The 57,671-nt window shown below is 61.5% G+C and carries 47 protein-coding genes and 2 pseudogenes (1 of these 49 running past the window's edge); 23 read left to right on the forward strand and 26 right to left on the reverse strand.

The features are described 5' to 3' along the window. On the forward strand, positions 1-216 hold a 216-nt coding region (locus BC360_RS09335), incomplete at its 5' end, for an isocitrate/isopropylmalate family dehydrogenase (protein WP_244512704.1). A gap of 408 nt (positions 217-624) precedes the next feature. Continuing rightward, positions 625-1,299: a phosphatase PAP2 family protein gene (locus BC360_RS09340; RefSeq protein ID WP_065795036.1), complete on the forward strand. Its 675-nt coding sequence runs from the start codon at positions 625-627 to the stop codon at positions 1,297-1,299. A gap of 282 nt (positions 1,300-1,581) precedes the next feature. On the opposite strand, the gene BC360_RS09345 is transcribed toward BC360_RS09340, so the two are convergent. The 5 genes from BC360_RS09345 to BC360_RS09365 form a co-directional block, all read right to left on the reverse strand. Continuing rightward, entirely contained in the window at positions 1,582-3,471 is a 1,890-nt protein-coding gene (locus BC360_RS09345; RefSeq protein ID WP_065795037.1) for an MFS transporter, read from the reverse strand. Between the two features lie 171 nt (positions 3,472-3,642). Next, positions 3,643-4,905: an ABC transporter permease gene (locus BC360_RS09350; RefSeq protein ID WP_065795038.1), complete on the reverse strand. Its 1,263-nt coding sequence runs from the start codon at positions 4,903-4,905 to the stop codon at positions 3,643-3,645. After that, positions 4,902-5,591 (reverse strand): ABC transporter ATP-binding protein, encoded by a 690-nt coding sequence (locus BC360_RS09355; protein ID WP_065781553.1) that lies wholly within the window; start codon positions 5,589-5,591, stop codon positions 4,902-4,904. The genes BC360_RS09350 and BC360_RS09355 overlap by 4 nt, the downstream gene beginning before the upstream one ends. Before the next feature lie 3 nt (positions 5,592-5,594). Next, positions 5,595-6,059, reverse strand: coding sequence for a hypothetical protein (locus BC360_RS09360; protein WP_065781554.1), 465 nt, complete (start codon positions 6,057-6,059; stop codon positions 5,595-5,597). A 212-nt stretch (positions 6,060-6,271) separates the two neighbouring features. After that, positions 6,272-8,023, reverse strand: coding sequence for an alkaline phosphatase (locus tag BC360_RS09365; RefSeq protein WP_065795039.1), 1,752 nt, complete (start codon positions 8,021-8,023; stop codon positions 6,272-6,274). 388 nt (positions 8,024-8,411) lie between these two features. Here BC360_RS09365 and BC360_RS09370 point away from each other — a divergent pair, with 388 nt between their 5' ends. Both BC360_RS09370 and BC360_RS09375 read left to right on the forward strand, forming a co-directional pair. Beyond that, complete coding sequence (locus BC360_RS09370; RefSeq protein ID WP_053251133.1) at positions 8,412-9,446, forward strand: aspartate-semialdehyde dehydrogenase; 1,035 nt, start codon at positions 8,412-8,414, stop codon at positions 9,444-9,446. 207 nt (positions 9,447-9,653) lie between these two features. After that, entirely contained in the window at positions 9,654-10,475 is an 822-nt protein-coding gene (locus BC360_RS09375; protein WP_065795098.1) for a lytic transglycosylase domain-containing protein, read from the forward strand. A gap of 69 nt (positions 10,476-10,544) precedes the next feature. Here the strand turns inward: BC360_RS09375 and BC360_RS09380 are convergent, their stop codons facing one another. Continuing rightward, positions 10,545-11,192, reverse strand: coding sequence for a carbonic anhydrase (locus BC360_RS09380; protein WP_139109976.1), 648 nt, complete (start codon positions 11,190-11,192; stop codon positions 10,545-10,547). A 69-nt stretch (positions 11,193-11,261) separates the two neighbouring features. After that, a complete protein-coding gene (gene pdxY / locus BC360_RS09385; RefSeq protein ID WP_053251134.1) occupies positions 11,262-12,143 on the reverse strand; it encodes a pyridoxal kinase PdxY in 882 nt (293 codons plus the stop codon). Positions 12,144-12,425: 282 nt separating this feature from the next. Between pdxY and BC360_RS09390 the strand changes: the two genes are divergently transcribed. Both BC360_RS09390 and BC360_RS09395 read left to right on the forward strand, forming a co-directional pair. Beyond that, entirely contained in the window at positions 12,426-17,219 is a 4,794-nt protein-coding gene (locus tag BC360_RS09390; RefSeq protein WP_065795040.1) for an NAD-glutamate dehydrogenase, read from the forward strand. 202 nt (positions 17,220-17,421) lie between these two features. Next, positions 17,422-18,789, forward strand: a complete 1,368-nt coding sequence (locus tag BC360_RS09395) for an MFS transporter (RefSeq protein WP_083222505.1) — start codon at positions 17,422-17,424, stop codon at positions 18,787-18,789. A gap of 145 nt (positions 18,790-18,934) precedes the next feature. Here BC360_RS09395 and purH read toward each other — a convergent pair whose 3' ends face one another. The 4 genes from purH to htpX all read right to left on the reverse strand — a co-directional run bounded on the left by purH (position 18,935) and on the right by htpX (position 25,079). Continuing rightward, complete coding sequence (purH, locus tag BC360_RS09400) at positions 18,935-20,545, reverse strand: bifunctional phosphoribosylaminoimidazolecarboxamide formyltransferase/IMP cyclohydrolase (protein ID WP_065795041.1); 1,611 nt, start codon at positions 20,543-20,545, stop codon at positions 18,935-18,937. A gap of 140 nt (positions 20,546-20,685) precedes the next feature. Next, the gene (locus BC360_RS09405; protein WP_065795042.1) at positions 20,686-22,371 is read right to left on the reverse strand and encodes a heparinase II/III family protein; all 1,686 of its coding nucleotides are present in this window, start codon (positions 22,369-22,371) and stop codon (positions 20,686-20,688) included. A gap of 333 nt (positions 22,372-22,704) precedes the next feature. After that, positions 22,705-24,117: an RsmB/NOP family class I SAM-dependent RNA methyltransferase gene (locus BC360_RS09410; RefSeq protein WP_065795043.1), complete on the reverse strand. Its 1,413-nt coding sequence runs from the start codon at positions 24,115-24,117 to the stop codon at positions 22,705-22,707. Continuing rightward, positions 24,117-25,079, reverse strand: coding sequence for a zinc metalloprotease HtpX (htpX, locus tag BC360_RS09415; protein ID WP_065795044.1), 963 nt, complete (start codon positions 25,077-25,079; stop codon positions 24,117-24,119). Before htpX ends, BC360_RS09410 begins: the two co-directional genes overlap by 1 nt. 125 nt (positions 25,080-25,204) lie before the next feature. Here htpX and BC360_RS09420 point away from each other — a divergent pair, with 125 nt between their 5' ends. Further along, positions 25,205-25,405, forward strand: coding sequence for a DUF1674 domain-containing protein (locus BC360_RS09420; RefSeq protein ID WP_065795045.1), 201 nt, complete (start codon positions 25,205-25,207; stop codon positions 25,403-25,405). Positions 25,406-25,732: 327 nt separating this feature from the next. Here BC360_RS09420 and acs read toward each other — a convergent pair whose 3' ends face one another. Then, positions 25,733-27,682, reverse strand: coding sequence for an acetate--CoA ligase (gene acs / locus BC360_RS09425; RefSeq protein ID WP_065795046.1), 1,950 nt, complete (start codon positions 27,680-27,682; stop codon positions 25,733-25,735). A 226-nt stretch (positions 27,683-27,908) separates the two neighbouring features. Here acs and BC360_RS09430 point away from each other — a divergent pair, with 226 nt between their 5' ends. Continuing rightward, positions 27,909-28,610, forward strand: coding sequence for a DUF1013 domain-containing protein (locus BC360_RS09430; protein WP_065781564.1), 702 nt, complete (start codon positions 27,909-27,911; stop codon positions 28,608-28,610). A gap of 65 nt (positions 28,611-28,675) precedes the next feature. On the opposite strand, the gene BC360_RS09435 is transcribed toward BC360_RS09430, so the two are convergent. Further along, positions 28,676-29,062 carry an ectoine synthase gene (locus BC360_RS09435; protein ID WP_065795047.1) on the reverse strand — a complete coding sequence of 129 codons (387 nt, stop codon included), beginning with the start codon at positions 29,060-29,062 and terminating at the stop codon, positions 28,676-28,678. A 135-nt stretch (positions 29,063-29,197) separates the two neighbouring features. Here BC360_RS09435 and BC360_RS09440 point away from each other — a divergent pair, with 135 nt between their 5' ends. Beyond that, positions 29,198-30,067: a LysR substrate-binding domain-containing protein gene (locus BC360_RS09440; protein ID WP_065795048.1), complete on the forward strand. Its 870-nt coding sequence runs from the start codon at positions 29,198-29,200 to the stop codon at positions 30,065-30,067. Positions 30,068-30,190: 123 nt separating this feature from the next. Here the strand turns inward: BC360_RS09440 and BC360_RS09445 are convergent, their stop codons facing one another. Then, entirely contained in the window at positions 30,191-32,098 is a 1,908-nt protein-coding gene (locus BC360_RS09445; RefSeq protein WP_065795049.1) for an AMP-binding protein, read from the reverse strand. Positions 32,099-32,211: 113 nt separating this feature from the next. Further along, a complete protein-coding gene (locus BC360_RS09450; protein WP_065781568.1) occupies positions 32,212-32,871 on the reverse strand; it encodes a YggS family pyridoxal phosphate-dependent enzyme in 660 nt (219 codons plus the stop codon). A gap of 224 nt (positions 32,872-33,095) precedes the next feature. Between BC360_RS09450 and leuS the strand changes: the two genes are divergently transcribed. From leuS to holA, 3 genes are read left to right on the forward strand one after another with little or no spacing between them, the layout of a single operon-like run. After that, positions 33,096-35,726, forward strand: coding sequence for a leucine--tRNA ligase (gene leuS, locus BC360_RS09455; RefSeq protein WP_065795050.1), 2,631 nt, complete (start codon positions 33,096-33,098; stop codon positions 35,724-35,726). Beyond that, positions 35,713-36,237, forward strand: coding sequence for an LPS assembly lipoprotein LptE (locus BC360_RS09460; RefSeq protein ID WP_065795051.1), 525 nt, complete (start codon positions 35,713-35,715; stop codon positions 36,235-36,237). Before leuS ends, BC360_RS09460 begins: the two co-directional genes overlap by 14 nt. Positions 36,238-36,248: 11 nt before the next feature. After that, complete coding sequence (gene holA, locus BC360_RS09465) at positions 36,249-37,283, forward strand: DNA polymerase III subunit delta (protein WP_065795052.1); 1,035 nt, start codon at positions 36,249-36,251, stop codon at positions 37,281-37,283. Positions 37,284-37,450: 167 nt separating this feature from the next. On the opposite strand, the gene BC360_RS09470 is transcribed toward holA, so the two are convergent. From BC360_RS09470 to hemE, 8 genes are all read right to left on the reverse strand, one after another. Continuing rightward, the gene (locus BC360_RS09470; protein ID WP_065795053.1) at positions 37,451-38,338 is read right to left on the reverse strand and encodes a ParB/RepB/Spo0J family partition protein; all 888 of its coding nucleotides are present in this window, start codon (positions 38,336-38,338) and stop codon (positions 37,451-37,453) included. Between the two features lie 35 nt (positions 38,339-38,373). Beyond that, positions 38,374-39,168, reverse strand: coding sequence for a ParA family protein (locus tag BC360_RS09475; protein ID WP_065781573.1), 795 nt, complete (start codon positions 39,166-39,168; stop codon positions 38,374-38,376). A gap of 15 nt (positions 39,169-39,183) precedes the next feature. After that, complete coding sequence (gene rsmG / locus BC360_RS09480; protein ID WP_065795054.1) at positions 39,184-39,825, reverse strand: 16S rRNA (guanine(527)-N(7))-methyltransferase RsmG; 642 nt, start codon at positions 39,823-39,825, stop codon at positions 39,184-39,186. Further along, on the reverse strand, positions 39,822-41,705 hold the full coding sequence (gene mnmG / locus BC360_RS09485) for a tRNA uridine-5-carboxymethylaminomethyl(34) synthesis enzyme MnmG (RefSeq protein WP_065795055.1): 1,884 nt from the start codon (positions 41,703-41,705) through the stop codon (positions 39,822-39,824). The genes rsmG and mnmG overlap by 4 nt, the downstream gene beginning before the upstream one ends. A gap of 95 nt (positions 41,706-41,800) precedes the next feature. After that, positions 41,801-43,126 (reverse strand): tRNA uridine-5-carboxymethylaminomethyl(34) synthesis GTPase MnmE, encoded by a 1,326-nt coding sequence (gene mnmE, locus BC360_RS09490; RefSeq protein ID WP_065795056.1) that lies wholly within the window; start codon positions 43,124-43,126, stop codon positions 41,801-41,803. Between the two features lie 418 nt (positions 43,127-43,544). Further along, positions 43,545-44,810, reverse strand: a complete 1,266-nt coding sequence (rho, locus tag BC360_RS09495; RefSeq protein ID WP_093233478.1) for a transcription termination factor Rho — start codon at positions 44,808-44,810, stop codon at positions 43,545-43,547. 192 nt (positions 44,811-45,002) lie between these two features. Further along, positions 45,003-45,545: a protoporphyrinogen oxidase HemJ gene (hemJ, locus tag BC360_RS09500; protein ID WP_139109977.1), complete on the reverse strand. Its 543-nt coding sequence runs from the start codon at positions 45,543-45,545 to the stop codon at positions 45,003-45,005. Beyond that, positions 45,542-46,573 (reverse strand): uroporphyrinogen decarboxylase, encoded by a 1,032-nt coding sequence (gene hemE / locus BC360_RS09505; protein ID WP_065795058.1) that lies wholly within the window; start codon positions 46,571-46,573, stop codon positions 45,542-45,544. Before hemE ends, hemJ begins: the two co-directional genes overlap by 4 nt. Positions 46,574-46,979: 406 nt before the next feature. Here hemE and BC360_RS09510 point away from each other — a divergent pair, with 406 nt between their 5' ends. The 5 genes from BC360_RS09510 to dnaQ are packed head-to-tail and all read left to right on the forward strand — an operon-like array spanning position 46,980 to position 50,581. After that, a complete protein-coding gene (locus BC360_RS09510; protein ID WP_065781579.1) occupies positions 46,980-47,801 on the forward strand; it encodes a pyruvate, water dikinase regulatory protein in 822 nt (273 codons plus the stop codon). A 31-nt stretch (positions 47,802-47,832) separates the two neighbouring features. Beyond that, positions 47,833-48,432 carry a Maf-like protein gene (locus BC360_RS09515; protein WP_065781644.1) on the forward strand — a complete coding sequence of 200 codons (600 nt, stop codon included), beginning with the start codon at positions 47,833-47,835 and terminating at the stop codon, positions 48,430-48,432. Next, positions 48,425-49,285: a shikimate dehydrogenase gene (locus tag BC360_RS09520; protein ID WP_065795059.1), complete on the forward strand. Its 861-nt coding sequence runs from the start codon at positions 48,425-48,427 to the stop codon at positions 49,283-49,285. Before BC360_RS09515 ends, BC360_RS09520 begins: the two co-directional genes overlap by 8 nt. Next, the gene (gene coaE / locus BC360_RS09525; protein ID WP_065781581.1) at positions 49,282-49,881 is read left to right on the forward strand and encodes a dephospho-CoA kinase; all 600 of its coding nucleotides are present in this window, start codon (positions 49,282-49,284) and stop codon (positions 49,879-49,881) included. Before BC360_RS09520 ends, coaE begins: the two co-directional genes overlap by 4 nt. After that, positions 49,874-50,581: a DNA polymerase III subunit epsilon gene (gene dnaQ, locus BC360_RS09530; RefSeq protein ID WP_065795100.1), complete on the forward strand. Its 708-nt coding sequence runs from the start codon at positions 49,874-49,876 to the stop codon at positions 50,579-50,581. The genes coaE and dnaQ overlap by 8 nt, the downstream gene beginning before the upstream one ends. 55 nt (positions 50,582-50,636) lie before the next feature. Here the strand turns inward: dnaQ and secB are convergent, their stop codons facing one another. Further along, positions 50,637-51,140: a protein-export chaperone SecB gene (gene secB, locus BC360_RS09535; RefSeq protein WP_065781582.1), complete on the reverse strand. Its 504-nt coding sequence runs from the start codon at positions 51,138-51,140 to the stop codon at positions 50,637-50,639. A gap of 80 nt (positions 51,141-51,220) precedes the next feature. Continuing rightward, the gene (locus BC360_RS09540) at positions 51,221-51,727 is read right to left on the reverse strand and encodes an FxsA family protein (RefSeq protein ID WP_065781583.1); all 507 of its coding nucleotides are present in this window, start codon (positions 51,725-51,727) and stop codon (positions 51,221-51,223) included. Between the two features lie 130 nt (positions 51,728-51,857). Between BC360_RS09540 and BC360_RS09545 the strand changes: the two genes are divergently transcribed. The 6 genes and pseudogenes from BC360_RS09545 to gyrB all read left to right on the forward strand — a co-directional run bounded on the left by BC360_RS09545 (position 51,858) and on the right by gyrB (position 57,191). After that, complete coding sequence (locus tag BC360_RS09545; RefSeq protein WP_065795060.1) at positions 51,858-52,562, forward strand: Tim44/TimA family putative adaptor protein; 705 nt, start codon at positions 51,858-51,860, stop codon at positions 52,560-52,562. Between the two features lie 15 nt (positions 52,563-52,577). Continuing rightward, complete coding sequence (locus BC360_RS09550; RefSeq protein WP_065795061.1) at positions 52,578-53,684, forward strand: murein transglycosylase A; 1,107 nt, start codon at positions 52,578-52,580, stop codon at positions 53,682-53,684. Continuing rightward, positions 53,677-53,788: pseudogene (locus tag BC360_RS33120) on the forward strand (DNA mismatch repair protein MutS); the annotation flags it as partial. The gene BC360_RS09550 and the pseudogene BC360_RS33120, both read left to right, overlap by 8 nt. 110 nt (positions 53,789-53,898) lie before the next feature. Continuing rightward, positions 53,899-54,246 (forward strand): annotated as a pseudogene (locus tag BC360_RS33125) (Smr/MutS family protein); the annotation flags it as partial. Beyond that, positions 54,243-54,620, forward strand: a complete 378-nt coding sequence (locus BC360_RS09560) for a helix-turn-helix domain-containing protein (protein ID WP_065795063.1) — start codon at positions 54,243-54,245, stop codon at positions 54,618-54,620. The pseudogene BC360_RS33125 and the gene BC360_RS09560, both read left to right, overlap by 4 nt. Positions 54,621-54,755: 135 nt before the next feature. After that, on the forward strand, positions 54,756-57,191 hold the full coding sequence (gene gyrB / locus BC360_RS09565) for a DNA topoisomerase (ATP-hydrolyzing) subunit B (protein ID WP_065795064.1): 2,436 nt from the start codon (positions 54,756-54,758) through the stop codon (positions 57,189-57,191). Positions 57,192-57,251: 60 nt separating this feature from the next. Here gyrB and BC360_RS09570 read toward each other — a convergent pair whose 3' ends face one another. Beyond that, a protein-coding gene (locus BC360_RS09570; RefSeq protein WP_065795101.1) for a nitroreductase family protein crosses the window boundary here: on the reverse strand, positions 57,252-57,671 show its 3' portion. 177 nt of this gene lie beyond the right edge of the window; the window shows 420 of its 597 coding nt (coding positions 178-597); the start codon falls outside the window, past its right edge — the gene reads right to left on this strand; its stop codon occupies positions 57,252-57,254.

Consider the following 57,671-nt stretch of genomic DNA (forward strand, 5'->3'; position numbering starts at 1 on the left):
ATCGCCAACCCGATCGCCATGATCGCCTCCTTCGCCATGTGCCTGCGCTACTCCTTCAACCTGGTCAAGGACGCCGACAACCTGGAGAAGGCGATCGCCACCGTGCTCGACAAGGGCATTCGCACCGGCGACATCATGGCCGCAGGCGCACGCCAGGTCGGAACGGTCGAGATGGGCGAAGCCATCCTCTCCGAGTTCAAGAGCCTGTCGGCCTGATTAGAGCATTTCCAGGAAAAGTGCGAAACGGTTTTCCGTCAGGGAATGTGTAAAAACAAAGAGATAGAGCGTTTCTGCGACTCCGTCTAAGCGGAAACGCTCCAATCAAAGGCGCACCCGTTCGGGTGACGCTATCCAAACTTTCAAACACCTTCGGAGCGATCCGGAGGTGTTTTGCGTTCGGTGGTCTTGAATTTGGCGGCGAAACCGACACATGCAGGCAAAACTGCGAGCCATAGGTGCGGAGAGGGACCGTAGGGCATCTACAGCGCCGCGCGTCTTATCAGACGCGCAAAGGTCGCTGTAGCACTTTGAATTGCTGCATGTTTTTGTCCTTAAACCGGATACGATTTAAGGAAACATGCAGTAGGCGCATTTCTTGCTTGCAGACCGTTTGGAAAGACAACCATGAACCGACCGCTCGCTTCAACCGGATGGATCCTCATCACGACGCTGATCCTCGTGCTTGCCTTCATCCCGCTCGATCCTTTCCTCTCGGAGCGGGCGCAGGCCCTGCCCGAGAGCATCGTCGCCTTCAACCGCCTGATCACCGACTTCGGCACCTTCGGCTGGATGATCTATCTCTCGGGTCTGGTCCTTGCCGTCGCCTTCATCCTGCGGCGTGCGCTCCTTCAGGAGCCGCTTCAGCGCCAGGCCCGCACCGTGCGCAACCTTGCCGCCTATTTTTTCCTGACCATCGGCACCGCCAGCGTGCTTGCGCATGCGCTGAAGTTGCTGATCGGCCGCGCAAGGCCGGAACTTCTGGTCGACCTTGGCGCCTACAGCCTGACGCCGTTTACCGGCGACACCCTGTTCGAGAGCTTTCCATCGGGCCATTCGACCGCGGCCGGCGCTTTCTTCGGCGTCTTTGCCATGCTGCTGCCGAAGCTCCGGCCGGTCTTTTTCGCGCTGGCACTGGTGATCGGGATCTCGCGCGTCATCGTCGGCGCCCATTATCCGAGCGACGTTGCCGCCGGGCTGCTGCTCGGCCTCTGGACATCCCTGATGGTGGCGTTTCTCTTTGCCAAGCGCGGCTGGCTTTTCCGCCCCGACGAGGCGGGCTGGCCGATCCCCAAGGGCTGAGACACCCGCCCATAAAAAAGCCGGCGCGGAAGACCGCGCCGGAGTCAGGAGAGCCGTGATACCTCTCGGGGAAGTCTTTACAGAGCCGCGCGTCAAACATGACGCGCTAAGGACGCTGTAACACTTTAAGCTTGCTGCATAATTTATCCTTAAATCGATTCCGATCTAAGGAATTATGCAGTAGAGCGTTTCCGGTTCAGACGGAGTTCCAGAAACGCTCTGTCTCTGTGCTCTTGCGCATTTCCTGACGGAAAACCGCTTCGCACTTCTCCTGGAAATGCTTCAGTCCATCGCGTGGATGTCGCGATCCTTGGTTTCCGGCAGGAACAGCATGCCGATCACCAGGGTGATGCCCGCGAAAACGATCGGGTACCAGAGACCGTAATAGATATCGCCCTGAGCCGCGCTCATCGCGAAGGCCGTTGCCGGCAGCAGGCCGCCGAACCAACCGTTGCCGATATGGTAAGGGAGAGACATGCCGGTGTAGCGGATGCGGGTCGGGAACAATTCGACCAGCAGGGCGGCGATCGGGCCGTAGACCATCGTCACGTAGATGACGAGAACGGTCAGAACGGCGATGATCATCGTCCAGTTGACGTTGGCGGGATCTGCCACCATCGCGAAGCTGCCGCCCTTGGCAATCGTGTAGACAGCCATTTCGGTAGCAGTGCCGACTTCATCCTTCGTCAAGAGCTTGTCGGCGATGAGCTTGTCGGCCGGGACCACGGTGTTTTCGCCACCGCGAACGGCAGCCGCATCAAGCGCAAGTTCCGGGTTGGCGGCGACAAAACCGTCGAGCTTGGATTCCGGAACCTTTGCCGCACCACGAACCAGCGGATAGCCGGCATCGTGCAGGGCCATGTTGACCTGCTTTTCAAAGGCACCGTTTGCAGCCTTGGCGCCATCGCCTGCGGCGACCGCGTCGTAGCTGTTGATCGTGGTTTCGCCGACCTTGACCGTGGCTGCAGTCCCGGCGGCCGCCGTCGTTACGACGTCGTAGGGGACCGAGTTCTTGGTCAGGAACGCCGTTGCGATGTCACACGAGGTCGTGAACTTCGCCGTACCGGTCGGATTGAACTGGAATTTGCAGTCGCCCGGTGCGGCGGTCACGGTTGCCCGAACCGTTGCCTGGGCCTGGGCGAGCGCCGGGTTACCGGCCCACGTCAATGCCTTGAACAGCGGGAAGTAGGTGAGCATGGCAAGCAGCAGGCCGGCCATGATGATCGGCTTGCGGCCGATCTTGTCGGAGAGCCAACCGAAGAGCACGAAGAAGCCCGTACCGATCAGCAGCGAGGCGGCGACCATGATGTTGGCCGACTGACCATCCACCTTGAGCACGCCCGTCAGGAAGAACAGCGCGTAGAACTGACCGGAGTACCAGACGACGGCCTGGCCAACGACGGCGCCGAACAGCGCCAGAAGCGCGATCTTCGCGTTCTTCCACTGGCCGAAGGCTTCCGACAGTGGTGCCTTGGAACCCTTGCCCTCTTCCTTCATCTTCTTGAAGGCCGGCGACTCGTTCATCTTCAGGCGGATCCAGACGGAAACGCCGAGAAGCGCGACCGAGACGAGGAACGGAATGCGCCAGCCCCAGGCAGCAAAGGCTTCCTTGCCGACCAGGAACTGGACGAGCAGGATCACCACCAGCGACAGGAACAGACCGAGCGTCGCGGTCGTCTGGATCCAGGACGTGAAGTAACCGCGGCGTCCGTGCGGAGCATGCTCGGCCACATAGGTGGCAGCACCGCCATATTCGCCACCGAGCGCCAGGCCCTGAAGCATGCGCAGGGCGATGAGCAGGATCGGCGCGGCGATGCCAATGGAGGCAGCGCCAGGCAGGACGCCGACCAGGAAGGTCGACAGACCCATGATCAGGATCGTGACCAGGAATGTGTACTTGCGGCCGACGAGATCGCCGAGACGGCCGAAGACCAGAGCACCGAACGGGCGAACCAGGAAGCCCGCGGCGAACGCCAGAAGCGCGAAGATGTTTCGCGTCGTTTCCGGATAGGAGCTGAAGAAGGTCGCACCGATGTAAACGGCAAGCGAACCGTAGAGATAGAAATCGTACCATTCGAACACGGTACCAAGCGACGAGGCGAAGATGACCTTCTTCTCCTCGCCGGTCATCGGACGCGCTTTTACGCCGTCCGCTGTCAAGACATTTGCCATTTTGTTTATCCTCCACTCCAAAACAGCCCATTGGAGCGCCCATTGGCTGGCTCGGACATTCCTCCCTTGAACGTTCGAACGTGGTGCGCCTGACCAAAGGATGTCAGAAAAGAGGGACCGTAGGCAGGGATGCTTTCGGCTTATGACTTTCGTCTAAGAAGCCCCAGGACCTCAGGCCCTGAGGGCTGCCGCCGGCGATTGCCGGTAGGCGAGCACGGCCGGCAGCATGGCGAGGCAGCCGGCGAAGGCGAGAATGGCAAAGACAAGAAATCCGTCGCCGGCGGCGAACATGACAGGCATGGCAACGCCGCTCTCGCCGGAAAGATATCCGGCTATGAACTTGGCGGCGCCGAAGCCGAGCGCGAAACCGGAGAGCACGCCGGCAGCGATCAACGCAAACAGTTCGCTCCAGACAATGACAAATACCGCCGTGCGCGGCGCGCCGAATGCCCTAAGCGCCCCGATCTGCCGTCGGCGCTGGCCGACATGCAGGATCGTGACGAGCAGGATCGCGGCTGCAACCAGAACCTGGGCGCCCGTCGTCACCCCTACGAGCACCCGCTTGGCGTCGCCGAGCGTGGCATAGAGGTTCGTCAGCACCTCGCCGGGAAAAACCGCCAGCGTCGTGTTGCTGCGGTAGTCCTGCCGGAGCTTGTAGGCATCGGCGATCGACTTGGGTTTGACGAGGATTGCCGGCAGGCCGGGCGTGGCCTTGCTCCAATCTTCGTCGAGCGCCGCGTCCGCATCGATATGCGGGTGGTCCCCCCCTGCACCGGACGCGGTCTCGTCATGTGGGTGGTCGTCGTGGCCATCGGCATCGTCGTGTTCGGCCGCTGCCATTCCATGCAGCGCCCAGACGGCCTGCATCGGCACAAGAATGGCTCGGTCCCAAGCGGTACCCGTGGGCTTGAGCCGTCCGACGATGCGATAGGCGAGTTCCGTGTGGGCGTGACCGCCGAGTTCGGCAAGGCCGTGGGTGGGCTTGACCGCATAGCCGAGCGCCAGGTCGACGGCAGCGCCGGCGACGGCTTCGCCAAGGGTGGCAAAGACACGGCCTTCAGCAAGCTGTTCGAGCTCGCCGACCAGCCCGGTGGAAGTACCGACGACGGCATAGCCACCAAAACTGTCGCCGAAGCCGACCGGCGCCGCGGAGGCGACGCGCGGATCGGCCAGAAGGCGCGCCAGCACCGTGCCCTCCATCAAAGGCAGCGGCGAGGGTTGCAGGAAGATCGAGGAAAGCACGAGCTGCGTTTCGCTGCCGGGCGCGCCGATCACCAGATCGAACTTGTCGGCGGCGCGGGCGCTGCCAAGCCGAAGGGCGCGCTCCTGCAAGGTTACGGCAACGCCGAGCGCCGTTGCCAGCGCAACCAGCAGAACGAAGACGAGAGAACCCGCCCAGAGACGGCGCAGATCCGCAAGGATGAAGCCGATCATGCTGCGCGCTCCTCGATCACCCCGTCTTCGACGATACGCCCGGCGGCAAGCCGGATGCGGCGATCCATGCGTCGCGACAGCGCCAACTCGTGCGTCGCGACGATCAGGGTGCAGCCGCTTTCGGTGGAAAGCTCGAGCAGCAGGTCGCCGACGGCATCGCCGGCGTCGCTGTCGAGGCTGGCGGTCGGCTCGTCGGCAATGACCACCCCCGGCTTGCGCAGCAAGGCACGGGCAATCGCCACACGTTGCATTTCGCCGCGCGACATGGTCTCGATCATCTGCGTCGACCGGGCGAGGCCGACGCGTTGCAGTAAATGTTCCGCGCGCGCGCCGACATCACGGGTCATGGCGCCGGAGAGCCTTGCCGGCAGCAGAACGTTTTCCAGCGCGCTGAGGCCGGGAAAAAGGTGAAAATCCTGCAGGACGAGGCCGATATTGGCGCCGCGCCAGCGATCGCGGGCGCCTTCGGAGAGCGCGCAAATATCGACGCCATCCCAGAGAATACGGCCTTGCCCGGCGCGCTCGAGCCCGGTCAGGATGCTGATCAGGGTACTTTTGCCGGATCCGGACGCACCGGTAAGCGCCACCCGGCTGCCGGCGGTGACACTGAGGCTGTCGATCGCCAGGGCCGGCGCCGCAAGGCCGGGAAAGCTGACATCGATCCCCGCGAGCTGAAGACCAAGCATGCGCTAGACCGTGTAGAACTGGGATGAACGCAGGCGGAGCAGGCTGACGAAACCCGTCTCCGGGTCCGTCCAGGAGCCGACCTCCAGCGTCCCGCGAACCTCGATCGTCTGGCCGGGCGGCACGAAGGTCTGCTTCTCCCCCAAATAGACGACGACGATGTTGTCCGGCCAGTCGGAATCCGACGAACAGAACGGACAAAGGGCCATCGGGATCTCCGTCAGCACGAAGAACGCCGCCTCCGCCTTGAGCGGCGGCGCCATGAAGCCGCGCATGCGGACTTCCTGGCCGGCAAGGCTCTTTACCTTTTGCGAGAATTCCAGACCGAGCACGCTCACCTTGCCGTAAAGCTCATCGAACGTGAGGCTGTCTTCGGCCAGGGCAGGGCGCCCATCAATCAAAATAGCCGCGCCGGCGATCAGGCCGAGCACGACTCGACGGCTCAAGGACATGGAGGTCGGTAGGGTCATCGTCTCATCGCCAATCGTACCCCGGCGGCACCTGCGCACCCCGCCGGCCGGAATGAACGTTACAGCGCCGCGCGTCTATTTAGACGCGCAAAGGTCGCTGTAACAGTTTGAGTTGCTGCATCATTTTGTCCTTAAATCGATTCCGATTTAAGGAATTATGCAGTAAGTGAAGCCTCCTCCCCGGTCTGAGGGAGGAGGCAGGTTTCAAACGATCAGTTGGTCTGCTTCACGCCGAGAGCAAGCGCGTCGACGAGAACGCGATAGACGTCGCTCTGCTCCATGTAACCCCTGAAGCCTTCGCTGCCCGGGCCTTCCGACTGCAGCACGACGTCATCGACCGTGTGCTGGCCGGTGCTTTCATCCTTCGGCAGGATGCCGACGCGCAGGACCGCGCCGGGCATGTCCTTGTAGGCTTCGTTGGCGACATACTCGTCCTTCTCGTTCTTCACCGCCGGCTCGAACGGGCCATCCAGCTTGGGGCTGAAGGTTTCGTAGTGGTCGGGGAAGTTGGAGACGAACATCGCCAGGCGGCGGCTCGCATCGATCTTGTCGGGGTAGCCGTCCTTGTTCTCGTCGGTGTAGTTCGGGAAGCCAGCCGAAGCGCCCGTCTTGACCTTGTCGCGGCCTTCCTTGCCCTCGACGGTGTCATCGATGATGCCGAGCAGCGAGACGCCATGGGTATGGTCGCCGGTAACGACGACCAGGGTATCCGGGTTGTTCTTCGCGAACTCGCGGGCAACACCGACCGCCTGGTCGAACTCGATGGTCTCGACGACGGCGCGTTCCATGTCGAGCGGATGGCTCATCTTGTCGATCGAAGCGCCCTCGACCATCAGGAAGAAGCCGTTTTCGTTCTTCGACAGCCGGTCGAGCGCGGTCTTGGTCATGTCGACGAGGCCGGGCTGGCCCGGGAATTTTTCGACCGTGCCCTTCTTCAGGAATTCGCGATCAAGCGTCACGTCCATGTTGCCGGTGTGGAACAGACCGAGAAGCTTGCCGTCTTCAGGCGCATTGGCGAGCTCGGTCTTGTCGGTGGCCAGCGCATAGCCGGCTTCCTGGAACAGCTTGATGTAGTCCTGGTTGTCCTTGCGCTTGGAGCCGGGTGTCTCCTTGCCGAGGAAATAGGCCGAGCCGCCGCCAAGGAGGACCTCCGGCTTGACGTCGTAGATCATGCCGACGATCTCGGCCTTGTCGTTGCGGTTGCGGGTGTGAGCGACGACGGCGGCCGGCGTGGCATCCTCGATTTCCGAGGTGGTGACGAGGCCGATCGACTTCTGCGTCTGGCGGCGCAGCGCTTCCGCGATGGTTTCGACGCGCGGATCGTCGAGGCTGTCGGGCGTGCGGTCGCCATAGACGCCGACGGCGTTGATCACGGTCTTGTGGCCGGTCATGTAGGCCGACATGGTGTTGGCGCTGTCGGTGTCGATCGAATTGGTTGCCGACGTGCCGATGAAGGCCATGCGCTCGAGATCATCCATGTTGAGGCGGCCATTGGCCTTACCCTCGGTCATGCCTTTCGACATGATGCGGGCGGCGGTGCGGTGCGCGACCGAAAGGCCGTCACCCAAAAGGAAGATCACGTTCTTGACCTTCGGCTGTTCGGTCGTGGCAAAGACGTCCCAGGTCACGGTCTTCGTCTGCTCGCCGGCCGTCACTTCGACCTTGTAGCTGCCCGGCGCGCCGATGATTGCATTGCGCAGCAGCAGCGCCGAACCGAGTTCCTTGTCTTCCTTGCCCTTTTCCATCGCGACATAGGCGGCTTCGGCACCGAGCGTTGCCTTGTAGTCCTGGCCGTTGACGGTCACCTTGATGTCTTCCGCCTTGACCGCACCCTTGAGCTCGACCTTGAAATCGAATGGAGAACCGGCAAGTATCGTCGCACGATCAAGGGGATAGACGTCCGCGGCCTGGGCTGCGTGGGTCAGAACCGTCGTAGCAAAGAGGGTGGCTAGAAGCGTGCGCATGGCAATCGTCCCTTTGAGGTGTCGGATTGCGCGGTCGTAACGCCCGGCCATGACAGCGCCATGACATTGCGATCACGTTTGCGGGCGCCAAGCATCGCACGCTTGACTCGCCGATAGAAACAATTATTAGGAGCCTCGGAAAGGAAGGCATTCCATGCTTCGCCGCGAACATAACTTCGCTGACAGCAGCGTCCTGGCAGAAATCGCCGGGCAGGATATGCATTTTCCAGCTTCCTTCAAAACAACGGCCAAAACGACGACGAAAACCGTCTGACGTCTCTGGCCCTCCGCTCTCTCCCCGGTTTGGCCGGGGACAGGAACCCTCGCGGCGGATCGCGCGGTTTCCCCCTCCACCCGACGAGGAGAGACAGAAAAGAGAGCTTAGATCATGGGTTTCAAGATTGCAGTCGCAGGCGCCACCGGCAATGTCGGCCGGGAGATGCTGAACATCCTTTCGGAACGCGGCTTTCCCGCCGATGAAGTGGTCGCCCTGGCTTCCGCCCGTTCCCAAGGCACGGAAGTTTCCTTCGGCGACAAGACGCTCAAGGTCAAGAACCTCGAAAACTACGATTTCTCCGATACCGATATCTGCCTGATGTCGGCCGGTGGCGCGGTATCGCTGAAGTATTCGCCGAAGATCGGCCAGCAGGGTTGCGTCGTCATCGACAACTCCTCGGCCTGGCGCTACGACGCCGAGGTGCCGCTGATCGTGCCGGAAGTGAACCCGGACGCGATCTCGCTCTTCACCAAGAAGAACATCATCGCCAACCCGAATTGCTCGACCGCTCAGCTCGTCGTCGCGCTGAAGCCGCTGCACGACCACGCCAAGATCAAGCGCGTCGTGGTTTCGACCTACCAGTCGGTTTCCGGCGCGGGCAAGGACGGCATGGACGAACTCTTCAACCAGACCCGTGCGGTCTTTGTTGCCGACCCGATCGAATCGAAGAAGTTCACCAAGCGCATCGCCTTCAACGTCATTCCGCACATCGACGTCTTCATGGAAGACGGCTACACCAAGGAAGAGTGGAAGGTTCTGGCCGAAACCAAGAAGATGCTGGATCCGAAGATCAAGGTGACCTGCACGGCCGTGCGCGTTCCGGTCTTCATCGGCCATTCGGAATCGGTCAACATCGAGTTCGAAAACGAGATCACCGCTGACGAGGCGCGCGACATCCTGCGCGAAGCGCCGGGCTGCCTGGTCGTCGACAAGCACGAGAACGGCGGCTACGTCACGCCTTACGAGTGCGCCGGCGAAGACGCGACCTACATCTCGCGCATCCGCGAAGACGCAACCGTCGAAAATGGCCTCAACATCTGGGTCGTTTCCGACAACCTGCGCAAGGGTGCGGCACTGAACGCGATCCAGATCGCCGAGTTGCTGATCAACCGCGGTCTGATCCGCGCCAAGAAGCAGGCCGCCTGAACAAACAGACGGTAAACCGCAAATAAGAACCCCGCTTGGCCCGTTATCGGCCTGCGGGGTTTCCCGTTTCACGGATCCGTGTGAGAAATTGATCGGATTCACGTGAAACCATTAGAGAATTTCCGCCAATTAGGGGCGGGTGACAGTGCCGGCGAAGGCTGGCATCTTTGTAACGGCAACCAGATTCGGGCCATGACGGGGTATTTCATGCACACGGCAAAGTGCGTAGCGATTGGGCTTGCGGCCCTGATTTCAACGGCGATCCTTCCGGCGAGCGCTTCAGCGGCACAGTGCGGCAATGACAGCAGCGGTTTTGCAACCTGGATGACGCAGTTCAAGCAGGAAGCCGCCGGCAACGGCATCAGCCCTGCGGTGCTCGACAAGGCGCTCTCCAGCGTCGCCTACAACAAGGCGACGATCCGCGCCGACCGTGGCCAGAAGAGCTTCAAGCTCTCGCTCAGCCAGTTCATGCAGAAGCGTGGCGGCCAGACGATCATTTCGCGCGGCAAGAAGATGAAGGCCCAGAATGCTGCGCTCTTTAACAGCATCGAGCAGCGCTACGGCGTGCCGGCCGGCCCGCTGATCGCCATCTGGGGCATGGAAACCGGCTTCGGCGGCTTCATGGGCAAGGAGCATACGCTCTCTGCCGTTTCGACGCTCGCCTATGACTGCCGCCGCTCCGACTACTTCACCAACCAGCTCTACGCGGCACTGCAACTCGTCCAACGCGGCGATCTCAGCCCGGCTGCACGGGGCGCTGCCCATGGTGAAATCGGACAGACCCAGTTCCTTCCGGCAAACGTGCTGAAATTCGGCGTCGACGGCGACGGCAACGGCCATATCGACATGGTTCGTTCGAAGGCGGACGCGCTTGCGTCGACCGCCAACTTCCTGCGTGGACACGGCTGGCAGTCGGGCGCTGGATATCAGCAGGGACAGGCGAATTTCGGCGCGATCCAGGGTTGGAACGCCGCCAGCGTCTACCAGCAGGCCATCGCCATCATCGGCGCCGAAATCGACGGCGACTGATCGCTAATCAAAGTTTCTCGAATGAAGAAAGCCCGGTTCGAAAGGACCGGGCTTTTTCTGTGGTTTCAATCACATGCCGGGACGGGCAAAATCGCCGGTCTTCGGATCCATCACCCAGAGCTCGCCGGTCGAGATGTCGAACCAGGCACCGTGAAGCTGGAGCTTGCCCTTCGCTTCGAGAATCTGGACGCAGGGGAAGGTGCGCAGATTGGTGATCGAGTTGCGGATCGAGACCCGTTCCAGCGCCCGCTGCCGCTCGGCCTGGGTCATCACGTCGTTGCTCTGGATCTGCTCGGCGGACGGCTTCAAGAGGTTCATCCAGCGGCCGATGAAATCACCCGGCGACAAGGGCTCGGCATCCAGGTCGAGCGCAGCCTTGATGCCGCCGCAGCGGCCATGGCCCATGACGACGATGTCGCTGACGCGCAGCGACTGGACCGCAAATTCCAGAGCTGCCGACGTCGAATGGTAGTGACCGTCGGGCTCGTAGGGCGGCATGAGATTGGCGACGTTGCGCACGACGAAGAGCTCGCCCGGACCGCTGTCGAAAATCGTCTCGGGCGCTGCCCGGGAGTCACAACAGGCGATGACCATGGTCTTGGGCTTCTGCCCGCTGTCCGCCAATGTCTTGTAACGCTGCTGCTGTTCGCTGAAACGACCGCTCATGAAGTTACGATAGCCGTTCAGAAGGTGGTCCGGAAAACGCTGCATATCCATCGGTTACCCCGCTGCTGTCGAGAGTTCAATCCACCAAGCCATCCGACGGCGTGCCGTGAACAGCTTCTTCTATTTCCGGCGCATCTGGCTCGGATGCAGCAGGCGCCGCATCTGCACCATCGCCATCGGCGTCGAGAGACTGGACGCATCCTGTTCGAGCGTCAGTTCATCGGCGCCGCGCTTGACCGTGCGCGCGATAATTTCGAAAACGCTGGCCGTGGCCATCTGAAGCGCGCGTTCCTCGGACAGTCCTTCCAGCAAACGCGCCAGGAACACCGCCGTCAGCAGATCGCCCGTGCCGTTCGGTGGGTTCTCGATCAGCCGATGCTCGGCAAGGAGCGCGTGGTTGCCGGAGAGATAGAGGTTCCCCGTGCCGCCGTTCATCATCGGGATCGCCGACGTGACGAGCATCCGCGAGGGACCGAGCGCCAGCGCCGCATCAAGAATTGCCGCGTTGGTCTCAAGCGTCGCGCCGGCCAGCCAGGCCAGTTCGAAGCGGTTGGGCGTGGCGAGGCTTGCAAGCGGCAACAGCCGGTCGCGGATGGCCGTTGCCGTCGCTTCGGGCACGTAGAGCCCTTCGGCGTCACCGATCACCGGGTCGCAGGCGTAGACGAGATCCGGATTGCGGGCGCGCAGGGCGGTGACCAGCCGGGCAACGCCATCTGCCTGCCCTGCCGAGCCGAGATAGCCGGAGAGCACCGCCCGAACCTCGCCAGCCCAGGGCGCCTGCGCCAGATCATCGATCACCGACTGGAACTCCGCGTCCGGTATCGTGATGCGCGTCGAACGGCCATGGCCGGGATGCCAGGGTAGAATGACCGTCGGCAGGGCCCAGACGGGGTGGCCAAGTGTCTCCAAGGCAAAGACAACCGCCCGATTGCCGACGGTACCGCGAACCACATGACTAGAAATGACGATGACGGCGCCAGGCAAGGAGGGCATTTCGGGCATCGGCCAGTCCAATCCTTCGATTTGAACTCTGATCACCGACTGTCACCGCCATGTCAACAGGCTATGGCAGACAGGTTCCGCACAAGCCTCTGGCGTTTTCGTGCTTTTTCATCGAAATTCGAGCAATTTTCGCCAATTTGCCTTCGATTTAAATGGATTTAAGCTGTTTTCACGTGAGATTCTCCGACTTTTGGCTCGTTTTTGCCGAAATCGTCATAAAAAGCGGTCGCCATTAGCCATGGTTCTGATAGGGTCTAGCCTATCATGAATGGGAGAAACTTCATGGGCGTGAAATACAATCCGAAGCGGGACAGACACATCGACGCAGCGAAGGCGGCCGCCACCAAACTGGGCTCCGACGCGCTGGCGCCGGAGATCCTCTTCGGCGGGGCCAGCAACGACGACCTCGATCTCTATTCGGCGGACATGCTGGCACTGACGGCGGCCCATGCGAGAAGCGAAGTCGCACGCTGGGACGGCGGCAAACCTCAGGTTTCGGTCGAAACGGTGGCCGGCGTCGCGCCCGGCGGCACCGAGGTTTCGATCATTGCGGTCACGGAACACAACATGCCGTTCCTCTATGATTCGGTCATGGGCGAAGTGACGAGCACCCACCGCGACATTCATCTCGCGATCCATCCCATTCTGGTCCAGGAGCCGGGCAAGCCCATCAAGCTGTTCGATCCGGATGAACCGAGCGATCCAGCGCACCGGATCAGCCATATCCAGATCCACCTCGGCAAATTGACGCCGGCGGAGGCGCAATCACTCAGCAACCGCATCCGCGACGTGCTCGAACAGGTTCATCAGGCCGTGCACGACTGGCCGGCGATGACGACGCTGCTCGACCACGCCATGAAGGAGCTCGAGGACTACAGTGCCTCGCGCAAGAAGAGCGACCGCGACGAAGCGCTGGCGTTCCTTCGCTGGCTCAGGGACAACAACTTCACCTTCCTCGGCATGCGCGAATACACCTATTCCGGCAAGGGCGGGAAGGCGACGGTCGAGCGCGGCAAGGGCAGGGGCCTCGGCATCCTTTCCAATCCCGATGTGCGCGTGCTGCGCCAGGGCAAGGACGCGGTTCTGACGACGCCGGAAATTCTGGCCTTCCTCGAAAGCCCGGATTTCCTGATCGTCACCAAGGCCAATGTGAAGTCGGTCGTGCACCGGCGCGCCTATATGGATTATATCGGTGTCAAGCGTTTCGATGCCGACGGCAATGTCGCCGGCGAACTGCGCATCGTCGGCCTGTTCACCTCCTCGGCCTATACCCGCCAGGCGGCGGAAATCCCGCTCTTGCGCCACAAGATCGAGAAGATCGTCGACCATTTCGGCTACGATCCGCAGAGCCACTCCGGCAAGATGCTGGACAACACGCTCGAATCCTACCCGCGTGACGATCTCTTCCAGATCGACGTCGGTCTGCTGGCCGCCTTCTGCGAACAGATCAACGAGCTGGGCGACCGTCCGCGCATCCGCGTTCTGCCGCGCATCGACCATTTCGACCGCTTCGTTTCGGTCATCGTCTTCGTGCCGCGCGAACAATATGATTCCGATGTTCGCGAGAAGATCGGGGACTATCTGAAGACCGCCTATGACGGCCGCGTTTCGGCCTACTACCCGGCCTTCCCCGAAGGCGGTCTGGCGCGCGTGCACTTCATCATCGGCCGCTCCGCTGGCAAGACCCCGCGCATCCCGCAGGCCAAGCTCGAGGAGGCTGTACGCGGCATCGTCACCCGCTGGATCGATCGCTTCGACCTGCTTGCCCGCAAGGACGGCATCGAGCTTAGCGTTGGCGGAGCCTACCAGGCGGCCTTTGCACCGGCCGAAGCCTATGCCGACCTCGCCGATATCGCCGCCTGCAAGGCGGAAGATCCGATCCGGATCTCGTTCTACCACTATAACCGCCCGGTCAACCGTCCGGACACCGCGGAGCTGAAGATCTTCCACGCCGGCGAGCCCGTATCGCTCTCGCGCCGCGTGCCGCTGCTCGAAAACCTCGGCTTTCGGGTCATCAGCGAGCAGACCTACGACCTCAACGTCGGCAAGCATGGTGAGGACCAGCATCGCGTCGTCCTGCACGACATGGAACTGATCCATCGCGACGGTCACACTCTCAATCTCGAAAAAACCGGCGCAGCGCTCGAGGAAGCCTTCCTCGCCGCCTGGAACGGCACGATCGAGGACGACAACTTCAACAGGCTGATCCTGCTCGCCGGCTTGAACGCCCGCGAAGTGACGGTGCTGCGCGCCTATGCTCGCTACCTGCGCCAGGCCGGCATCACCTATTCGCAGGGCTATATCGCCGACACGCTGAACAAATATCCGGCGATTGCCGCCGATATCTTCAAGCTGTTCGTGACCCGCATGAACCTGGCGATCGAGGAGAAGCCGCGTGCCAAGAAATGCAACGCCCTGATCGCGTCGATCGAGACCGCATTGTCGGCGGTGCCGAGCCTCGACGAGGACCGGATCCTGCGCCGCTACGTCAATGTGATCGAGGCGACGCTCCGGACCAACTACTTCCAGAAGGACGCTGACGGAAAGCCGCGCGCGGTGCTCGCATTCAAGCTCGACCCCAAGCAACTCGAAGGCTTGCCTGAGCCGCGCCCGTTCCGCGAGATCTTCGTCTACGGCACCGAAGTCGAAGGTGTGCACCTGCGCTTCGGCAAGGTCGCCCGCGGCGGTCTTCGCTGGTCCGACCGCGCACAGGACTACCGCACCGAAGTGCTGGGCCTGGTCAAGGCACAGCAGGTCAAGAACGCCGTCATCGTGCCCGTCGGCGCCAAGGGTGGTTTCTATCCGAAGCAGCTGCCGGTCGGCGGCAGCCGCGACGAGGTGTTCAGGGCCGGCACCGAGGCCTACAAGACCTTTATCCGCACGATGCTGTCGGTCACCGACAACATCGTCGGCCAGGATGTCGTGCCGCCGGCCGACACGCTGCGCCGCGACGGTGACGATCCCTATTTCGTCGTCGCCGCCGACAAGGGCACCGCTACCTTCTCGGACACGGCCAACGGCCTCGCCCAGGAAGCGGGATTCTGGCTGGACGACGCGTTCGCCTCGGGCGGATCAGCCGGCTACGACCACAAGAAGATGGGCATCACCGCGCGCGGCGCCTGGGAAACCGTCAAGCGGCACTTCCGCGAGATGGACATCGACATCCAGACGACGCCCTTCACCGTCGCCGGCGTCGGCGATATGTCGGGCGACGTGTTCGGCAACGGCATGCTGCTTTCCGAAAAGATCCGTCTGCTTGCGGCCTTCGACCACCGCGACATCTTCATCGATCCGGCACCGGATACCGATGTTTCCTTCGCCGAGCGCAAGCGCATGTTCGCGCTGCCGCGCTCGAGCTGGCAGGACTACGATCGCAAGACGCTTTCCGAAGGCGGCATGATCATTTCCCGCGCCGAAAAATCGGTGACGCTGACGCCGGAAGCCATGGCTGCGATCGGCATCGACAAGCAGAAGGCCACCCCGTTCGAGATCATGAACGCGATCCTGAAGAGCCAGGTCGATCTCCTCTGGTTCGGCGGCATCGGCACCTATGTACGCGGCAGCAACGAGACGGATGCCGAAGTCGGCGACCGCGCCAATGACTCAATCCGCGTGGCGGCCGAAGAGGTCCGCGCCCGTGTCATCGGCGAGGGCGCAAACCTCGGCGTCACCCAGAAGGGCCGTATCGGCTTCGGCCTCAACGGTGGTCGCTGCAACTCCGACGCCATCGACAACTCGGCGGGCGTCAATTCCTCCGACGTCGAGGTCAACATCAAGATCGCGCTGGCCTCCGCCATGCGCGATGGTCGCCTGACCCGGCCGAAGCGCAACACCCTGCTGGCGTCGATGACCGAGGAAGTCGGCCATCTCGTACTGCGCAACAACTACGGGCAGTCTCTGGCGATCTCGCTGACCGAACTGCAGGGTGCAGGCAACCGGACGACGCTCGGCCGCCTGATGACCCGGCTCGAGGCCGACGGCCATCTCAACCGCAAGGTCGAGACACTGCCGACCGACCAGGCCATGACCGAGCGCTATCAGGCGGGCAAGCCGCTGACGCGCGCGGAAATCGGCGTGCTGCTGTCCTACTCGAAGCTGGTTCTGTTCGACGAGCTGATCGCCAGCGAGCTTCCCGATGACCCGTATTTCACGGCGACACTGGAACGCTACTTCCCGGGCAAGATGCGCAAGGCCTATGCCGGCGACATCCATGGCCACCGGCTGCGCCGCGAGATCATCGCGACGGTGCTGGCCAACGAAACCATCAATCGCGGCGGCCCCGCCTTCGTTTCGACCTTGACGGACGCGACCGGCTTCCTCTCGGCGGACGTGGTCAAGGCGGCGGTTCTCGCGCTCGACGGCTTCGATCTGCCGCGGATCTATGACGAGATCGACGCCCTGGACAACCGCATCAGTGGCGGCCTCCAGAACGCGCTCTATCAGGAAGTCGGGCGCATCTTCGCGCTTGTAACGGAGAGGGCACTGCGCACCCACGCGGCAACGGGCTCGGTCTCGGACGCCGTGACGCGCCTGCGCGATGGTCTGCAGAAGCTCCGCGGCACCATGCGCACCGCAATTTCAGGCGAAACCGCCGACGAGGCTCGGATAAAGACCGCAGCCTTCATCGAGGGTGGCGTGCCGGAGAAACTGGCGGACGAGATCTCGGAACTCGCGCTGATGACCCTCGTGCCCGAAATCATGCAGATCGCCACTGAAACTGGCGAAACGCTGAGCCGCACGGCACAGGGCTATTTTGCCGTCACCGAAACGCTGCGGATCAACCGCCTGCTGGCGGCAGCCGATCGTGTCCCGGCGACAGAGCAGTTCGAGGCAATGGCGCTGTCGCGCGCAGTCTCGGATATTGCCGGTGCCAGACGCGACATCACGGCAGCGGCCTTGCGCGAACAGAAGAGCGAGCGCAATCCGGTGCAGGCCTGGCAGGAAAACGACCACGAACGCGTTTCACGCGCCGGTGGTCAGTTGACGCTTCTGACCGAGAAGGGCGAGACAACGCTTGCCAAGATCACCGTTGCTGCAGGTCTGCTCAACGACCTTGCACGCGGCAGGGCGAAATGACACAGTCCGCCCCGAACTAGCGCAAAATCGGGCCGGGGCAGTTCCGTCAACCCGGTCTCGAGAAGCGAGATATGACGATCTTTCTGCGCCGCGCGTTCACTTGGACGCACGGCGCAGTCATTTCCGGGAGGGGCAATTGGCGATTTCGGCGGACAGGGCTGCGGACAAGCCGGGAGCGACGCGTCTCGGCATTGCCGGATGGATGCTGTTCGACTGGGCGGCCCAACCCTTCTTCACGGTCATCACCACCTTCATCTTCGGCCCTTACTTCGTCTCGCGACTGACGGAAGACCACGCTCAGGGCCAGGCGCTTTGGGGTTACACCCTCACCGTTTCCGGCATCATCATCGCCATTCTTTCCCCGGTTCTCGGCTCGATCGCCGACGCCACCGGGCCGCGGAAACCCTGGATCGGTTTTTTCGCGGTGATCAAGATCGTATCGCTGGCGATGCTCTGGTTTGCCGCCCCCGGCTCGCCGATCATCTACGCCGCCATCTTCATGGTGCTGGCCACTGTCGCTGCCGAATTCTCGATCGTCTTCAACGATTCGATGATGACGCGACTGGTGGACGAAAAAGACGTCGGCCGCATTTCCAACATTGCCTGGGGGCTCGGCTATCTCGGCGGCATGATCGTGCTGATCGCCGTCGTCGCGCTCCTGGCTGGTAGCCCGGAAGACGGCAAGACGGCGGCCGGTATCGATCCCCTGTTCGGGCTCGATCCGGCAAAGGGAGAAGACGCGCGTATCACCGGGCCGATATCGGCGCTTTGGTATCTCGTGTTCATTATTCCGATGTTCCTGTTCACCCCCGACGCGACGAAGGCGAGCATGTCGCTCGCGAAGGCGACGCGAACGGGCCTGCGCGAGTTGAAGGGCACGCTCGGCGAGCTGCGGCAGAGACCCGGCATCCTGCGCTTCCTGATCGCCCGCATGATCTTTCAGGATGGAGTGAACGGCTTGCTCGCGCTTGGCGGCACCTTCGCCGCCGCCATGTTCGCCTGGCAGACCATGGAACTCGGCATTTACGGCATCATCCTCAACGTCGTTGCCATCGGTGGCTGCCTCTATGCCAGCAGGCTGGACGCGCGCCTCGGCTCTAAGACCATCGTGATCGCCAGCCTCGTCTGCCTGATCATCGCCACCCTCGGCATCGTCTCGACCGGACCGGGCTTCACCTTCTTCGGTCTGCTGCCGCTGCCAACGGAGGATTCCGGCGGCATCTTCGGCACGGCAGCCGAAAAGGCCTATATCGTCTATGGCCTGCTTGTCGGCATCGCCTTCGGGCCGGTCCAGGCCTCTTCCCGCTCCTATCTCGCGCGCAGCGTCAGCATCGACGAAGCCGGCCGCTATTTCGGCCTCTACGCGCTCTCGGGCCGAGCCACCTCGTTCCTGGCGCCTGCGTCGGTGGCCACGATCACGCTCATGACGGGTTCTGCCCGCATCGGCATGATGGCGCTGGTGGCATTCCTCGTTGTCGGCTTCCTGATCTTGCTGCGTACCCCCTATCCGGCGAATGCCGGAAATACGGAAGCCGCCGCGCCCTGGGGACGCGACGGCTCCGAAGTCTGACGACAGGAAAAGACAGGAGCTGACGCTCCCGTCAACGTGCACCAAAAGCCCGTCGCAATCTCCGGGATCGCTTACTGCGCTTTAAGCTCTTGTTTTTGCGCATGTCGTTATCGCAAAACCGCTGCGCACTTTTGCGCGACAGGTACTAGTGGCGGAAGTGGCGCATGCCGGTAAACACCATCGCGACGCCGTGCTCATCGGCCGCGGCAATCACTTCCTCGTCGCGCATCGAGCCGCCCGGCTGGATCACCGCCGTGGCGCCGGCAGCGATCGCCGACAGCAAACCGTCGGCAAACGGCAGGAAGGCCTCGGAGGCGACGGCCGAGCCGCGCGTCAACGGCGTTGCCAGACCCAGCGCCTTGGCGGCTTCCTCGGCCTTGATCGCGGCGATGCGGGCGGAATCGACCCGGCTCATCTGTCCGGCGCCGATGCCCGCCGTCTGGCCGTCCTTGGCATAGACGACGGCGTTCGACTTCACATGCTTTGCCACCTTGAAGGCAAACTTCATGTCTTCCAGTTCCTGCGCCGTCGGTGCGCGCTTCGTCACCACCTTCAACTCCAGGTCCTCGACCATGCCGTTGTCGCGGGTCTGGACGAGAAGGCCGCCGGATACGGTTTTGGCGGAAAGGCCGGGGATGCGCGGGTCCGGCAAGGCGCCCGTCGTCAGCAGCCGCAGGTTCGGCTTGCGGGCGATGACGGCCTTGGCCTCGTCGCTGACCGCGGGCGCGATGATCACTTCGGTGAAGAGCTTGACGATCTCTTCAGCCGTCTCGGCATCGAGCAGCTGGTTGAGCGCGATGATGCCGCCGAAGGCGGAGGTGGAATCGCAGGCAAGCGCCCGTCGGTAAGCCTCGACCAGCGTCGGAGCCGTGGCCACGCCGCAAGGGTTGGCATGCTTGATGATCGCAACGGCCGGGGCTTTTTCCGGCAGGAACTCGGCCACGAGTTCGAAGGCGGCATCGGTGTCGTTGATGTTGTTGTAGGAAAGCTGCTTGCCCTGCAGCAGCTTAGCTGTGGCGACGCCCGGGCGGTTCTCGCCGGTGACGTAGAAACCGGCCTTCTGGTGCGGGTTTTCGCCGTAACGCATTTCCTCCTTCAACACGCCGCCGAGCACGCGGTGGCGCGGCATCGGCGTGTCGAGCGCTTCGGCAAACCAGTTGGAGATGGCTGCGTCATAGGCGGCCGTGCGGGCATAGGCCTTGGCCGCCATCTTCTGGCGGAAGGCATAGGTCGTTGCACCCGAGGCAAGCTCTTCGAGCAGGACCGGATAGTCGGCCGGATCGGTGACGATGGTGACATAGGCGTGGTTCTTGGCGGATGCGCGGATCATTGCCGGGCCACCGATATCGATGTTTTCGACCGTCGTCGGATAATCGCCGCCCTGCGCGCGAACCTCTTCGAAGGGATAGAGATTGATCACCGCCAGATCGATCGCGGTGATGCCGTGCGCCGACATTGCCGCCTGGTGCTCGGCATCGTCGCGGATCGCCAGCAGACCGCCGTGTACGCCCGGGTGAAGGGTCTTTACCCGACCGTCCATCACCTCGGGAAAACCCGTCAGTTCCGAGACGTCGCTGACCGGAAGGCCGGCCTGCGACAGCGCCTTGTGCGTGCCGCCGGTCGAAACCAGACGTACGCCTTTTTCATGCAGGGCGCGGGCAAGCTCGACGACACCGGTCTTGTCCGACACGGAGAGAAGAGCGGTCCGGACTGGAACCTCGTTCGGGGCGGGAATTTTCTTGGAGGCGACAGCCATCAACCATGCTCCTTTGGCGGCGCCGGACGCCCGGGAGGATGCTCCGGCCATTGGGATGGCTGCCCGTTAGCATAGCTTGCCGGCCGAAGGAACCTCGGGAAGCGCACATCCTAAAATAAGGCGCTCGGTTGGCTCGCGAGTCAGTTCGTTCGCGAGAACGTCCATTGGATCTCGGGCTGCTTTGCCACCGCGAAGGTGACCGTCAGCTGCGACGAAGCCCGGATGCCTGATGGATCGGCAAAGAAGATGTCCTCCTCGACCGCCAGTTCGCCATCCTGGCAGGCGAACAGCCAGACTTCGCCATCGGGCGCCGTCAGGTAGATCTCGCGGCCGTTGTTCTGGCGAATGGTGACGGCGGGGTGGATATGGAAGCGGGCGACAGCCACGGCCGGGTTCGTTTCTTCAGGGTCGCTGCCATCGGCACGCGAAAGCCGGTCGCGCCCGCGGATCATCCGGCCGCCGTTGAGCACGCCGATGTCGCGCTCATGCAAGAGCCCGAAGGACGAGAGATAACCGTCATGGTTTGCCGTGACGGATTCGAGGCGGCCCGGTTCGTCCTTGCGCTCCACGACGACGCGCGAGACGCCGCTGGTCATGATCGGCCCGAGAAACCGTGACTGCGAGAAGCGTGAGGACGACGTGTCGTTGACCGTCACGGTGGAATGGGCGGCGGTCATCCGTGCCATCTGGCGGAACCGTTCGCCGGCAAACTTCGGCGCACCCGAATTGATCACGAACCGCGTCTTGCCGGAGGACATTTCGAACGAGAGGCATCCGGCATGGGCGCTACGCGAAAGATCGACGGAAAGCGGCCGGCCGGTATCGACGATGACGACGGTGTTGTCGATCGACAGCCGCTCGTAATGGGCGTGCGGCAGCGAGTGAAACGGTTCGCCGGCGGTTTCGTCGTAGCGCAGCACCGAGGCAAGCTCATGCGCCAGCACCGAGGTCGCACCGTTGAAGAGCGCCAGTTCGCCGCCCTGGTGGCGAAAGAAGCGCAGCGCCGGATACATCCGGTCGATGCAGGAAATGAGACGCGACGGCACGTCATGCCCAAGATTGACATAGGTCTGGCGCAGCGGCAGCAGGTCGAGCAGCAGCTCCAGCCCGGCGCGCGGGCTGCGCGAGAAGTGACTGCCATCGGCGAGGATCTGCCGGTCGAGCTCGAAATCGAGATGACGCGACGCCTTGCGGATGGCCGAAGGCGTCGACGGCATCGAGACTGAGGCCATCGCAAGCGCCATCCGCACACGAAGACGAGCCTCGCCATCACCGACCGTTTCGGCGATGTGGCGGAGATAACGGACCTGGAAGGCAAGGCTTTTCAGGAACCGGCGATAGAAGCCGTGCTCGGCATTGCGCAGGACGACCGGCGAATGCGACAGCCATGCGATGATGCGCTGGGCAATGACGTCGGCATCCCAGGCGATGCCGCCGAAATCGCGACCATGAGTGGCGATCCAGTCGTCGACGATCTGCCGAAGGCGAACGAATCCTGCATCCTCGCGGATCGCACGCAAATGCCGGAGCCAGCCGAACGAATGCAGGCGGATGGCAAATTCCAGCGACGGCAGATCGATCTCGAACGGCGATTCGCCTTCGGTGTCGAGCACCCGGCCGGCCAGTGGGAAGCGGCCCTCGAGGATCTCCTCGGCAACGAAGGGATCGACGGCCCTCAGATCCGTCGGCGCGACGATCAGGCGGCTGGGCGTCGAACCGGTAAAGCGCAACGACGAGACACGGCCGACCGAAAGACGGCGCGACACGCGGCGCCAGCCTTCACGCGCATACAGATAGGAAAGCCTTCGCCTGCCGGAAAACACCATCAACGCCCGCTGGTTTCCTCATTCCTGAAGCAAGCCGTTCGGGACGTCCGAACGGATGCATCGGCTTCGCGCCAGTTTCGCTAGCGCATGCCTGCCCGAAAATCCCTATCGGTTTTCGGCAGGCACCATGCGCGGTTTCAAAGTGTCAGAGCGTCCTTGCCTGCCCGAACGGACGCCCGGCGCTCCGCATCAACTCCGGATGGTGCCGGAAAGATCATTAAACTTTTATCAATTGTATCGTCTTTGATAGGCTCGTGGCCTTAAAGCGTCAATTGGCACGACAAAACAGCCCGTCGCCGAGGCTTTCCGGACGGCAACTCGATTTTTCCGGACTTATTTACGACGAATCACTGCGGCGTAGAATCCGTCGAGTCCGCCGGCGAATGGCGGATCGAGCGGGAACATCGACGGCGTCGTGCGCACTTCACCGAGCGGGGTGATCGCATCTTCAAGGCCCTGCCAATCCTTGGCCAGAACCGGCACGCGCTCATAGTCGTCGCCCGCCGCGACCACCCGGGCGACCACTTCCTCACCTTCGCGCGGGTCGAGCGAACAATTGGAGAAGACGACGATGCCGCCCGGCTTGACCACCGTCAGCGCATGACGCAGCAGACGTTCCTGCAGCAGCGCGAGCTTTTCGATGTCTTCCGGCCCCTTGGTCCAGAGCACATCCGGGTGGCGCCTCGTCGTTCCGGTCGACGAACAGGGAGCATCGAGCAAGGCGGCGTCGAAGAGCTCGTCCGGCCGAAAATCGGCCATGTTGGTTTCCTTCATCTGCGCCTCAAGGCCCAGCCGCTCAAGATTGCCCTTCAACCGCCGCAGCCGGCTTGACGACTGGTCAAGCGCTGTCACCTTGGCACCGGCGAGGATCAGCTGCGCCGTCTTGCCACCCGGCGCGGCGCAGAGATCGACGACGCTCTTGCCGTCAAGCGATCCAAAGAGGCGGGCAGGGATCGACGCCGCAGCATCCTGGACCCACCATTCGCCATCGGTGAATCCGGCTAAGGACGGGATCGAGCCGGAGAATTCGGCAAGGCGGACAGACCCTGTCGGTAGCACCGTGCCACCGAGCCGCTCGGCCCAGGCGTCGGGGTCGGATTTGACGGTCACGTCGATCGCCGCCGGCGTCAGTTGGGCCTCGGCAATGAGATCGGCCTGCTCGCGTCCATAACGCTCGACCAACCTGTCGAAGAACCAGTCCGGCATCGCCGGAACGGTCCGTAAACTCTCCAGGATTGCGTCCTTCTCGCGCGACAGGCGACGAAGGACGGCATTGACCAGATTGGCAAACCGACGGTTTCGCGGATCGGCCTGCGCCTGCTCGACGGCAAGATCGACGGCGGAATGATCAGGAACGTCGAGATAGAGGATCTGCGCGGCCGCCACTGCGAGAACGTGATCGAGGGCTCGGGCGCCCTCCGGAAGCGGCGTCTGCAGCATCGAACCGATTGCCGTCTGGATGCGCGGCAGGTGACGCAATGCCGAATTGAGAATGGCGCGCACAAGCGCCCGGTCGGCCTCGCTCAGTTCGCGGTAGGCCGGATTTCCATGCTCATGATCGAGCATGCCGTCGAGCGACGTCTTGCGATCGACGACCGCCGCCAGAATCTTGGCGGCCGCCTGTCGCGTCCGCAAGCCAGGCTTTTCCGGGCCGCGCGGCTGTTGCGCAGGTTTCTTCGATCTGGCCGGCTCCTTGCGCGAGCGGTTTTGTTTCGGACGTGAATCGTTGTTGTTTTCGGCAGACATCAGGACCAGGGACCTTTCGGCGGTTCGGAACCACCGCGACCCCAACCGGTAGAGGGAACAGAGCGCGATTTGCGCACCGGATTATCAGCACGGACCGGCGGCGTCGACCCCATGGACATCTCCTGCGCCATCTGTTGCAGGGCGGCAATCCGGTTTTCGGTGTTCGGATGGGTCGAAAACAGGTTGTCCATGCGCTCGCCGGAGAGCGGATTGATGATGAACATATGCGCGGTCGCCGGATTGCGCTCGGCATCGTCATTGTGAATCCGGTGGGCGGCGCCGGCGATCTTCTGCAGCGCCGAGGCCAGAGCCAACGGCTTGCCGCAGATCTCGGCACCACGGCGGTCGGCGGAATATTCCCGTGTGCGGCTGATCGCCATCTGCACCAGCATGGCTGCCATCGGCGCGACGATCATTGCGACCAGAACCCCGACGAAGCCGAGCGGATTGTTGTTGTTCTCACGATTGCCGCCGAACAGGAAGGCGAAGTTGCCCAGCATCGAGATGGCGCCGGCGAGCGTCGCCGTCAGCGTCATCGTCAGGGTGTCGCGATTCTGGACATGCGCCAGTTCATGCGCCATGACGCCGGCGACCTCGTCATAGGAAAGCGCGTTGAGCAGGCCGGTCGAAGCGGCAACGGCGGCATTCTGCGGGTTGCGTCCGGTGGCAAAGGCATTGGGCTGCGGGCTGTCGATCACATAGACCCGTGGCATCGGCAGGCCGGCATTCTGCGCGAGATCGCGCACGATGCCGTAATACTCCGGCGCGGTGCGTTCATCGACCTCCTGCGCACGGTACATGCGCAGCACCATGCGGTCGGAATTCCAGTAGGAGAAAAAATTCATACCGGCCGCCATGACGAAGGCAATCATCATGCCGCCACGTCCACCAATGGCGAAGCCGACCGCCATGAACAGGGCGGTCATCACTGCTAGCAGCATGGCGGTGCGAACGAGGTTCATGAACAGGCTCCGGGTGGTCGACGTTTCACGTGAATCAGGGTTTCCGTTCAGGCAACGGCGCCTTATATGATGGGTGCAAATGCCCCGTTCTTCAATACAGATGCACGAATCCGGATACTGGCGAGATGCAGAACGACAACGACAATGCCCCCGACCGCCCGAAAAGGCCGCTGCCTGCCGCCGCCTTGCGCGCGCTGAAGGAAGCGGAGGAGCGGCGGCAGGCGGAAGCGGAGAAGGTTATGCCGACAGAAATCGGCGGCCGCGGCGGCGCCGACCCGGCGCGCTTCGGCGACTGGGAGATCAAGGGCCGGGCGATCGATTTCTGAAAGAACTCTCCCGCCGCACCACTTGAGACGAAGGAATATTTTCCTCTTCATTAGATCGTCCGCGGTTGAGCTCTGCAACCTTGGAGCTTCCAATTGGGATCGTGCGGGCTCGACCGGTTCTGACGGCGCCGATCGAAAACGGCCATTCAGCCACATCGTTCTCCTCCGGTCGCTCGCGAAGCTCCGCCTGGCCTCAGTTGGAATCCGGCTCACAAACGCCCGTCGGCGATCTCGTCGCCGGGACGGTTCACCGCCACAGTCGGCCATCAATGCGGCATGATACAAAAAGGGCGGCCCGAAGCCGCCCTTTTCGCTATGTGTTGCTTGTTAAGCCTTGTTCTGCCGGTTGGCGATCAGGTCTTCCACCACCGCCGGATCGGCGAGCGTCGAGGTGTCGCCGAGCGCGCCGAAATCATCCTCGGCGATCTTGCGCAGGATGCGTCGCATGATCTTGCCCGAGCGGGTCTTTGGCAGGCCGGAGGCAAACTGGATCTTGTCCGGCGTGGCGATCGGCCCGATTTCCGAGCGGACGTGCTTTGCCAGCGCCTGACGCAGATCGTCATTGCCGACTTCGCCCGCCATCAGCGAAACGTAGCAATAGATGCCCTGTCCCTTGATCGGGTGCGGATAGCCGACGACGGCAGCCTCGGACACAAGATGGTGCGAGACGAGCGCCGATTCGACCTCCGCCGTGCCCAGGCGGTGGCCCGAGACGTTGAGCACGTCGTCGACGCGGCCGGTGATCCAATAGTACCCGTCCTCGTCGCGGCGGCAGCCGTCACCGGTGAAGTACTTGCCCTTGTAGGTCGCGAAGTAGGTCTGGCCGAAGCGCGCATGGTCGCCGTAGATCGTGCGCATCTGTCCGGGCCAGCTGTCGGTGATGCAGAGGTTGCCGTCGGCCGCGCCTTCGAGCACATTGCCTTCGCTGTCGACGAGCTGCGGCTGGACGCCGAAGAAGGGCCGCGTTGCCGAACCGGGCTTGAGATCGGTCGCACCCGGCAGCGGCGTGATCAGAATGCCGCCGGTTTCCGTCTGCCACCAGGTGTCGACGATCGGCGACTTCTGATCGCCAACGACGTTGTAGTACCATTCCCAGGCTTCGGGATTGATCGGCTCGCCGACCGAACCGAGCAGGCGCAGCGACGAGCGCGAGGCGCGTTTGACGAAATCGTCACCGGCGCCCATCAGCGAGCGGATCGCCGTCGGCGCGGTGTAGAAGACGTTGACCTTGTGCTTGTCGATGACTTCCCAGAAGCGACCGGCATCCGGGAAATTCGGCACGCCTTCGAACATGACCGTCGTCGCCGCATTGGCGAGCGGGCCGTAGACGATATAGGAGTGACCGGTGACCCAGCCCACGTCCGCCGTGCACCAGTAGATATCGCCGTCGCGATAGTCGAAGACGTATTCGTGCGTCATCGAAGCATAGACGAGGTAGCCGCCGGTGGTGTGCAGCACGCCCTTCGGCTTGCCGGTCGAGCCCGAGGTGTAGAGGATGAACAACGGGTCTTCCGCCTTCATCTTCGCTGGCTCGCAATGCGGCTTCACAGTCGCAATTTCCTGGTGGTACCAGAGGTCTCGGCCCGGAGCCCAGCCGGTCTTGCCGCCGGTGCGGCGCACGACCAGCACCTTGTTGACGATCACGTGCTGCTTGGCGGCGATGTCGATGGCCGTGTCGGTGTTTTCTTTCAGCGGCACCGGCTTGCCGCCGCGCACGCCTTCGTCGCAGGTGATGACGAAAGTGGATTCGCAGTCGACGATGCGGCCGGCCAGCGCATCCGGCGAGAAGCCGCCGAAGACGACCGAATGAATGGCGCCGATGCGGGCGCAGGCGAGCATCGCATAGGATGCTTCCGGGATCATCGGCATGTAGATGGTGACGCGGTCGCCCTTCTTGACGCCGTGCTTCTTCAAGACGTTGGCCAGGCGACAAACCTGCTCATAGAGCTGGTTGTAGGTGATCTTCTTGTCGATATAGGGGTTGTCGCCTTCCCAGATGATCGCCGTCTTTTCGCCGTGCGTCTTCAGATGGCGGTCGATGCAGTTATAGGAGACGTTGGTAAGGCCGTCCTCGTACCACTTGATCGAGACTTTGCCCTTGAAAGAGGTGTTCTTGACCTTGGTATAGGGCTTGAACCAGTCAATCCGTTTGCCATGTTTGCCCCAGAACTTGGCTGGGTCCGAGACACTTTCCTCATACCACTTCAGATAGGTCGCGTTGTCGAGCAGCGTCCGGCTCTTGGCAGACTTCAACACCGGATAGATCTTGGCGGACATTCGTTCCTCCCTGCGCATTCCTGTCTGGGGTTCCCGTCCCGGGTTACCCCGCCTCGGCGACGAGTCATAGCAGGTCAAAGCCGCGCCGCAATTAGACAAAAGGACATTTGGAACTGGAGAATTGCAATTTTGAGACAACGACGCTATAGAGGCGCTCAATTCCCGGAAATCAGTGGTAGACTCCACGGCCCGCGACACCGGCGCGGCGGACAAAAGGACTATATCCATGGCTCAGCAACTGCTTATGCCCAAGGCAACAGCCGTCTGGCTCGTCGACAATACGGCATTGTCGTTCGAACAGATTGCCACATTCTGCAAGCTGCATCCGCTCGAAGTGAAGGCTATCGCAGACGGTGAATCGGCGCAGGGTATCAAGGGCCTAGATCCAATCGCAACCGGACAGCTGTCGCGTGACGAGATCGCCCGCGCCGAGGCAAATCCGAACCACAAGCTGAAGCTTTCGGAGCCGAAAGTCCGTGTTCCCGACTCGAAGCGCAAGGGCCCGCGCTACACGCCGGTCTCCAAGCGCCAGGATCGCCCGAACGCCATTCTCTGGCTGGTTCGCAACCATCCCGAGCTGAAGGACGCCCAGATTTCCCGCCTCGTCGGCACCACCAAGTCGACGATCGAGCAGATCCGTGAGCGCACCCACTGGAACTCGACAAACCTGACGCCGATGGATCCGGTAACGCTCGGCCTGTGCTCGCAGATCGATCTCGACCTCGAAGTCGAACGCGCCGCCAAGGGCCGCCCGCTGCCGACCGCCGCCGAGCTCGGCGCGACGCTCGAAGCAGCGCAGGAAACCGAAAAGCTCAGCTTCAGCTACGAGCGCGAAGAAGAGAAGGAAATCGATGCCGATGCCGTCTTCGCCAAGCTCAAGTCGCTGAAGTCGGATCGCAAGGACGAGGACGAAGACGATCACTATTGATCGCTTCGCCAAGCCATGACGAAAAAGCCCGGATCGCTCGATCCGGGCTTTTTTGTTTGCCAGATTCAGTAGGCCGAACCGGATTGGTCCCTGAGATTGTGGCGCTCGGTACCCTTGAGCGGTGGATTGAAGACACTGACGAGGATCAGATCCTCATCCTCTCCTCCCCGCAGGAAATGCTTGTCGTGCTTGTCGAGCACATAGATGTCGCCCTGGCGAATGGGAAAGACATTGCCCTGCATGTCCTCCACCTCGCCCTTCCCGGCGATGCAGTAGCAGGCCTCCAGATGATTGCGGTATTCCAGCAGCGAAACGGTGTTGGCGCGAACGACGGTGTGGCATACGGTGAAGCCCATTCCATCCTTTTCCGTCAGCAGGCGGTGACTGGTGCCGCTCCCCCATTCGACGAAATGATCGGTGGCCTCGATATCCTGCAGGCTGCGCACGAACATGTGCTATCCTCCCATGAGAAATTCTTACATGACGAAGACCGGAATGCGTTCTCGTGATGTTGAAACCCTTATCTCACGGGACGTCCCGATAGAAAAACGACGATTTCTCAAGGGATAGTTGAGGAGAATTTGCAGATGCTTCCGCCACTCGGCATGCTTCGCGCCTTCGAGGCCGCCGCCCGGCTGGCCAGCTTTTCACGTGCCGCGGACGAGCTGCATGTCACGCACGCCGCAGTCAGCCACCAGATCCGGCTGCTGGAGGAATGGTTCGGTCGACCACTGTTCCTGCGGGAAAAGCGCGGTGTGCGGCTTCTAGAGGATGCCGAGCGGCTGGCGGATGTCTTGACGTCTTGTTTCGACCGCATCTCGATTGAAACGGAAATGTTGCGAGCCAATCCCAAATCGTCGATCACCGTCGCCTGCATCCCGTCGATCGCCACGCGCTGGCTGATACCGGCGCTCAGCGATTTCCTCGAACGGCACCCGGACATCGATGTGAAGGTAATCTACGCGATGGCCGAGCAGCAGCTGCGGGAGACGGGTTGCGACGTGCTCATCACCCTCGGCGCCGACCTATCCGTCGGGACGCAATGCGACCGGCTGTTTTCCCGTGCGAACCGCCCGGTCGCCAGCCCTCGTTACATCGAGCGCAAAGGCGCGCTCGACACACCAGAGGCAATCACCACCGCGGACCTGCTTCACGACGAGACGATCGCGCGGTGGCAAGAGTGGTTTGCGACAGCCGGCCTGCCCATGGCTCGACCGCCGCAGCGCGGTCCGGTTTTCCAGGACTTCAACCTGCTGGCGACGGCCGTGATCGCCGGCCATGGCGTGGCGCTCTGCCCGGTCGAAGTCTTTCGCCGCGAGATCGAGCATGGCGATCTCGTCATCCTCTCGCAGATCGCCACGCTTGAAGACGAAAGCTATTTTCTCATCACCAAGAACCTGCGCAGCAAACCGGTGGCGGCCTTCAGCACATGGTTCAGTTCCGTCGTACGAATCTGAGGCATGCTACAGCGCCGCGCGTCAAATATGACGCGCAAAGGACGCTGTAACGCCTTAAATCTGCTGTATAATTTTCTCCTTAAATCGATTCCGATTTAAGGAATTATGCAGTAGAATGCATCGTCAGACGCCGATGCCCTTGGCGTGCAGCACCGCGGCAATCTCGTCGAGGATCGCCGGGTCGTCGATCGTCGCCGGCATTTTCCATGGCTGGCGATCGGCAATCTTCTGGATCGTTGCGCGCAGGATCTTGCCGGATCGGGTCTTCGGCAGGCGCTTGACGCACATTGCCGTGCGGAAGGCGGCGACCGGCCCGATGCGATCGCGCACCAGGCTGATGACCTCTTGCTCGATCTCGGATGTTTCCCGTGAAACATTGGAGTTGATGACCAGAAAACCGGCAGGGATCTGTCCCTTCAGATCGTCGGCAATGCCGATGACGGCGCATTCCGCGACATCGGGGTGGCTGGCGCACACTTCCTCCATGGCGCCCGTCGACAGTCGGTGGCCGGCGACATTGATGATGTCGTCCGTGCGCGCCATGATGAAGACATACCCATCATCGTCGAGGTAGCCGGCATCGGCCGTTTTGTAGTAGCCGGGGAACTCCTCGAGATAGGCCGCACGAAAACGACGGTCGGCATTCCAGAGCGTCGGCAGACATCCTGGAGGCAAGGGCAGTTTGACCACGACATTGCCCAATGTGCCCGCTTCGACCGGATGACCGGCATCATCGAGAATCTGAACATCGTAGCCGGGCAGCGGTACCGCCGGCGATCCATACTTGACGGGTAGAAGTCCGAGCCCAAGCGGGTTTCCGGCAACCGGCCAGCCCGTTTCCGTCTGCCACCAATGGTCGATGATCGGCACGCCCAGGGCCCTTTCGGCCCAACGGATCGTGTCGGGATCGGCCCGTTCGCCAGCCAGAAACAACGCACGGAACTGCTGGAGATCATAGTTCGCGACCAGCGACGCATCGGGATCCTCCTTGCGGATGGCGCGCAGCGCTGTCGGGGCGGTGAACATGACGGCAACGCCATGTTGCGCAATGATACGCCAGTAGGTGCCGGGATCCGGCGTGCCGACCGGCTTGCCTTCGAACAGGACCGAGGTGTTGCCGTTCAGAAGCGGGCCATAGACGATGAACGAATGCCCGACGACCCAGCCGATGTCGGACGCGGCCCAGAAGACTTCGCCCGGCTGAACGCCGAAGAAATTCTGCATCGACCATTTCAGCGCAACCATATGGCCGCCATTGTCGCGCACGACGCCCTTCGGCTGGCCGGTGGTGCCGGAGGTATAGAGAACGTAAAGCGGATCCGTGGACGCCACCGGCGTGCAGCCGGCCTCGTCGCCGGCATCCTTTGCCGCCGCAAGCGCTGAAGCATAGTCGATATCGCGCACCGGCGTCATATCGGCCCTGAGCATTTCGCGCTGGTAGACGAGGCAATGTGCCGGCTTGTGTTCGGCGATCGTCAGCGCCGCATCGAGCAGCGGCTTGTAGGCGACGGTGCGGCCGGGCTCGATGCCGCAGCTGGCGGAAACGATGAGTTTGGCCTGGCAATCGTCGATGCGAACGGCAAGCTCATTGGCGGCAAAGCCGCCAAACACCACCGAGTGCACGGCGCCGATGCGTGCGGCGGCAAGCATCGCCACCGCGGCCTGCGGGATCATCGGCATATAGATGATGATGCGATCGCCTTTGTCGACGCCGAGTTCGCGATAGACGGCCGCCAGCGCTTTGACGTCGTCGAGCAGCGCGCCATAGGAGATGCGCTCGATGCTCGACGTGACCGGGCTGTCGTAGATGAAGGCGATCTGGTCGCCGCGTCCCGCCTCGACATGCCGGTCCAGGCAATTGTAGCAGCTGTTGGTCACCCCATCGGGAAACCAGTGGCCGTAGATGCCACCTTCAGCCTCGAAGGCGCGCTCCGGTCTTTCGAACCAGTCGATCGCCTCTGCGGCCTCAGACCAGAACCCCTCCGGATCCGTCTTCCACGCGCCATACACTTCGGAATAGCGGCTCGCCATATCCGTTCTCCTCCCAATGCATGCCGGGCAATGCCCGGCCTCCTCTTGCACAAGGATAGGCTAATGAGAACGAAGGTGAACCCCGACGAAAGCGTAATGCGACGTTTTCGCCCTCAGCGCGATCCGAAGATCGCCGACCCGACGCGCACGCTGGTGGCGCCGAACTGGACCGCCGTTTCGAAATCCCCGGACATGCCCATCGACAGCCTGTCGAGTTCACATTCGCCAGCAAGCTTCGCCAGCAGCGCAAAATGCGGGCCGGGATTCTCGTCGACCGGCGGAATGCACATCAGCCCCTCGATCGCCATATCCAGCTCCTCCCGGCAGAAGGTCACGAACGCCACGGTTTCTTTGGGCGCAATGCCGGCCTTCTGCGGTTCCAGCCCGGTGTTGACCTGGACGTAGAGACGAAGCTTCCTGTCCTGGCGCTTCATTTCCGCCGAGATCGCCCGCGCGATCTTCTCGCGATCAACAGTTTCGATGACGTCGAAGAGCGCAACGGCTTCGGCCGCCTTGTTGGATTGCAACGGCCCGATCAGATGCAGCGCCAGATCGGGTGTCTCGCCCTTCAGCAGCGGCCATTTGCCCTGTGCTTCCTGCACGCGGTTCTCGCCGAACACGCGTTGGCCGGCCTCGATCACCGGACGAATCGCGTCAGTGTCGAATGTCTTGGAAACGGCGACGAGGCTGACAGCATTTTTCGGGCGCTTTGCCGCCTTCTCCGCCGTGTGAATCCGGCTCACGACATCGTGCAACCGTTCTTGAACTTCCATGGACCTGTTCTCCGACGTAACGACCTTCCTGACGATGACCTAGCGGATAGGCAAACTTGCGCGCCTTGCCAAGGCCATCGCTGCTCGAGCCGGCCCAAATCCGCCAAAGTGTCGCGCCAAACCCTTCGAAAACTTGACCATCAAGCGGTTTCATGATGAAGGTCACCCCAACTATCATGAGGGCGCTCCCTTGCCCCACAGAACTTCCGGAACACCTAAAAGACATGTCTACCGAACGATATAATCCGCGTGATGCCGAGCCGCGTTGGCAGCAGGAATGGGAAAACGGCGAGGTCTTCCAGACCGAGAACGATGATCCGCGCGAAAAATATTACGTGCTCGAGATGTTCCCTTATCCGTCCGGGCGCATCCACATGGGCCACGTGCGCAATTACACGATGGGCGACGTCGTCGCCCGCTACAAGCGTGCCCGCGGTTTCAACGTGCTTCACCCCATGGGTTGGGATGCGTTCGGCATGCCGGCGGAAAACGCCGCCATGGAGCGCGGCGTGCATCCGGCAAGCTGGACCTACCAGAACATTGCCTCGATGAAGGCGCAGCTGAAGGTTATGGGGCTCTCGCTCGACTGGAACCGCGAGTTCGCGACCTGCGACCCCGCCTACTACCAGCGCCAGCAGCACCTGTTCGTCGATTTTCTCGAAAAGGGCCTGGTCTACCGCAAGCAGTCCAAGGTCAACTGGGACCCGGTCGACAATACCGTTCTCGCCAACGAACAGGTCATTGACGGCCGCGGCTGGCGTTCCGGCGCGCTCGTCGAGCAGCGCGAGCTGACGCAGTGGTTCTTCCGCATTACCGACTTCAGCCAGGAGCTGCTGGACGCTCTGGACACGCTGGATCAGTGGCCGGAAAAAGTGCGCCTGATGCAGAAGAACTGGATCGGCCGCTCCGAAGGTCTGTCCATTCGCTGGCAGATCGTCGAAGGCACCGCTGCCGCCGACACAACGGAACTGACCGTTTACACCACCCGCCCGGACACGCTATTCGGCGCGTCCTTCCTGGCGATCTCCGCCGATCACCCGCTTGCCCAGCAGGCGGCTGCAAGGGATCCGGCAATCGAGGCCTTCTGCGAGGAGTGCCGGCGCGCCGGAACCTCGCTCGCAGCACTCGAGACCGCTGAAAAGAAGGGCATGGACACCGGCATCCGCGCCAGGCATCCGCTCGACGAAAGCTGGGAACTGCCGGTTTATGTCGCCAACTTCGTGCTTATGGACTACGGCACGGGCGCGATCTTCGGCTGCCCGTCCGGCGACCAGCGCGACCTCGACTTCGCTCGCAAGTATGGCCTTCCGGTCGTTCCGGTGGTCATGCCGCGGGATGCCGATGCCGCGAGCTTCACCATCGCTGACGAGGCCTATATCGGCGACGGCGTGATGATCAATTCGCGCTTCCTCGACGGCCTGTCGACGGAAGACGCCTTCGAAGCCGTGGCGTCGAAGCTGGAAAAGGACATGCTGGCCGGATCACCACGTGCCGAGCGCAAGGTCAATTTCCGCCTGCGCGACTGGGGTATTTCCCGTCAGCGTTATTGGGGCTGCCCGATCCCGGTCATCCATTGCGATGACTGTGGCGTCGTGCCGGTTCCAAAGGCCGACCTGCCTGTCATCCTGCCTCCGGATGTCACCTTCGACAAACCAGGCAACCCGCTCGACCGTCACCCAACCTGGCGGCATGTGGCCTGCCCGCATTGCGGCAAGGACGCGCGTCGCGAGACCGACACGATGGACACCTTCGTCGATTCGTCCTGGTACTTCACGCGCTTCACCGCGCCGTGGGAGGACAATCCGACCGATCCGAAGGCGGCCAACCACTGGCTGCCCGTCGATCAGTATATCGGCGGCATCGAGCACGCGATCCTGCACCTGCTCTACTCACGCTTCTTTACCCGCGCGATGAAGGCCACCGGTCACGTTGCCCTGGACGAACCGTTCAAGGGCCTGTTCACCCAGGGCATGGTCGTGCACGAGACCTACAGCCGCGGCGAAGGCGCCCAGCGCGAGTGGATCACGCCGGCGGAAATCCGCATTGACGAAGTCGACGGACAGCGCCGCGCCGTTCTGCTCGAGACCGGCGAAGACATCACGATCGGTTCGATCGAGAAGATGTCGAAGTCGAAGAAGAACGTCGTCGACCCCGACGATATCATTGCTTCCTACGGCGCCGATACCGCGCGCTTCTTCGTCCTGTCGGACTCGCCGCCCGACCGTGACGTCATCTGGTCCGAGGCTGGCGTCGAAGGCGCCCATCGCTTCGTTCAGCGCGTCTGGCGTTTGATCGGCGAGGCGGCAGAAACGCTTCGCGCCATCGAAGCGGCGCCGGCACACGAAGGCGCAGGACTTGCCGTTTCGCAAGCGGCCCACAGGACGCTGCGCGCGGTTGAAGCCGATTATGACAAACTGGCCTTCAACAAGGCCGTGGCGCGCATCTACGAGCTCGTGAACGTGCTTGCAGCGCCGTTGACCCAGGTTGCCGGCGGCAAGGCCGACGCAGCGCTGACGGCCGCGGCGAAGGATGCAACGTCGATCCTCGTCAACCTGATCGCCCCGATGATGCCGCACCTTGCCGAGGAATGCTGGCAGGCGATCGGCGGCAAGGGTCTGATCGCCGAAAGCAGCTGGCCGAAGTTCGATGCAGCGCTTGTCGTCGAGAATGAAGTCACGCTGCCGGTGCAGATCAACGGCAAGAAGCGCGCCGATTTGACAATCGCGCGCGATGCAGATCAGACTGCAATCGAAAATGCTGTTCTCGCTCTCGATGCCGTCAAGACCATACTCAACGGCGGCAACCCCAAGAAAATCATCGTCGTGCCTCAGAGGATCGTCAATGTCGTTGTCTGATCGAGCTGGCTCCCGCATCCGGTCGATCCCGGTGCTGGCTGGTGTTCTTATGTTGACCGCGCTCGCCGGCTGCCAGGTCCGGCCGCTTTACTCCGACAGCGTCGGCACATCGACGGCACTTGCGTCGATCGAAATCTCCGATGCGGACGACCGCGTCGAGCAGGAAGTGCGCAACGCGTTGATCTTCCTGGCCGCCGGCGGCCAGGGCGAACCGGCGAACCCGCAATATCACCTGGCGCTGAATGTCACGACCCGGGCCATGGGCGTGCTCTATGATCAGGCAAGGGACCGGGCAGGGGCGGGGCGTATCGTCGTCAAGGCGGACTACAATCTGTCCAAGACCAGCACGGGCGAAACCATCAAGTCCGGCAACCGGACCGCTGTTGCGCTTGTCGACTTCCCGGTGCAGGAGTTTGCCAAGGTCCGCGCCGTCCGCGATGGTGAGAACCGCGCTGCAAAGGAACTGGCAGAGCTGATCCGGGCTGACATCGCCGCGGCCCTCAGCCGCTAGGCGGTGGTGGAATGAGCGAAGTCAAGTCGCACGAATTCGACTCCTTCCTTCAGAAGTCAGCGGGACTCTATCGCCTGTTTGTCCTTTACGGGCCAGACCGTGGTCTGGTCTCGGAGCGGGCAGGGGCGATCGCGTCGCGCTGCGGCGTTCCTCTCGATGATCCTTTTTCCATTACAAAGCTCGACGCCGGGGATCTGCAACAGAGCCCCGGCCGCTTGCTCGACGAGGTCAACTCGATCGGCCTCTTCGGCGGCGAAAAACTCGTCTGGGTGCGAGGCGCTGCCAACGAGAAGGCGCTCGTCGATGCCCTGCAGATTCTGGCTGGAGAACCTCCCACGGGTAGCTACATTGTTGTCGAAGCGGGCGATCTCAAGAAGGGGTCGGCGCTGCGCAAGGTCGCCGAGACGGCGCGTTCGATCGCGACCATCGCCTGCTATAGCGACGATGCCCGCAGCCTGCAGGCCCTGATCGACAAGGAACTCGGCGAGGAAAAGCTCGGCATTACTCCGGCTGCACGCGAGCGGCTGATGGAGGCGCTTGGCGGTGATCGCCTGGCATCGCGCAACGAAGTGCGCAAGCTGGCGCTCTATTGCCGCGGCAAGGCGACAGTCGACGAATCGGATGTGACCGACATTGTCGGTGATGCCAGCGCCATCTCCGTCGATGATGCGGTGGATGCAGTCCTGAAAGGTGATCTTGACGGTCTGATGCACGCAATGCAGAAGATAACCACGTCAAAAACGCCCGCCTTCCTCGTTTTGCAGGGGTGCCTCAGGCAGTTTCAGCAGCTTGATTTGATGCGCGCCGAAATGGATGCCAGCCGTCAACAGGCCGGCCAGGTTATCGCCACCATGGGCCGGCACCTGCATTTTCGCCGCAAGCCCATCATCGAAGCCGCGCTCAGACATTGGTCTTCGCCGGCGATCCGCCGCGAACTGACACGGCTGCAGAATACGATCTACCAGAGCCGTACGCGCCAGAGCCTCGAGGAAAGCATGGTGCTGCAGAACCTGATGGCGATTGCCGTACAATCAGGCAGGCGCTAGAGCATTTTCAGAAAAAGTGCGAAGCGGTTTCCCGTCAGGAAATGCGTAGAAACAAAGAGATAGAGCGTTTCTGCGTTTCCGTCTAAGCCGGAAACGCTCAAAACACCCGCTCTCGCGGGCGCAGATCAACATATGACGTTAGTGGGGAAAACCAGGGAGCTTCGCTCTCAACGGCGCTCGAGCAGTCGGCAAATCTCTTCGAGCTGATCAAGCGTCTTGTAGGAGATCCGCAGGTGCCCGCCTGAGGCTTTATGGCTGACGGTCACTTCGAGCCCGAGGCTATCGGACAATGTCCGCTCCAATGCCAGCGTATCGGCGTCCTTTTCGTCACGACGTGCGGTCTTTGCGTAGTTGGGGTCGTTCTGCGCCCGAATATCGTGCTGCGCCATTCGTTCCGCGTCGCGAACCGAAAGCCCCTTCGCGACGATACTACGCGCCAGCGTCGCCGGGTCTGACGTCGGGATCAGTGCGCGCGCATGCCCGGCCGACAGGCTTCCATCCGACAACATGTCCCGCACGGGCTCGGGCAGCTTCAAGAGCCGCAGACTGTTGGCGACATGACTGCGGCTCTTGCCGATGATCTCCCCGAGGTCATTCTGAGTATAGCCGTGCTCGGCAATCAGCTGCTCGTAACCAAGCGCTTCGTCGAGCGGGTTGAGGTCTGACCGCTGCACGTTCTCGACGATCGCAATTTCGAGTGCTGTGCGATCGTCGACGTCGCGGATAATAACGGGAATCTCGGTAAAACCCGCCAGCTGCGCGGCGCGCCAGCGGCGTTCCCCCGCGATGATCTCGTACCGGTCGGTGCCGATCGTACGGGCAACAACCGGCTGGACGATGCCATGCTGCCGAATGGAGCTGGCGAGGTCCTGCAGTTCACCTTCGTCGAACTGCCGACGCGGGTTTCTCGGGTTTCGCGATACGAACTCTATCGGTACACGTCGATCGGGATTAACAGGGGCAGGGGCAGCACCTGCCTGTATCGGCTGGTCCATCTCGCCGATCAAAGCGGCCAGACCGCGGCCAAGCCTTCTCTTCGAGCTGTCGTCGTTCATAGTATCACCCGATTTAAATTCCGGAACCGAAACAATTACGCAGCCTTGCGCTGCCGTTCACGCTGGATCACTTCCGATGCGAGCTGAAGATAGGCCTGGCTGCCTGCGCATTTCAGATCGTAAAGGATCGCCGGCTTACCATAGGAAGGCGCTTCGGACACACGGACGTTTCGCGGAATGAGCGTGTGGTAGACCTTGTCCCCAAGATGGGTGCGCACATCGCTTACCACCTGCTGAGCAAGATTGTTGCGGGAATCGAACATCGTCAACACGATGCCCTGAATATCCAGGCTCGGGTTGACGGTCCTGCGAACCTGATCGACCGTCTCCAGCAACTGGCTCAAACCTTCCAGCGCGAAGAATTCACACTGCAGCGGCACCAGCACCGAATGCGCGGCGGCCATCGCGTTCATCGTCAATAGGTTAAAGGATGGCGGGCAGTCAACGAGAACGTAGGAATACTCCAACGCCTCCGGGCTGGCCAATGCCTTGCGCAACCGAAAGGCGCGGTCGGCTTCCCGCGATATTTCCATCTCGACGCCGAGCAGATCCATCGTCGACGGGACGATGGCGAGATTCGGCACCGCCGTCTGCTGAACGATCTCACCGATCGTATGCGATCCAACCATCAGCTCGTAGGAAGAGAGGTGGCGATCGCGGCGCTGAATGCCGAGTCCCGTACTGGCATTGCCTTGCGGATCCAGGTCGACGATCAAAACCTTCTCGCCGATGGCGGCCAGTGCCGTTGCCAGATTGATCGCAGTCGTCGTTTTACCGACGCCGCCCTTCTGGTTTGCTATCGTGATGATCCGGTTTTTTGCGCCAAACATGTTTCCGCTCGCCAATCACTGAGTTCTTCGCGAAAGATTTGCGATCTCGAGCACAACAGAATCTGGCTCGACAATGCTCGGATGTTTTACCAGATCAAACTCATAGCGGCCAACGGCTTTGTCGATCTCGCGCTGGTAATCCCGCCCTTTATGGAAGTAGGCGACGGTTTTGCCACCTTCTGCCATCATCCACGGTGACGAATAGTCGAGCAACAGGCTCAGATCAGCCAGCGCGCGAGCGGAAATGGCGTCACATTTCGGCGCAACGGAGCTCGCATCCTCGATTCGAATCGGATGAACCGATCCGCGCGCGCCGGTTTCCGTCAGCGCTACACGCAGAAAGGCGGCCTTCTTGTTGTTACTCTCGATCAGATGCACCCAGCCGTCGGAAAATTCCTGGAGATAGATGGCGGTAATCACGCCGGGAAACCCACCGCCGCTGCCGAGATCAACCCAGGTCTTTGGACCCGGAGCCAGTTGCGCCAGTTGCAGGCTATCGACGATATGGCGACGCCACAGATCTTCGAGCGTGGAGGGGGCGATAAGATTGATAGACTTCGCCCATTTCTGAAACAGTGCAGCGAAGTGCTCAAGCCGTTCATTCGTTTCACGTGAAACACGCAGTCCGTTCAAGCCAGCGAAAGGACTCGTTTTCATTGCGCACGCACCTTTTCTTCCCGCTCGACAGAGCGGTTCATTCGTTTCAACCAAGCCAGGATCAACGCGGCCGCAGCCGGCGTCATCCCATCTACCTTCAATGCCTGCGCCAGGTTTCTCGGCGCCTGCAGCGTCAACTTCTGCTTCAACTCGTTCGATAGACCGGCCAGTGCCGAAAAGTCAAAATCGGCCGGAATGGCCATCGTCTCTTCGCGGCGTATGCCGGCAATGTCCGACGCCTGACGGTCCATGTAAACGGCATAGACGGCATCGATTTCGAGCGCCTCGACCACTGCAGGCGGAATATCGCTCAGCTCCGGCCACAGCGACACCAATGCCCCGATCGTCTGTTCAGGATAGGATAGGATTTCAAACGCGGTTCGCCGCTGGCCATCCTGGTTCAGCTTGAGGCCATGCCGGTTGCCCTCTGCCGGCGTCACGGACAGTTGCTTCAGCAGTGCACGACCGTTGTCAAACTGCCCCTTCCATTCGGCAAAACGCGTCTGCCGCGCCTCGGTGACACAGCCAATTTCGATTGCCTTCGGCGTCAGCCGGATGTCGGCATTGTCGGCACGAAGAGACAATCGATATTCGGCGCGCGACGTAAACATGCGATAGGGCTCGGTGATGCCCCGCGAGGTCAAATCATCGACCATCACACCAATATAGGATTCAGTACGGCTGAAAATAACAGCCTCACGTCCGGTCGCAGCCTTCGCCGCATTCAACCCGGCGACCAGGCCCTGCGCCGCGGCCTCCTCGTAACCGGTCGTGCCATTGATCTGGCCAGCAAGGAACAGCCCGGGCATCTTACGCACCGCCAGCGTTGCATCAAGCTCCCGCGGATCGACATGGTCATACTCGATCGCGTAGCCCGGCTGCAGGATCAGCACGTCCTCCAGACCGGGAATGGTCCGGATGAAAGCGTCCTGGACCTCCGCTGGCAAGGACGTCGAGATGCCGTTGGGATAGACGGTGTCGTCATCCAAGCCTTCCGGCTCGAGGAAGATCTGGTGGCCATCCCGCTCACCGAAGCGAACGATCTTGTCTTCGATCGAAGGGCAATAGCGTGGGCCAACACCCTCGATCTGGCCGGAATACATTGCCGACTTGCCGATGTTATCGGTAATGATCTTGTGGGTGGCTTCGGTTGTTCGCGTCACACCGCAGTCGATCTGCCGGTTGACGATCCGGTCGGTCATGAAGGAGAAGGGCACGGGCTCTTCGTCCGGTCCCTGGCGGCCGACGCGATCCCAGTCGATCGTCTTGCCGTCCAGCCGCGCCGGCGTCCCGGTCTTCAGCCGGCCCAAGCGAAGACCGTAGCGCGCCAGCGTCGCGGAGAGACCGAGCGATGGTTCTTCGCCGACACGGCCAGCCGGTATCTTCTGGTCGCCGATATGGATCAATCCTTTCAGGAAGGTTCCGGTTGTGAGCACCACCGCGGTTGCGCCAAAGGACCTACCGTCCTTCATCACCACGCCGGCGATCTTGCCGTCCTGCTCGATCAGATCGAAAGCATCGCCTTCAATGACGGTGAGGTTTTCAACCGTCGCAATCTCGCGCTGCATGGCTTCACGATAGAGCTTCCGGTCCGCCTGTGTGCGCGGACCACGGACAGCCGGCCCCTTGCGCCGATTGAGCAGGCGAAATTGGATACCGGCCGCGTCGGCGATGCGTCCCATCAGGCCGTCAAGCGCATCGATTTCGCGGACGAGATGGCCTTTGCCAAGACCACCAATGGCCGGGTTGCAGGACATCACGCCAATCGTCGACGCCTTGTGGGTGATCAGAGCGGTTCGCGCACCGAGGCGCGCCGAGGCGGCCGCAGCTTCGCAGCCGGCATGACCTCCACCAATGACGATAACGTCAAAATGGACCATTTCTCTATCTCCGATCACAACGCATTCCGGCTTCGAATCGTTTCACGTGAAACGCTTCGCATGACTCGCTAGCGTTGTATTGTTTTAGTCGAACATCATTTACCGATACAGAATTCGGAAAATATCACATCCAGCAGGTTTTCAACATCCACGCGTCCGGTGATCCGCCCGATGGCATCGCCCGCGACGCGAAGCAGCTCAGCTTGTATGTCCAGCCCGTTCTGATTTCGACTCAGACTTTCCGAGAGCGCGGCAGTCGCTTGGCGCAAACAATCCACATGTCTGCGCCTCGAGGGAATAGAAAGCGCAGTAACGCCAGATAAATCAGGGAGATAACCCGATATCGCGTTCAAGAGCTGATCCATGCCGGCGCCGGTCTTTGTCGAAATAGAGACGTCAGCGCCAGCATTGGCATCGCAATCGGCACGGTCCGTCTTGGTTGCAACCCTCAAGACCGGCACGTCCATCAGACCAAGGTCATCCAGGGTGTTAAAGCCCGCCCTGCTTTCGGAGAGAAGCAGCACCAGGTCGGCGCTGGCGATCACGTCGCGCGCGCGGCGTATGCCTTCGCGTTCCACCGTTTCGTCGGTCTGCCGCAGGCCGGCAGTATCGAACAACTTGACGGAGAATCCGGCTAATGAAAGGTCAACGGATAGGACATCGCGGGTGGTGCCAGCGATCTCCGTCACGATCGCGATATCACGCTTTGCCAGAGCATTGAGCAGGCTGGACTTGCCGGCGTTGGGCTCACCGGCGATGACGATCTTGAGACCATCCCGAATGATCTCACCAATCGGCGCCTGCGCGATATGCGCGTCGATCTCCTGGCGCAGCAGTTCCATGTCTTTCCAGATCCGATCGCTGACCGAGCCGGGAACGTCGTCCTCATCGGCGAAATCGAGCTCCGCCTCGATCATCGCACGGGCGTGCGTCAGACGTTTGGCCCAATCGTCGTAGACCTTTGACTGGCCGCCGGCCGAATGCTCCCGCGCCAGACGACGCTGCATCTCCGTCTCGGCGACGATCAGGTCCGACAGCCCCTCTATCTCGACGAGATCCATCTTGCCGTTCTGAAACGCCCGCCGTGAAAACTCCCCGGCCTCAGCATGGCGCAAGCCGTCGAAGCCTGACAGCTCGCCCAACAGTGTTTGAACGACGGCGCGACCACCATGGACCTGCAGTTCAGCGCAGTCTTCGCCGGTAAACGAGGCAGGGCCGCGGAAGTAAATGACCAGGCCGCTGTCAATCGTGAAACCGTTGCGGGAACGAATCGGTTTCAACGACGCGATGCGTTGTTCGGGAACAGCGCCGCACAATGCGGCGAGAACAGCGGTAGTTTCTGATCCGCTGATGCGAATTACCGCCACGCCCGCCGGCAATGCCCCGCTGGATAGCGCATATATAGTATCCGCCGATGGCATCGTTTCACCTGAGATCCAATGAGGTTGTCCGCTCTACGCGCCCGGAACAAGGTTCAAGCGGGTTTGTCGCTCCTCATTTGGATTACAGGATGAAACGCGGTGGTCAGCGTCTCCGGCAGTCCAGAGGTGTCGAACGGTTGGGAGCTTATGACGAATAGTCGGGAAAAGATCAAGCCTGGGCCGTAGGTCGCCGCCCGTGTTTCACGTGAATCACCGCACTGGCTCGTCCGGCTTGGACTTCAAATGCCCAAAAATCATTGCGATAGCGAATCGAATGGCGATCCGACCGGGTCTATCGCATATGACTCCGGCTAAATAATTCGGCTTGAAAAAGCCAAAATAGTCGCGCGTCGAGAAACAAAGAGACCGGGCAAGAAAACTTGCCCGGTCTCAATTACGACATCGGAATTCGGCCGTATCAGGTGTTCATCGAGTCGAAGAAGTCGCCGTTGTTCTTCGTCTGCTTCAGCTTGTCGATCAGGAACTCGATCGCATCCGTGGTGCCCATCGGCGCCAGAATCCGGCGAAGGACGAAGATCTTCTGGAGATCCTGGCGCGGAACGAGCAGGTCTTCCTTACGCGTACCGGACTTGAGAATGTCCATCGCCGGGAAGATGCGCTTGTCGGCGACCTTGCGGTCGAGCACGATTTCGGAGTTGCCGGTACCCTTGAACTCTTCGAAGATGACTTCGTCCATGCGGCTGCCGGTATCGATCAGCGCCGTGGCGATGATGGTCAAGGAACCGCCTTCTTCGATGTTACGGGCGGCACCGAAGAAGCGCTTTGGCCTCTGCAGGGCGTTGGCGTCGACACCACCGGTCAGAACCTTGCCGGATGACGGCACAACGGTGTTGTAGGCGCGACCGAGACGGGTGATGGAGTCGAGCAGGATGACGACGTCGCGGCCGTGTTCGACCAGGCGCTTCGCCTTTTCGATCACCATTTCGGCGACCTGGACGTGGCGCGTCGCCGGCTCGTCGAAGGTGGAGGAAACCACTTCGCCCTTCACCGAGCGCTGCATGTCGGTAACTTCTTCCGGCCGTTCGTCGATCAACAGAACGATCAAGTAGCATTCCGGGTGGTTTGCGGTAATCGAGTGGGCGATGTTCTGCAGCAGAACCGTCTTACCGGTGCGCGGCGGAGCAACGATCAGACCACGCTGGCCCTTGCCGAGCGGAGCGACCAGGTCGATCACGCGGGCAGAAAGGTCCTTCGACGTCGGGACCTCGAGTTCCATCTTGAAGCGCTCGTTCGGATAGAGCGGCGTCAGGTTGTCGAAGTGAACCTTGTGACGGATCTTTTCCGGATCGTCGAAATTGATGGTGTTGACCTTGAGAAGCGCGAAGTAGCGTTCTCCTTCCTTCGGCCCGCGGATCGGTCCCTCGACCGTGTCGCCGGTCTTCAGCGAGAAGCGGCGGATCTGGGAGGGCGAGATGTAGATATCGTCCGGACCGGGCAGGTAGTTGGCATTGGCAGAGCGCAGAAAGCCGAATCCGTCCTGCAGAACCTCGACGACGCCTTCACCGATGATTTCGATATCCTGGGCGGCGAGCATCTTGAGGATTGCGAACATCAACTCCTGCTTGCGCATGGTGCTCGCGTTTTCCACCTCGAGCTCTTCGGCAAAGGCCAGGAGATCGGTCGGCGTCTTGTTCTTAAGTTCTTGTAGCTTCATTTCAGCCATGAAGGATCCATGTTTCGTATGGGAATGGAGAGACGGCGTGTTTTCTGAAGGGAGCTGCGGCAGGAAGGGGCAGGCTCTGGTCTTTGTCACAAGCCATGAAGAGGAGATGGCAGAAAATAGCGATTCACGTGAAACGCCGCAAGGGGCTGTCGAAAATTAGCGACAACTATTACAAATCGCAATCGATAAAGTTCAAAACGGCTTCACCACCACCATGATGACGATGAGGATCATCAGCAGCGTCGGTGCCTCGTTCATCAGCCGCCAGTAGCGCGCGGTGCGGCGATTTTCATCCCGCTGGAACGCCCGCACCGCCCGACTGAAGCGCACGTGCACCACCGTCAGCAGCACAACGAACAGGAGCTTGGCGTGAAGCCAGCCGCCCTGGAAGCCATAAACGCTCCAGGCGAGATAAAGCCCGAGCACCCAGGAAATCATCATTGCCGGGTTCATGATGACCTTCAGCAAACGCTGTTCCATCATCTTGAAGGTTTCGGACTGTTCAGAGCCCGGAGCCGCGTCGGTGTGGTAGATGAACAGCCGCGGCATGTAGAGCAGCGCCGCCATCCACGACATCACCGCGATCACGTGAAGCGCCTTGATCCAGAGATAGAGGCTCTCCGGCTGCCAGACGAAAAGCCCGACGAGCAGTGCGGCAAAACCGCCAAGCGCAATCATCGCTCTGAGCCGCGCCCGGTTACCCGGCCCACTATCCGTCTGGCGTTCACCCATCAGCGTGCTCCGCGAACCCGTGCGACCAGCGCCGAGACGTTCGCCGGATCGGCCTGCGGCGTGATCCCGTGTCCGAGGTTGAAGATCAGCGGCCCGTTGCCGAGCGCATCAAGAATACGATCGATACCTTGTTCCAGGGCGACACCACCGGAGACGACCCGCATCGGGTCGAGATTGCCCTGCACCGGCCCGTCCTTCTGCAAATCGACCGCGAAGGACAGCGGCACGGTCCAATCGAGGCCGATGGCGTCCGCACCCGTTTTCTGGCGATAATGCTTCAGGAGAAGCCCTACGCCCTTGGCAAACGCGATGATCTTCGCCTGCGGCCGTCGCGCCCGCACCGATGCGATCATTCGGGCGACGGGCCTGACCGCAAATCGTTCGAATTCCTCTTCGCCGAGAACACCAGCCCAGGAGTCGAAAATCTGCACGGCGTCGGCGCCCGCATCGATCTGCTCGACCAGATAGTCGGCCGACACATCGGCAAGAAACGTCAAAAGCCGTTCGAAGGCTTCCGGGTTTTTGTAGGCGAACAGTCGGGCAGGGGCCTGGTCCGGTGTTCCCTGGCCGGCGATCATGTAGGTGGCGACCGTCCAGGGCGCACCGCAAAACCCGAGTAGCGTCGTTTCCGTCGGAAGCTCTCCCCGCAAACGCGACACCGTCTCGAAGACCGGTTTCAGATGATTGGAGATACCGTCCGCCTTCAGAGCATTGATGCCGTCGACGTCGATCGGATCCATTCTCGGCCCATGGCCTTCCTCGAAACGAACGTTGCGCTTCAGCGCGTCCGGGATCACCAGGATATCGGAAAACAGAATAGCTGCGTCAAAAGCATAGCGACGGATCGGTTGCAGCGTCACTTCGACGGCAAGATCGGGCGTGTAGCAGAGATCGAGGAAGCTCCCGGCGGCGGCCCGCGTCGCTCGATATTCCGGAAGGTACCGGCCGGCCTGGCGCATCAGCCAGACGGGAGGCGGACTGACCGTCTTCCCATCCAAAACCTCCAGAACTTTCCTTCGTGTCTCGGCCACAGATGGTCTCTCCCAATATAAAATCAAAGATATTTAGACTCTTTCTATTTCTTAGAGTCGGTGGGTATCAAGGATTAAAAGATCGCCACAGTTCATCCACGGCTGCCCGATCGGATCGATCCGGGCGGGAGGCAAAGCGGCGCCCTTGGCCGCATTCCGTGGATAAGTGCAAAATTTCAATTTAAATCAGAGGATTGCCAGCTCCGGAAGAAAGCGAATTGCTGTGGACAACGAGTCGAAACACGTGACACTTTGTCATCGCCGTGAGTCTTGTCCACATGCTCCGCGAAGCTTTCTTCGGCGTTGCGCCAATTGTGAATAAGTCGGCGGTTTTCCCGTTGCCTGGCGCGCCGCGGCGCCGTCAGCCATTTTTATCCCGGTTTATCAACAGCACCCGGAGAATTGCGTGGAGAACAAGAAAAACTACTTCCACCTGCATCTGATCTCCGATTCGACGGGAGAGACCTTGATCGCGGCGGGGCGTGCGGCGGCGGCGCAATTCCAGGCGTCGCATGCGCTTGAACATGTCTATCCGCTGATCAGGAATCGCCGGCAGCTGCTGCAGGTTCTCGACGCCATCGATGGAGCCCCCGGCATCGTCCTTTACACGATCGTCGATCGCGAACTGGCCGACATCATCGACCAGCGCTGCCGCGAGATGGGCGTGCCGTGCGTCTCGGTTCTCGATCCGATCATCGAACTGTTCCAGTCCTATCTCGGTTCGCCGTCGCGACGCCGCTCCGGCGCGCAGCACGTGATGGACGCCGACTATTTCGCCCGCATCGACGCGTTGAATTTCACCATGGACCATGACGACGGTCAGCTGCCGGCCGATTTTGATGACGCCGATGTGGTGTTGATCGGCATCAGCCGTACATCGAAGACGCCGACATCGATCTATCTCGCCAACCGAGGCATCAAGACGGCCAATATTCCGATCGTCCCCGGCGTGCCGCTGCCCGACCGGCTGATGAAGGCAACCAAGCCTTTGGTCGTCGGCCTGATTGCGACTGCCGATCGCATTTCCCAGGTCCGCCAGCATCGGGTGCTCGGCACCACCCAAGGCTTTCACGGTGATCAATATACGGATAGGGCGGCGATCGCCGAGGAGCTGAAATATGCCCGCGCGCTCTGCGCGCGCAACAACTGGCCGATCATCGACGTCACCCGCCGCTCGATCGAGGAAACCGCCGCCGCAATTGTTGCCCTGCGCCCGCGGCTGCGATAGAGCGAATCCGAACAATTCGGGAACTTCGATGATGACACCTTCACTCGTCCTGGCTTCAGCAAGCCCGTTCCGTCGTGCGCTTCTGGAAAATGCCGGGTTGGTGTTTACGGCGCGCGCCGCCGAGATCGACGAGCGCGCGCTTGAAAAGCCGCTCGAAGAAGAAGGTGCCGCTCCTGAAGACGTGGCGGTGAGGCTTGCCGAAGCCAAGGCAAGAGATGTCGCCAGGTACTTTCCCGAGGCCCTGGTGATCGGCTCCGACCAGACCATGTCCCTGGGACAGCGGGTCTATCACAAGCCGAAGGACATGGCGGAAGCCGGACAACATCTCTTGTCGCTCGCCGGCAAGACCCATCGCCTGAACAGCGCGATCGTTCTCGCGCGCGGCGATGAGATCCTCTGGCGCCACGTCTCGTCGGCACATATGTCGGTGCGTACGCTGACAGCGGAATTTGTCGATCGCCATCTGCAGCGCGTCGGGAGCAAGGCCTTGTCCAGCGTCGGCGCCTACCAGCTGGAGGGCGAGGGCATCCAGCTGTTCGAAAAGATCGAGGGTGACTATTTCACCATCCTCGGCCTTCCGATGCTGCCGCTGCTCGCAAAACTTCGGGAATTGGGAACGATCGATGCGTGATTCACGTGAAACATTTGTTAACCACGCCTTCGTCACCGGCTATCCGATCAAGCATTCCAGGTCGCCGTTGATCCACGGCTATTGGCTGAAACAGCTCGGGATAGAGGGCAGCTACCGCGCGCACGAGGTAAAGCCGGAAGACTTTTCCGCCTTCGTCGCCGAGTTGAAACAAGGCACTTCAGGCTTTTGCGGCGGCAACGTCACCATCCCGCACAAGGAAGTTGCCCATCGGCTGGCGGACCGCCCGGATGATCTCTGTCTGGAACTCGGCGCTGCCAATACGCTTTGGATCGAAGCCGGCGACGTTCACGCCACGAACACCGATGGCCGAGGGTTCGTCGCCAATCTTGACGAGCGCGCAGCCGGCTGGAACCAATGTTCGACTGCGGTCGTGCTCGGCGCCGGCGGCGCCAGCCGCGCCGTCATCCAGGCCGTGCGTGACCGGGGCATCAAGACGATCCATGTCGTCAACCGCACGGTGGCAAGGGCTGAGGAATTGGCCGACCGTTTTGGATCGGCCGTGCAAGCGCATCCGATGGAGGCACTGAGCGAAGTGATGACGGGCGCCGGCCTCTTCATCAACACCACGTCTCTCGGCATGGATGGCCAGGACGCGCCGCAGATCGATTTCACCGTCATGGCTCGGGATGCCGTGGTGACCGACATCGTCTACGTCCCGTTGAAGACACCTTTGCTTCGCCAGGCGGAGGAGCAGGGTTTTACCATTGTCGACGGTCTCGGCATGTTGCTGCACCAGGCCGTACCCGGTTTCGAGCTCTGGTTCGGTCTCCGGCCCGTCGTCGACGCCACACTTCGACAACTCGTCATCGATGACATGGGATCGCACGCATGATGATTGTCGGCCTGACCGGATCGATCGCCATGGGCAAGTCGACGACCGCGCAGATGTTCCGCGAGTTCGGCGTGCCGGTCAACGATGCCGATGAAGTGGTGCACGCGCTTTATCGCGGCGAAGCCGTCGCGCCTGTTGAGGCCGCATTCCCGGGGACTGTCAGGGAAGGGGCGATCGATCGGGCCGAACTGTCCCGGCAGTTGCTGGCAGCACCCGAAAGGCTGCGCGAGCTCGAAAGCATCGTGCATCCGCTCGTTGGCCGGAAAGAGCGCGAGTTCCTCGACAAGAATGCCGCGGCCAACGCGGCCTTCGTCGTGCTCGATATTCCGTTGCTGTTTGAAACGGGCGCCGAGGCGCGTGTCGATCGGGTGGTGGTCGTTAGCTGCGCACCCGACATTCAAAGAGAACGGGCGATGAAACGCCCCGGCATGACCGAAGAGAAATTTGCCATGATCCTGGCGCGTCAGGTGCCGGACAGTCAGAAGCGTGAACGCGCCGACTACATCGTCGATACCAGCGACAGCTTCGATAACACACGCCAACAGGTGAGGGCGATCGTCGACGATCTCACCCAAAATGGAGCGCCCGATGCGTGAGATCATTTTCGATACGGAAACGACCGGCCTCGACAATCGCGAGGACCGGGTGATCGAGATCGGCGGCGTCGAACTGGAAAACCAGTTTCCGACCGGTCGCACGCTGCATATCTTCATCAATCCCGGCAATCGCAAGGTTCATCCGGATGCGCTTGCCATTCACGGCATCACCGACGAGTTCCTGAAGGACAAGCCGGCCTTTGCCGATGTGGCCCAGCAGATTCTCGACTTCTTCGGCGATGCCCGCTGGGTGGCGCACAATGCCACCTTCGACATGGGCTTCATCAATGCGGAGTTCGGCCGCATCGGACTTCCGGCCATTGCCGGCGAACGGGTGACGGATACGCTTGCTCTTGCCCGCCGCAAGCACCCGATGGGCCCGAATTCGCTCGACGCGCTCTGCCGTCGCTACGGCATCGACAATTCCCATCGCGCCAAGCACGGCGCACTGCTCGACTCCGAACTTCTTGCCGAAGTCTATATCGAGATGCTCGGCGGTCGTCAGGCTGCCTTGGGTCTGGTGTCGAGCAACAAGGTCGCGGGACAAACCGTTGAACACGACGATGCGCCGATCGCCATCGCGCAGCGCCCGCGGCCGTTGCCGAACCGCTTGTCGGAAGCGGATGAGGCGGCTCATGCCGCTCTGGTCGCCAAGATGGGGGCCAAGGCGATCTGGGCCAAATACGATCTGCAGAAATGAAAAAAGCCCGGCTCGACCGGGCTTTTTCCTGAATGCGATCCAGTCTGAACAGAAATCAGTTGGCGGTCTCGCTGGTGTTTGCCACCTGAGCGCGGACCTTTTCTTCGGCCATGCGTTGGGCGAACATCTGAGCGAAATCGATCGGGTCGATCATCAGCGGCGGGAAACCGCCGTTGCGGGTCGCGTCGGCAACGATCTGGCGAGCGAACGGGAACAGCAGGCGCGGGCACTCGATGAAGAGCAGCGGCAGCATGTGTTCCTGCGGGAAGCCGGCAACACGGAAAACGCCACCATAGGAGAGCTCGACGTTGAACAGGACGCGTTCGCCGTCTTTGGCTTCCGCGTTCAGCGAGAGCACGACGTCAAAATCGGACTCTGCGAGCGGGTTCGCGTTGACGTTGACGTTGATGTTGATCGACGGGGCATTGTCACGCGCCTGCAGCGAACGCGGTGCGCCCGGGTTCTCGAAGGAGAGATCCTTGACATACTGGGCGAGGATGTTGAGCGACGGGCTCTGCTGCGCGCTGCCGTTGCCGTTGGATGCGGTATCAGTCGTCATAAGGGTTTCCTCGACTTCAATTCGGTGAGGCCATCTAGCATTTCGTCATAGGGCTTACAACCCTGCGCCACAGGCCCTTGCTATTGCCGACGGCGCTCTTCGGACGGGTTGGGTTCGTCGTCATCGGTCCTCGAGAACTCGCCTTCGCCAAGGTCGATGACGCGCGGTTGGGCGCGCTCCTGCGGCGTTTGGCCTGGTCCGCGCCAGGACTGGCTCGACGCGGCCGTCACAACAGTCATTCTCGATCTCAAATAGCCGGCCACGGCGTGCCTGACAGGCGGCACAAACAGAAGCAGACCAAAGATGTCGCTGATGAAGCCGGGCACCATCAACAAAAGGGCTGCGACGAACATCAAGGCGCCGCCGAGGACCTCGCGGCCAGGATCACTGCCGCTGCGCGTTGCTTCCTGCACGCGCCTGATGACGGCGAAACCCTGAAGGCGAAGCAGCACGACCCCGGCAATCGCGCTCAACAGAACGAGCAGCAGCGTCATGGCCAGCCCGATCTCGCGGCCGACGATGACGAAGCCGGCAATCTCGGCAAGGGGCAGTCCAAGAATGACCAGGGGAATTAACATTGAACGCATTGGCGGTGCCTGAAAGGGTCGTCGCATCGTCACCTCCGATCTAAGGGTGCGACAACGCGGTTTGAATGATCTATCCTTGCGGACTATATGGAATAGCTACGAGAAATTCTAACAGCGGTTTCGGGTGGAAATGGGCTCTTTCGACTTCATCACGTTTTTTTTCTTGATCGCCGCAGTGGTCATCTTCCTGCAGTTGCGCAGCGTTCTCGGTCGCCGGACCGGCAGCGAACGGCCGCCGTTTGATCCCTATTCTCCGAGGGACATGAGCCAGGGGCCTGAAAAGGCCGACAATGGCAAGGTCGTCCAGCTGCCTCGCCGCGACAATGCCGAGGACGATGCGGCCCGCTATGCAGCGATCGACGACTTCGCAAAGGCCGGGACGCCGCTCAACGATCAGCTCCGCTCGCTGACCGACGCCGACGCAGGCTTCGACCCGAAGGAGTTCGTCAACGGGGCGAAGATGGCCTACGAGATGATCGTCATGGCTTTCGCCGACGGCGACCGCAAGACGTTGAAGAACCTGCTGTCGCGGGAAGTCTACGAAGGCTTCGATGCCGCGATTGCCGAGCGCGAACGCAAGGGCGAAGTGGTGAAATCCACCTTCGTCGGCATCGAGAAGGCCGATATCGTGCACGCCGAAGTCAAGGACAGCGAAGAGAACATCACAGTCCGGATCGTCAGCCAGTTGATCTCGGCGACCTACGACAAGCAGGGCGCCATCATCGATGGAGACGCAGAGTCGGTGGCCGAAGTCAACGATCTCTGGACTTTCTCGCGCGACATTCGCTCGCGTGATCCGAACTGGAAGCTGATCGCTACCGAATCCGAAAACTGATCGGAAGGGGCGACCATGACGCTTCGACTTGAGCCTGTCACCTTCTCAGACTTGCCGGGGTGGCAGGACGACGATCCGACCGCGGTGATTGAAGCGCTGCGCCGCTGTCATCACCATGTCTCGACCGCAAAACCTTATCGCACCGGCTCGCTTGGCATTTCGGTCAATGACTTGATGCCGGCGCTTTCGGCTGCAAGAGCAGACGTCGCCGACGCAACTGCGGCGCGTGCGTTTTTCGAGCAACAATTCGTCGCCTTCAGAATCCGGCCCGAAACTGGCAAAACCGGTTTCGTGACGGCGTTCTATGAACCCGAGATCGAAGTCCAGGCGAAACCGGACGACATCTTCCGATACCCGATCTACCGGCGCCCGATCGATCTCGTCGATGTCGACGACACCAACCGGCCGACAGATATGGATCCCTATTTTGCCTTTGGTCGGCTGCATGATGGCGTGGTCGGCGAGTATCCGGACCGCCGCGCGATCGAGCAGGGCTTTCTGGCGGGGCGGGGTCTGGAGATCGCCTATGCCAGATCGAAGGTTGACGTGTTCTTCGTCCACGTCCAGGGCGCTGCCCGGCTCGTCTATCCCGATGGTTCGCGCCGGCGTATCACCTATGCCGCCAAGACCGGCCACTATTTTTCCCCGATCGGAAAGCTGCTGATCGATCGCGGCGAGATCGATGCCTCGACCGTCTCGATGATGAGCATCCGGGACTGGCTCGCGGCCAATCCGGATGAGGTCGACGAGGTCCTTTGGCACAATCGCTCCTTCATCTTCTTCCGCGAGGCGGAAGTCGAGGACGAACGGCTCGGGCCGGTCGCTGCCGCCAAGGTTTCTCTGGAGCCGGGCCGGTCGCTAGCCGTCGATCGGCTGATCCATACCTTCGGCGTGCCTTTTTTTATCTCGAGCGAGAGCCTGACGCGGCTTGATGCCGGGCGGCCGTTTCGACGCCTGATGCTGGCGCTCGACACGGGGTCGGCCATCGTCGGCCCGGCCCGTGGCGACATCTTCACCGGATCCGGCGACACGGCCGGCGAGCTTGCGGGTGCGGTTCGCAACGAAGCCGATTTCTACATCTTCGTTCCTCGCGCGGCTGCGGCAAGATACGGCAATGGCTAGGGGCAAGAAGCTTTCGGCGGAAGAGCGGATTCTATGGGGAAAGGTTGCGCGCACGACCAGGCCAATGCCCGGCCGCCTCGATGATCTCAGGGAATTTCTCGGCGAGGATGTTCCAGCCGAGCCCAAGGATGAGCCGCAAAAGACGCAAGCCGCCACGTCGGCCAGTGGTACCGACGAACAGCAGGGAATTGCCCTCAGCAAGACCTCGAACGGCCGGCACCACTATCCGCTTGAAAAACCCGTCAAGCGCAAGCTGTCGAAGGGGCACCTGGCGCTGGAGGCGCGGATCGACCTGCACGGCATGATCCAGAGTGAAGCACACGGCTTCCTTCTGCATTTTCTTCTCAGAGCGCATGAGCGCGGGCTGCGCCACGTTCTTGTTATCACCGGCAAGGGAACGTCGATCGGCAGCGAAGGCGCATTGAAGCGCGCCGTGCCGCTCTGGTTCTCGCTGCCGGAGTTCCGGCCATTGATCTCAAGCTACGAGCCCGCAGCGCGCAATCACGGCGGCGATGGCGCGCTTTATGTCCGCCTAGCGCGCAGCAAGGGGAGCGCGACGTGACCCCTTTTGGCGCGGCGGTGCGCGAGTTGCGGCGCAAGAAGGGCGTGTCGCAGAAACAGATGGCTGCAGCGATCGGCGTGTCGGCCGCCTATCTCTCGGCGCTTGAACATGGAAAGCGCGGCGCGCCGAGTTTCGATTTTCTGCAAAGGGTGGCCGGCTATTTCAACGTCATCTGGGACGAGGCCGAGGAATTGTTCCAGATCGCCCATGTCTCGGCGCCGAAAGTCGTGCTGGATACGTCCGGGCTTGCGCCGGAACACACGGCCTTCGCCAACCGCTTGAGCGGACAAATCCGCGATTTGTCCGTTGAGACCATCCGCGCCCTGGAAGATGTTTTGGAAAAAGCCACATTTCCTGCTAATGACAGGGGATGAACAGCTGTTTTCCGGCCGCTGCGCGCGGTCCGGGATTTGGAACCGTGGACAAATTTTCTATAGTCCGCGAGGCGTCCGAGACGTGATTCGCAACGAATCACCACGTCCGAAGAACCTGGAAAGACCCGAAGCCGAATGACCGATATTCCTGAAACCGATACCGGCGCCGCCGCCGAATATGGTGCCGACTCCATCAAGGTGTTGAAGGGCCTGGATGCCGTACGCAAGCGGCCGGGCATGTATATCGGCGATACCGACGACGGCTCCGGTCTGCATCACATGGTGTATGAAGTGGTCGATAACGCGATCGACGAGGCCCTGGCGGGCCACGCCGATATCGTCACGGTGACGCTGAATGCCGATGGTTCGGTCACGGTAACCGACAACGGCCGCGGCATCCCGACCGACATCCACAAGGAAGAAGGCGTCTCGGCGGCTGAGGTCATCATGACGCAGCTCCACGCCGGCGGTAAGTTCGACCAGAATTCCTACAAGGTTTCGGGCGGTCTGCACGGCGTTGGCGTTTCGGTGGTCAACGCGCTTTCCGTCATGCTGCGATTGAAGATCCGCCGGGCCGGCAAGGTCCACGAAATGAGCTTCACCCACGGCGTGGCTGACGGTCCGCTGAAGGTGATCGGCGAAGCCGGCACCGATACCGGCACCGAGGTAACGTTCCTGCCGAGCACGGACACCTTCACCAAGACGGACTTCGACTACAACACGCTCGAACACCGCCTGCGCGAACTCGCCTTCCTGAATTCCGGCGTGCGCATCGTCCTCACCGACAAGCGCCATTCGGACGTGCGTCAGGACGAGATGATGTATGACGGCGGCCTCGAAGCCTTCGTTGCCTATCTCGACCGGGCCAAGAAGCCGTTGGTGCAGAAGCCGGTTTCGATCCGCGGCGAAAAGGACGGCATCACCGTCGAAGTCGCGATGTGGTGGAACGACAGCTACCACGAGAACGTGCTCTGCTTCACCAACAACATCCCGCAGCGCGATGGCGGCACGCACATGGCCGGTTTCCGCGGCGCGCTGACCCGGCAGATCACGTCCTATGGCGAAACATCAGGCATCACCAAGAAGGAAAAGGTGACCCTGACCGGCGACGACTGCCGCGAAGGCCTGACCGCCGTTCTCTCCGTCAAGGTGCCGGACCCGAAGTTTTCTTCGCAGACCAAGGACAAGCTGGTTTCCTCGGAAGTCCGTCCGGTTGTCGAAAGCCTCGTCAACGAAGCCTTGAGCACCTGGCTGGAGGAGCATCCCTCCGACGCCAAGATCCTTGTCGGCAAGGTCGTCGAGGCGGCGGCCGCACGCGAGGCGGCACGCAAGGCGCGCGAGCTGACGCGCCGCAAGGGTGCGCTCGACATCTCCTCGCTGCCGGGCAAGCTGGCGGACTGCTCCGAACGCGATCCGGCAAAGTCCGAAGTCTTCCTGGTGGAGGGCGATTCGGCAGGCGGCTCGGCCAAGCAGGGACGCTCGCGCGAAAACCAGGCGATCCTGCCGCTGCGCGGCAAGATCCTGAACGTCGAACGCGCGCGTTTCGACAAGATGCTTTCGAGCCAGGAAATCGGCACGCTGATCACGGCGCTCGGCACATCGATCGGCAAGGACGAGTTCAACGCCGACAAGCTGCGCTACCACAAGATCATCATCATGACGGACGCCGACGTCGACGGCGCTCACATCCGTACCCTGCTGCTCACTTTCTTCTTCCGGCAGATGCCGGAACTGATCGAGCGTGGCCATCTCTATATTGCCCAGCCGCCGCTCTATAAGGTGACGCGCGGCAAGTCCGCCCAGTATCTGAAGAACGAGCAGGCACTGGAAGACTACCTGATCTCCATGGGTCTCGAGGAAGCGACGCTGGAGCTTGCCTCCGGCGAGGTTCGCGCCGGCCAGGACCTGCGCGAAGTCATCAACGATGCGTTGCGCGTGCGTAACCTGATGGATGGCCTACATTCGCGCTACAATCGCTCGATTGTCGAGCAGGCAGCGATAGCCGGCGCCTTGAACGTCGAACTGAACGGCCAGCGCGAACAATATGAACAGGTCGCGATCGAAGTGGCCCGCAGGCTCGATGTGATTGCCGAAGAGACCGAACGCGGCTGGACCGGGACGGTGACGGCCGAAGGCGGTCTCAAGCTTGAACGCATGGTTCGTGGCGTCAAGGAAGTCGCCATCCTTGACATGGCGCTGATCGGCTCGTCCGACGCCCGCCATATCGACCAGCTGACATCGAAGCTCAAGGAGGTCTACTCCGCGCCTCCGGTGCTTCGCCGCCGCGATGGCACGCAGGACATCAGCGGCCCGCGCCCCCTTCTGGATGCGATCTTCGCGGCAGGCCGCAAGGGTCTGTCGATGCAGCGCTACAAGGGTCTTGGCGAGATGAATGCCGAGCAGCTGTGGGAAACGACGCTCGATCCGAACGTGCGCTCGCTGCTGCAGGTTCGGGTGAGCGATGCGACGGATGCCGACGGATTGTTCTCGCGCCTGATGGGCGACGAGGTCGAGCCGCGCCGCGACTTCATCCAGGAAAACGCGCTGAGCGTCGCCAACCTCGACATCTGATCTTTTCGGATATCATCGAAATCTGGAATCCCGGTGCCGCAAGGCACCGGGATTTTCCGTTTATTCGCCCTGGAATTGTCCTTCGAACGCGAATTCGCTGACCGGCTTGCGCTGGCTTGGTACTTCGCGCGCGCGCAGGTCATCAGGAAGTATCGAAGGGTCGGCTCGCCGACCGATCGCGACCGCAGCTTCGACCCGGTGATATTCGGGAACGTTGAGGGAGCGCATCGCCTTGTCGCGATCGATGCCCGCCATGCCATGGGTATGCCAGCCTGCGAGCGATGCCTGCAAAGCAAGGCTATACCAGGCTGAGCCGGTGTCGAAGGCGTGGGTATAGGCTGGGCGCATTTCGCCGTTCTGTGCTTGGTTGTGGGTTCTCGAGATGACGATCGTCAACGCGGCGGCGTCCTTCGCCCAGCGCTGGTTGCTTTCGTCGAGGATATCGAGCAGCACTGGAAAGTGTTCGGTGCCGCGACGGGC

Source organism: Ensifer sp. LC163 (assembly GCF_001695855.1).
Classification (GTDB): Bacteria; Pseudomonadota; Alphaproteobacteria; order Rhizobiales; family Rhizobiaceae; genus Ensifer.

Coding starts and splice junctions, on each gene's coding strand:
- BC360_RS09340 (WP_065795036.1), top strand. CDS start 625: ATGAACCGACCGCTCGCTTCAACCGGATGGATCCTCATCACGACGCTG.
- BC360_RS09345 (WP_065795037.1), bottom strand. CDS start 3,471: ATGGCAAATGTCTTGACAGCGGACGGCGTAAAAGCGCGTCCGATGACC.
- BC360_RS09350 (WP_065795038.1), bottom strand. CDS start 4,905: ATGATCGGCTTCATCCTTGCGGATCTGCGCCGTCTCTGGGCGGGTTCT.
- BC360_RS09355 (WP_065781553.1), bottom strand. CDS start 5,591: ATGCTTGGTCTTCAGCTCGCGGGGATCGATGTCAGCTTTCCCGGCCTT.
- BC360_RS09360 (WP_065781554.1), bottom strand. CDS start 6,059: ATGACCCTACCGACCTCCATGTCCTTGAGCCGTCGAGTCGTGCTCGGC.
- BC360_RS09365 (WP_065795039.1), bottom strand. CDS start 8,023: ATGCGCACGCTTCTAGCCACCCTCTTTGCTACGACGGTTCTGACCCAC.
- BC360_RS09370 (WP_053251133.1), top strand. CDS start 8,412: ATGGGTTTCAAGATTGCAGTCGCAGGCGCCACCGGCAATGTCGGCCGG.
- BC360_RS09375 (WP_065795098.1), top strand. CDS start 9,654: ATGCACACGGCAAAGTGCGTAGCGATTGGGCTTGCGGCCCTGATTTCA.
- BC360_RS09380 (WP_139109976.1), bottom strand. CDS start 11,192: ATGGATATGCAGCGTTTTCCGGACCACCTTCTGAACGGCTATCGTAAC.
- pdxY (WP_053251134.1), bottom strand. CDS start 12,143: ATGCCCGAAATGCCCTCCTTGCCTGGCGCCGTCATCGTCATTTCTAGT.
- BC360_RS09390 (WP_065795040.1), top strand. CDS start 12,426: ATGGGCGTGAAATACAATCCGAAGCGGGACAGACACATCGACGCAGCG.
- BC360_RS09395 (WP_083222505.1), top strand. CDS start 17,422: ATGCTGTTCGACTGGGCGGCCCAACCCTTCTTCACGGTCATCACCACC.
- purH (WP_065795041.1), bottom strand. CDS start 20,545: ATGGCTGTCGCCTCCAAGAAAATTCCCGCCCCGAACGAGGTTCCAGTC.
- BC360_RS09405 (WP_065795042.1), bottom strand. CDS start 22,371: ATGGTGTTTTCCGGCAGGCGAAGGCTTTCCTATCTGTATGCGCGTGAA.
- BC360_RS09410 (WP_065795043.1), bottom strand. CDS start 24,117: ATGTCTGCCGAAAACAACAACGATTCACGTCCGAAACAAAACCGCTCG.
- htpX (WP_065795044.1), bottom strand. CDS start 25,079: ATGAACCTCGTTCGCACCGCCATGCTGCTAGCAGTGATGACCGCCCTG.
- BC360_RS09420 (WP_065795045.1), top strand. CDS start 25,205: ATGCAGAACGACAACGACAATGCCCCCGACCGCCCGAAAAGGCCGCTG.
- acs (WP_065795046.1), bottom strand. CDS start 27,682: ATGTCCGCCAAGATCTATCCGGTGTTGAAGTCTGCCAAGAGCCGGACG.
- BC360_RS09430 (WP_065781564.1), top strand. CDS start 27,909: ATGGCTCAGCAACTGCTTATGCCCAAGGCAACAGCCGTCTGGCTCGTC.
- BC360_RS09435 (WP_065795047.1), bottom strand. CDS start 29,062: ATGTTCGTGCGCAGCCTGCAGGATATCGAGGCCACCGATCATTTCGTC.
- BC360_RS09440 (WP_065795048.1), top strand. CDS start 29,198: ATGCTTCCGCCACTCGGCATGCTTCGCGCCTTCGAGGCCGCCGCCCGG.
- BC360_RS09445 (WP_065795049.1), bottom strand. CDS start 32,098: ATGGCGAGCCGCTATTCCGAAGTGTATGGCGCGTGGAAGACGGATCCG.
- BC360_RS09450 (WP_065781568.1), bottom strand. CDS start 32,871: ATGGAAGTTCAAGAACGGTTGCACGATGTCGTGAGCCGGATTCACACG.
- leuS (WP_065795050.1), top strand. CDS start 33,096: ATGTCTACCGAACGATATAATCCGCGTGATGCCGAGCCGCGTTGGCAG.
- BC360_RS09460 (WP_065795051.1), top strand. CDS start 35,713: ATGTCGTTGTCTGATCGAGCTGGCTCCCGCATCCGGTCGATCCCGGTG.
- holA (WP_065795052.1), top strand. CDS start 36,249: ATGAGCGAAGTCAAGTCGCACGAATTCGACTCCTTCCTTCAGAAGTCA.
- BC360_RS09470 (WP_065795053.1), bottom strand. CDS start 38,338: ATGAACGACGACAGCTCGAAGAGAAGGCTTGGCCGCGGTCTGGCCGCT.
- BC360_RS09475 (WP_065781573.1), bottom strand. CDS start 39,168: ATGTTTGGCGCAAAAAACCGGATCATCACGATAGCAAACCAGAAGGGC.
- rsmG (WP_065795054.1), bottom strand. CDS start 39,825: ATGAAAACGAGTCCTTTCGCTGGCTTGAACGGACTGCGTGTTTCACGT.
- mnmG (WP_065795055.1), bottom strand. CDS start 41,705: ATGGTCCATTTTGACGTTATCGTCATTGGTGGAGGTCATGCCGGCTGC.
- mnmE (WP_065795056.1), bottom strand. CDS start 43,126: ATGCCATCGGCGGATACTATATATGCGCTATCCAGCGGGGCATTGCCG.
- rho (WP_093233478.1), bottom strand. CDS start 44,810: ATGGCTGAAATGAAGCTACAAGAACTTAAGAACAAGACGCCGACCGAT.
- BC360_RS09515 (WP_065781644.1), top strand. CDS start 47,833: ATGACACCTTCACTCGTCCTGGCTTCAGCAAGCCCGTTCCGTCGTGCG.
- BC360_RS09520 (WP_065795059.1), top strand. CDS start 48,425: ATGCGTGATTCACGTGAAACATTTGTTAACCACGCCTTCGTCACCGGC.
- coaE (WP_065781581.1), top strand. CDS start 49,282: ATGATGATTGTCGGCCTGACCGGATCGATCGCCATGGGCAAGTCGACG.
- dnaQ (WP_065795100.1), top strand. CDS start 49,874: ATGCGTGAGATCATTTTCGATACGGAAACGACCGGCCTCGACAATCGC.
- secB (WP_065781582.1), bottom strand. CDS start 51,140: ATGACGACTGATACCGCATCCAACGGCAACGGCAGCGCGCAGCAGAGC.
- BC360_RS09540 (WP_065781583.1), bottom strand. CDS start 51,727: ATGCGTTCAATGTTAATTCCCCTGGTCATTCTTGGACTGCCCCTTGCC.
- BC360_RS09545 (WP_065795060.1), top strand. CDS start 51,858: ATGGGCTCTTTCGACTTCATCACGTTTTTTTTCTTGATCGCCGCAGTG.
- BC360_RS09550 (WP_065795061.1), top strand. CDS start 52,578: ATGACGCTTCGACTTGAGCCTGTCACCTTCTCAGACTTGCCGGGGTGG.
- gyrB (WP_065795064.1), top strand. CDS start 54,756: ATGACCGATATTCCTGAAACCGATACCGGCGCCGCCGCCGAATATGGT.